The organism is Streptomyces sp. PT12, assembly GCF_003311645.1.
GTDB lineage: Bacteria > Actinomycetota > Actinomycetes > Streptomycetales > Streptomycetaceae > Streptomyces.
Genome location: NZ_QEST01000079.1, coordinates 229,229 through 284,495, shown reverse-complemented (window position 1 = coordinate 284,495; position 55,267 = coordinate 229,229). Strand labels below are relative to the sequence as shown.

General features: G+C 73.7%; 52 protein-coding genes and 1 pseudogene (1 of these 53 only partly in view). 26 read left to right on the top strand and 27 right to left on the bottom strand.

What is annotated here, in order from left to right; all coding sequences use genetic code 11:
* The first annotated feature begins 15 nt into the window (after positions 1-15).
* Positions 16-837 carry an exodeoxyribonuclease III gene (locus DEH69_RS07670; RefSeq protein ID WP_113686112.1) on the top strand — a complete coding sequence of 274 codons (822 nt, stop codon included), beginning with the start codon at positions 16-18 and terminating at the stop codon, positions 835-837.
* A 27-nt stretch (positions 838-864) separates the two neighbouring features.
* Entirely contained in the window at positions 865-1,290 is a 426-nt protein-coding gene (locus DEH69_RS07665; RefSeq protein ID WP_113686111.1) for a DUF6278 family protein, read from the top strand.
* A 64-nt stretch (positions 1,291-1,354) separates the two neighbouring features.
* On the opposite strand, the gene DEH69_RS07660 is transcribed toward DEH69_RS07665, so the two are convergent.
* Both DEH69_RS07660 and DEH69_RS07655 read right to left on the bottom strand, forming a co-directional pair.
* Complete coding sequence (locus DEH69_RS07660) at positions 1,355-2,119, bottom strand: GntR family transcriptional regulator (protein WP_113686110.1); 765 nt, start codon at positions 2,117-2,119, stop codon at positions 1,355-1,357.
* Between the two features lie 93 nt (positions 2,120-2,212).
* Positions 2,213-2,956, bottom strand: a complete 744-nt coding sequence (locus tag DEH69_RS07655) for a hypothetical protein (RefSeq protein WP_113686109.1) — start codon at positions 2,954-2,956, stop codon at positions 2,213-2,215.
* Between the two features lie 233 nt (positions 2,957-3,189).
* Here DEH69_RS07655 and DEH69_RS07650 point away from each other — a divergent pair, with 233 nt between their 5' ends.
* A complete protein-coding gene (locus tag DEH69_RS07650) occupies positions 3,190-4,518 on the top strand; it encodes an aspartate aminotransferase family protein (protein WP_113686108.1) in 1,329 nt (442 codons plus the stop codon).
* A gap of 54 nt (positions 4,519-4,572) precedes the next feature.
* Here DEH69_RS07650 and DEH69_RS07645 read toward each other — a convergent pair whose 3' ends face one another.
* From DEH69_RS07645 to DEH69_RS33610, 3 genes are all read right to left on the bottom strand, one after another.
* Complete coding sequence (locus DEH69_RS07645; protein ID WP_113686107.1) at positions 4,573-5,007, bottom strand: hypothetical protein; 435 nt, start codon at positions 5,005-5,007, stop codon at positions 4,573-4,575.
* A gap of 137 nt (positions 5,008-5,144) precedes the next feature.
* Entirely contained in the window at positions 5,145-5,492 is a 348-nt protein-coding gene (locus DEH69_RS07640) for a hypothetical protein (RefSeq protein WP_113686106.1), read from the bottom strand.
* 396 nt (positions 5,493-5,888) lie between these two features.
* Complete coding sequence (locus DEH69_RS33610) at positions 5,889-6,062, bottom strand: FCD domain-containing protein (protein WP_369008263.1); 174 nt, start codon at positions 6,060-6,062, stop codon at positions 5,889-5,891.
* A gap of 121 nt (positions 6,063-6,183) precedes the next feature.
* Between DEH69_RS33610 and DEH69_RS07630 the strand changes: the two genes are divergently transcribed.
* A complete protein-coding gene (locus DEH69_RS07630; protein ID WP_113686105.1) occupies positions 6,184-6,963 on the top strand; it encodes an FHA domain-containing protein in 780 nt (259 codons plus the stop codon).
* Positions 6,964-7,047: 84 nt separating this feature from the next.
* Here DEH69_RS07630 and DEH69_RS07625 read toward each other — a convergent pair whose 3' ends face one another.
* Both DEH69_RS07625 and DEH69_RS07620 read right to left on the bottom strand, forming a co-directional pair.
* A complete protein-coding gene (locus tag DEH69_RS07625) occupies positions 7,048-8,445 on the bottom strand; it encodes a DEAD/DEAH box helicase (RefSeq protein ID WP_309302768.1) in 1,398 nt (465 codons plus the stop codon).
* A gap of 106 nt (positions 8,446-8,551) precedes the next feature.
* Positions 8,552-8,758, bottom strand: coding sequence for a cold-shock protein (locus tag DEH69_RS07620; protein ID WP_113686103.1), 207 nt, complete (start codon positions 8,756-8,758; stop codon positions 8,552-8,554).
* 268 nt (positions 8,759-9,026) lie between these two features.
* Here DEH69_RS07620 and DEH69_RS31990 point away from each other — a divergent pair, with 268 nt between their 5' ends.
* The 9 genes and pseudogenes from DEH69_RS31990 to DEH69_RS33370 all read left to right on the top strand — a co-directional run bounded on the left by DEH69_RS31990 (position 9,027) and on the right by DEH69_RS33370 (position 20,160).
* A complete protein-coding gene (locus DEH69_RS31990; RefSeq protein WP_220131208.1) occupies positions 9,027-9,740 on the top strand; it encodes an MFS transporter in 714 nt (237 codons plus the stop codon).
* 626 nt (positions 9,741-10,366) lie between these two features.
* Positions 10,367-11,449, top strand: a complete 1,083-nt coding sequence (locus tag DEH69_RS07610) for a LacI family DNA-binding transcriptional regulator (RefSeq protein ID WP_113686102.1) — start codon at positions 10,367-10,369, stop codon at positions 11,447-11,449.
* Positions 11,450-11,677: 228 nt separating this feature from the next.
* Complete coding sequence (locus DEH69_RS07605; protein ID WP_113686167.1) at positions 11,678-12,919, top strand: sugar ABC transporter substrate-binding protein; 1,242 nt, start codon at positions 11,678-11,680, stop codon at positions 12,917-12,919.
* A 12-nt stretch (positions 12,920-12,931) separates the two neighbouring features.
* Complete coding sequence (locus DEH69_RS07600) at positions 12,932-13,915, top strand: carbohydrate ABC transporter permease (protein ID WP_258534509.1); 984 nt, start codon at positions 12,932-12,934, stop codon at positions 13,913-13,915.
* Positions 13,912-14,748, top strand: coding sequence for a carbohydrate ABC transporter permease (locus DEH69_RS07595; RefSeq protein WP_113686101.1), 837 nt, complete (start codon positions 13,912-13,914; stop codon positions 14,746-14,748). The genes DEH69_RS07600 and DEH69_RS07595 overlap by 4 nt, the downstream gene beginning before the upstream one ends.
* A gap of 78 nt (positions 14,749-14,826) precedes the next feature.
* A complete protein-coding gene (locus DEH69_RS07590) occupies positions 14,827-16,704 on the top strand; it encodes a glycoside hydrolase (protein ID WP_113686100.1) in 1,878 nt (625 codons plus the stop codon).
* A gap of 90 nt (positions 16,705-16,794) precedes the next feature.
* A complete protein-coding gene (locus DEH69_RS07585) occupies positions 16,795-18,321 on the top strand; it encodes a glucoamylase family protein (protein ID WP_113686099.1) in 1,527 nt (508 codons plus the stop codon).
* Between the two features lie 215 nt (positions 18,322-18,536).
* Positions 18,537-18,590: pseudogene (locus DEH69_RS33605) on the top strand (hypothetical protein); the annotation flags it as partial.
* 46 nt (positions 18,591-18,636) lie between these two features.
* A complete protein-coding gene (locus DEH69_RS33370; RefSeq protein ID WP_309302767.1) occupies positions 18,637-20,160 on the top strand; it encodes a tetratricopeptide repeat protein in 1,524 nt (507 codons plus the stop codon).
* Here the strand turns inward: DEH69_RS33370 and DEH69_RS07565 are convergent.
* The 4 genes from DEH69_RS07565 to DEH69_RS07550 are packed head-to-tail and all read right to left on the bottom strand — an operon-like array spanning position 20,114 to position 24,859.
* On the bottom strand, positions 20,114-20,905 hold the full coding sequence (locus DEH69_RS07565; protein WP_258534508.1) for a DeoR/GlpR family DNA-binding transcription regulator: 792 nt from the start codon (positions 20,903-20,905) through the stop codon (positions 20,114-20,116). The genes DEH69_RS33370 and DEH69_RS07565 overlap by 47 nt on opposite strands.
* Before the next feature lie 5 nt (positions 20,906-20,910).
* Positions 20,911-21,966 carry a 4-hydroxythreonine-4-phosphate dehydrogenase PdxA gene (gene pdxA, locus DEH69_RS07560; protein ID WP_113686094.1) on the bottom strand — a complete coding sequence of 352 codons (1,056 nt, stop codon included), beginning with the start codon at positions 21,964-21,966 and terminating at the stop codon, positions 20,911-20,913.
* Positions 21,963-23,357 carry a four-carbon acid sugar kinase family protein gene (locus DEH69_RS07555; protein WP_113686093.1) on the bottom strand — a complete coding sequence of 465 codons (1,395 nt, stop codon included), beginning with the start codon at positions 23,355-23,357 and terminating at the stop codon, positions 21,963-21,965. The genes pdxA and DEH69_RS07555 overlap by 4 nt, the downstream gene beginning before the upstream one ends.
* Positions 23,354-24,859: a GntP family permease gene (locus DEH69_RS07550; protein WP_258534507.1), complete on the bottom strand. Its 1,506-nt coding sequence runs from the start codon at positions 24,857-24,859 to the stop codon at positions 23,354-23,356. The genes DEH69_RS07555 and DEH69_RS07550 overlap by 4 nt, the downstream gene beginning before the upstream one ends.
* 277 nt (positions 24,860-25,136) lie before the next feature.
* On the opposite strand from DEH69_RS07550, the gene DEH69_RS07545 reads away from it, so the two are divergent.
* Positions 25,137-26,258, top strand: a complete 1,122-nt coding sequence (locus DEH69_RS07545) for a sensor histidine kinase (protein ID WP_113686165.1) — start codon at positions 25,137-25,139, stop codon at positions 26,256-26,258.
* A 326-nt stretch (positions 26,259-26,584) separates the two neighbouring features.
* On the opposite strand, the gene DEH69_RS07540 is transcribed toward DEH69_RS07545, so the two are convergent.
* From DEH69_RS07540 to DEH69_RS07530, 3 genes are all read right to left on the bottom strand, one after another.
* Positions 26,585-27,148: a hypothetical protein gene (locus DEH69_RS07540; protein WP_113686091.1), complete on the bottom strand. Its 564-nt coding sequence runs from the start codon at positions 27,146-27,148 to the stop codon at positions 26,585-26,587.
* Between the two features lie 59 nt (positions 27,149-27,207).
* Positions 27,208-28,248 carry an alpha/beta hydrolase family protein gene (locus DEH69_RS07535; RefSeq protein ID WP_113686090.1) on the bottom strand — a complete coding sequence of 347 codons (1,041 nt, stop codon included), beginning with the start codon at positions 28,246-28,248 and terminating at the stop codon, positions 27,208-27,210.
* A 318-nt stretch (positions 28,249-28,566) separates the two neighbouring features.
* Positions 28,567-29,571, bottom strand: a complete 1,005-nt coding sequence (locus DEH69_RS07530; RefSeq protein WP_113686089.1) for an aldo/keto reductase family protein — start codon at positions 29,569-29,571, stop codon at positions 28,567-28,569.
* 224 nt (positions 29,572-29,795) lie between these two features.
* Here DEH69_RS07530 and DEH69_RS07525 point away from each other — a divergent pair, with 224 nt between their 5' ends.
* On the top strand, positions 29,796-30,746 hold the full coding sequence (locus DEH69_RS07525; RefSeq protein ID WP_113686088.1) for an SDR family NAD(P)-dependent oxidoreductase: 951 nt from the start codon (positions 29,796-29,798) through the stop codon (positions 30,744-30,746).
* A gap of 81 nt (positions 30,747-30,827) precedes the next feature.
* On the opposite strand, the gene DEH69_RS07520 is transcribed toward DEH69_RS07525, so the two are convergent.
* Complete coding sequence (locus DEH69_RS07520) at positions 30,828-31,343, bottom strand: snapalysin family zinc-dependent metalloprotease (protein ID WP_113686087.1); 516 nt, start codon at positions 31,341-31,343, stop codon at positions 30,828-30,830.
* A gap of 144 nt (positions 31,344-31,487) precedes the next feature.
* The gene (locus tag DEH69_RS07515; RefSeq protein WP_113686086.1) at positions 31,488-32,354 is read right to left on the bottom strand and encodes an aldo/keto reductase; all 867 of its coding nucleotides are present in this window, start codon (positions 32,352-32,354) and stop codon (positions 31,488-31,490) included.
* Positions 32,355-32,663: 309 nt separating this feature from the next.
* On the opposite strand from DEH69_RS07515, the gene DEH69_RS07505 reads away from it, so the two are divergent.
* Complete coding sequence (locus DEH69_RS07505) at positions 32,664-34,646, top strand: hypothetical protein (RefSeq protein ID WP_147255468.1); 1,983 nt, start codon at positions 32,664-32,666, stop codon at positions 34,644-34,646.
* A 73-nt stretch (positions 34,647-34,719) separates the two neighbouring features.
* On the opposite strand, the gene DEH69_RS07500 is transcribed toward DEH69_RS07505, so the two are convergent.
* The 4 genes from DEH69_RS07500 to DEH69_RS07485 all read right to left on the bottom strand — a co-directional run bounded on the left by DEH69_RS07500 (position 34,720) and on the right by DEH69_RS07485 (position 40,192).
* Positions 34,720-36,519 carry an ABC transporter ATP-binding protein gene (locus DEH69_RS07500; RefSeq protein WP_113686083.1) on the bottom strand — a complete coding sequence of 600 codons (1,800 nt, stop codon included), beginning with the start codon at positions 36,517-36,519 and terminating at the stop codon, positions 34,720-34,722.
* Positions 36,516-38,180 carry an ABC transporter ATP-binding protein gene (locus tag DEH69_RS07495; RefSeq protein ID WP_181727306.1) on the bottom strand — a complete coding sequence of 555 codons (1,665 nt, stop codon included), beginning with the start codon at positions 38,178-38,180 and terminating at the stop codon, positions 36,516-36,518. Before DEH69_RS07495 ends, DEH69_RS07500 begins: the two co-directional genes overlap by 4 nt.
* Before the next feature lie 255 nt (positions 38,181-38,435).
* Positions 38,436-39,548, bottom strand: a complete 1,113-nt coding sequence (locus DEH69_RS07490) for a Gfo/Idh/MocA family protein (RefSeq protein ID WP_113686081.1) — start codon at positions 39,546-39,548, stop codon at positions 38,436-38,438.
* Positions 39,533-40,192 (bottom strand): ThuA domain-containing protein, encoded by a 660-nt coding sequence (locus DEH69_RS07485; protein WP_258534506.1) that lies wholly within the window; start codon positions 40,190-40,192, stop codon positions 39,533-39,535. The genes DEH69_RS07490 and DEH69_RS07485 overlap by 16 nt, the downstream gene beginning before the upstream one ends.
* 226 nt (positions 40,193-40,418) lie before the next feature.
* On the opposite strand from DEH69_RS07485, the gene DEH69_RS31335 reads away from it, so the two are divergent.
* The 3 genes from DEH69_RS31335 to DEH69_RS07475 all read left to right on the top strand — a co-directional run bounded on the left by DEH69_RS31335 (position 40,419) and on the right by DEH69_RS07475 (position 42,612).
* Positions 40,419-40,574 carry a hypothetical protein gene (locus DEH69_RS31335; RefSeq protein ID WP_181727305.1) on the top strand — a complete coding sequence of 52 codons (156 nt, stop codon included), beginning with the start codon at positions 40,419-40,421 and terminating at the stop codon, positions 40,572-40,574.
* On the top strand, positions 40,543-41,679 hold the full coding sequence (locus DEH69_RS07480; RefSeq protein WP_113686079.1) for a methyltransferase domain-containing protein: 1,137 nt from the start codon (positions 40,543-40,545) through the stop codon (positions 41,677-41,679). Before DEH69_RS31335 ends, DEH69_RS07480 begins: the two co-directional genes overlap by 32 nt.
* A gap of 72 nt (positions 41,680-41,751) precedes the next feature.
* Entirely contained in the window at positions 41,752-42,612 is an 861-nt protein-coding gene (locus tag DEH69_RS07475; RefSeq protein ID WP_309302766.1) for an SMI1/KNR4 family protein, read from the top strand.
* Positions 42,613-42,635: 23 nt separating this feature from the next.
* Here the strand turns inward: DEH69_RS07475 and DEH69_RS07470 are convergent, their stop codons facing one another.
* Entirely contained in the window at positions 42,636-43,493 is an 858-nt protein-coding gene (locus tag DEH69_RS07470; protein ID WP_113686078.1) for an aldo/keto reductase, read from the bottom strand.
* 126 nt (positions 43,494-43,619) lie between these two features.
* Between DEH69_RS07470 and DEH69_RS07465 the strand changes: the two genes are divergently transcribed.
* A complete protein-coding gene (locus DEH69_RS07465) occupies positions 43,620-44,495 on the top strand; it encodes a LysR family transcriptional regulator (RefSeq protein WP_113686077.1) in 876 nt (291 codons plus the stop codon).
* 104 nt (positions 44,496-44,599) lie between these two features.
* On the opposite strand, the gene DEH69_RS07460 is transcribed toward DEH69_RS07465, so the two are convergent.
* Entirely contained in the window at positions 44,600-45,163 is a 564-nt protein-coding gene (locus DEH69_RS07460; RefSeq protein WP_113686076.1) for an NADPH-dependent FMN reductase, read from the bottom strand.
* A 205-nt stretch (positions 45,164-45,368) separates the two neighbouring features.
* Here DEH69_RS07460 and DEH69_RS07455 point away from each other — a divergent pair, with 205 nt between their 5' ends.
* The gene (locus DEH69_RS07455; protein WP_113686164.1) at positions 45,369-45,851 is read left to right on the top strand and encodes a MarR family winged helix-turn-helix transcriptional regulator; all 483 of its coding nucleotides are present in this window, start codon (positions 45,369-45,371) and stop codon (positions 45,849-45,851) included.
* 135 nt (positions 45,852-45,986) lie between these two features.
* Here the strand turns inward: DEH69_RS07455 and DEH69_RS07450 are convergent, their stop codons facing one another.
* On the bottom strand, positions 45,987-46,376 hold the full coding sequence (locus tag DEH69_RS07450; protein WP_113686163.1) for a MarR family winged helix-turn-helix transcriptional regulator: 390 nt from the start codon (positions 46,374-46,376) through the stop codon (positions 45,987-45,989).
* A gap of 475 nt (positions 46,377-46,851) precedes the next feature.
* Here DEH69_RS07450 and DEH69_RS07445 point away from each other — a divergent pair, with 475 nt between their 5' ends.
* Positions 46,852-47,904 carry a type III polyketide synthase gene (locus tag DEH69_RS07445; protein ID WP_113686075.1) on the top strand — a complete coding sequence of 351 codons (1,053 nt, stop codon included), beginning with the start codon at positions 46,852-46,854 and terminating at the stop codon, positions 47,902-47,904.
* A 13-nt stretch (positions 47,905-47,917) separates the two neighbouring features.
* Positions 47,918-48,475, top strand: a complete 558-nt coding sequence (locus tag DEH69_RS07440; RefSeq protein ID WP_113686074.1) for an isoprenylcysteine carboxyl methyltransferase family protein — start codon at positions 47,918-47,920, stop codon at positions 48,473-48,475.
* Between the two features lie 238 nt (positions 48,476-48,713).
* On the opposite strand, the gene DEH69_RS31330 is transcribed toward DEH69_RS07440, so the two are convergent.
* Positions 48,714-49,088, bottom strand: coding sequence for a hypothetical protein (locus DEH69_RS31330; protein ID WP_181727304.1), 375 nt, complete (start codon positions 49,086-49,088; stop codon positions 48,714-48,716).
* A 247-nt stretch (positions 49,089-49,335) separates the two neighbouring features.
* On the opposite strand from DEH69_RS31330, the gene DEH69_RS07430 reads away from it, so the two are divergent.
* Positions 49,336-51,306: a polysaccharide lyase family 1 protein gene (locus tag DEH69_RS07430; RefSeq protein ID WP_113686073.1), complete on the top strand. Its 1,971-nt coding sequence runs from the start codon at positions 49,336-49,338 to the stop codon at positions 51,304-51,306.
* Positions 51,307-51,412: 106 nt separating this feature from the next.
* Positions 51,413-51,544 carry a hypothetical protein gene (locus tag DEH69_RS32460; RefSeq protein ID WP_258534505.1) on the top strand — a complete coding sequence of 44 codons (132 nt, stop codon included), beginning with the start codon at positions 51,413-51,415 and terminating at the stop codon, positions 51,542-51,544.
* A gap of 96 nt (positions 51,545-51,640) precedes the next feature.
* Here the strand turns inward: DEH69_RS32460 and DEH69_RS07425 are convergent, their stop codons facing one another.
* The 3 genes from DEH69_RS07425 to DEH69_RS07405 all read right to left on the bottom strand — a co-directional run bounded on the left by DEH69_RS07425 (position 51,641) and on the right by DEH69_RS07405 (position 54,998).
* Entirely contained in the window at positions 51,641-52,144 is a 504-nt protein-coding gene (locus DEH69_RS07425; protein WP_147255466.1) for a hypothetical protein, read from the bottom strand.
* A 356-nt stretch (positions 52,145-52,500) separates the two neighbouring features.
* Positions 52,501-53,214, bottom strand: coding sequence for an SMI1/KNR4 family protein (locus DEH69_RS07415; protein ID WP_113686071.1), 714 nt, complete (start codon positions 53,212-53,214; stop codon positions 52,501-52,503).
* 1,025 nt (positions 53,215-54,239) lie between these two features.
* Positions 54,240-54,998: a Sir2 family NAD-dependent protein deacetylase gene (locus DEH69_RS07405; protein ID WP_113686070.1), complete on the bottom strand. Its 759-nt coding sequence runs from the start codon at positions 54,996-54,998 to the stop codon at positions 54,240-54,242.
* A gap of 23 nt (positions 54,999-55,021) precedes the next feature.
* Here DEH69_RS07405 and DEH69_RS07400 point away from each other — a divergent pair, with 23 nt between their 5' ends.
* Positions 55,022-55,267, top strand: partial view of a gamma-glutamyltransferase family protein gene (locus DEH69_RS07400; protein WP_113686069.1) — the start only. Its footprint extends 1,563 nt past the window's final position; 246 of the gene's 1,809 nt are visible here — the first part of the coding sequence; the start codon lies at positions 55,022-55,024; its stop codon lies beyond the right edge, outside the window.

The following is a 55,267-nucleotide window of genomic DNA, read 5'->3' as shown; positions in this document are numbered from 1 at the left end:
GTTGAAGAGACCGCCATGCGCATCGCCACCTGGAACGTCAACTCCATCACCGTCCGCGTCGACCGGCTCGCCGCCTGGCTCGAGCGCAGCGGCACCGATGTGCTGTGCGTGCAGGAGCTCAAGTGCGACGCCGACGCGTTCCCCGCGCAGCGGCTGCGCGACCTCGGGTACGAGGCGGCCGTGCACGCCGACGGGCGGTGGAACGGCGTGGCCGTCCTCTCCCGCGTCGGCCTGACCGAGGTGGAGACGGGTCTGGGGGCCTGGCCCGAGTTCGACGGCAGGGCCGAGCCTCGCGCCATAGCGGCCACGTGCGGCGGAGTGCGCGTCTGGTCGGTCTATGTGCCCAACGGGCGGGAGGTGGGCCACCCGCACTTCGCGTACAAGCTGCGCTGGTTCGAAGCGCTGACCGAGACCGTGGCCAAGGACGCCGCGGGGGCCAGGCCGTTCGCGGTGCTCGGCGACTTCAACGTCGCGCCCACCGACGAAGACGTGTACGACATCGCGCAGTTCGATGGCTCCACGCATGTGACCGACGAGGAGCGCGCCTCGCTGGCCGCCCTGCGCGGCACCGGCCTGTCCGACGTGGTGCCGCGCCCGCTCAAGTACGACCGCCCGTTCACCTACTGGGACTACCGCCAGCTGTGCTTCCCGAAGAACAGGGGCATGCGCATCGACCTGGTCTACGGGAACGCCGCGTTCGTCCGAGCCGTCGAAGACGCGTATGTGGACCGCGAGGAGCGCAAGGGGAAGGGGGCGTCCGACCATGCGCCTGTGGTGGTGGACCTCGGTGTCGACGACGACGGGGACGAAGTCGGGAGCGTGCCCAGTGGTGTCTGAGCCGTCGGGGATGGGACCCTGGTCCGCATGAACATCCCTTTCCTGGACAACTGGCGCAAGAGGCCCGCCGACACAGCGACCGACGCGTGGTCCGATCCCGAAGGGGTGGCCCAACTACTCTCGGAGTGCGACCTGCTGCGCGCCAGGGCGCAGCGCGTCGGCGTGGTCCTCGGTGACACCCCGGTGTCGCTTGAGGCGCTCGACCAGCTGCTGCCACGCTGGCGCGACGACCCCGAGGAGCTGCCCGAGCTCGCCAACGACGCGGGCCTGTACCTCGGGACGGTCATCGTGCGGACGGTCCCCGGCGCGCACTGGGCCCCCGGGCCCGAGGGGCGGCCCGTGGTGGTGATGGCGTCGGGGCGCGAGGTCGACGTGGTGACGGCGGGGCAGGAGTGGGCGGACACGGGGACGCCCGAGCTGTCCCAGGTGTACGCGGAGGTCGCCGAGGTCTGAGCGCCGCGGGCACGCCCTCGGCGGCCCGGGCGGCGGGCACGGGCCGCGGTCCGGGCGGCGGGCGTCAGTCGGCGAACGTGATGGCGTACTCCAGGCGCCAGCGGTCGCCGAGGACCACGGTGTCCGAGGTCTCCACGGGCCGGTCGTCCTCGTCGTAGTGGGTGCGTTCGACGGCGGTGAGGCACTGCCCCGGGACGCAGCCGAGGGCCTCGGCCTCCGGGCTGGTCGCGGGCCGCGAGGCGACGACCTCCCTGGCCCGCGCGATGCGGATGCCGATCGCGGCGAAGCGGCCCCTGACGCCGCGCCTCGCGTGCGGGCCGCGTTCGGGGTAGGCGACATCGGTGCCCTCGGTCAGGGCCAACGGCTCCCAGCTGGTGGCCAGTTGCAGGGGGCGCCGATCGGCGAGGTATGCGTACTGGGTGCACATCACGCGGTCGCCCTGGCCGACCGCGAGGCGCTCGGCGATCCCCGGCGGGGCGACGGTGGTGGTGGAGACGGCCTCCCAGGCCAGCGCGGGCTGGTCGGCCAGGCGGCCCCCGGCGACGCTGATGCGGGCGGAGAGCGGGCTGTCACGCGCGTCGGTGGTCCGCACCAGGACGCCCATGGGGACGCGGTCGCTGACGAAGACGCCCTTGCCGAACTGCCCGCTGGCGTATCCGGCCGCCTTGAGCACGCGGACCGCCCGGTCAACGGTCTGGTCGCTGGCGCGGTAGACCCGCTTGAGCTCGGACCTCGAGGGGATCCTGGCCCCCACCACCAGCGTTCCCTCGTCGATCCGGCGCCGCAGATCGTCCGCGATCCGCTGGTACATCGGCCGCGTCTCGCGCATCTCCCGCCTCCCTTCCCGGGCGCGGACACCGCGGCCCCGCGCCCCCCGTGGCCCGTCGGACGACGGCCACGCGACAGGCTACGTCACGGCAGGTCAGGACTCCTTACTGGTGGTGAGCTTCGGCTGCGGGGTGGCGGCGGCGCGCGTCACGTCCTTGACCAGCTCGACGACATCGGGGCCGTACGCCTGGGAGTTGACCACCTTGAGCAGCAGGCAGAAGTTGCCTCCCGAGCCATACTTGCGGGCCAGCCTGGTGTGATATTTGGCGAGATAACGGGTGGCGGCCTGCGCGGTGACCGAGCGCTGGCCGCACGCGAGGAAGACGGGGCGGCCCTGCTGCCCCGCGGTGAGCCTGGCCAGCAGGACGTGCTCGACCGAGCCGTTCTCCAGCCGGTAGCGTTCGGTGCCGATGAGGAACGCGCCCCGGTCGGGCCCGGGGTCGGCGTCGGTGTTGACGGCCACGCCGGGGAGCAGGCTGTGCAGGTGCGCGGCCATGCGGCGGTTGGCCATGGGCCCGCCGATGCAGAACTCCGTGCGCTCGCCGAAGCCCTGGCGCGCGGTCTCGCCGGATATCAGGGACGCCTTGGCGCCGCAGTTGGCGATGACCGCGGCCAGTTCGAGCAGCGCGAACACGTCGTTGCGGGCGATCGCGCCGTCCGTGCCGGTGTCGCGGCTGACCACGAGAAGGCACTCGGAGTTCTCCGGAAGCCCGAAGAACGTCTGGAGGCGCCGCAACGAGCGGTCCTGCCGGTAACCCCGCAGCAGCCAGCCCAGCGCCAGCGCGACGACCGCGGTCGCGGCCACGGCGATCAGGAGCGTACGCACGTCGTCATTCATGGCCGGGAATCTACCGGCGCGGCGCGAAGCGGACGAGCCCCGCAGGTGACTCCCACCGCCCATCGCCCGTGCGGTCGAGAGCGGCGCGGCGCCGCGATGACGGGAGCGGCCGATGAACGACTTCCACGGATCCGGCTATGTCGTGGCCCCGCGCGGGCAGTTCGTGGGTGAGGCGGCCAGCGAAGCGAGGAGGAACGCGTGGTGTGTGACCTGGACGACGGGCCGGTGCGGTCATGACCGCGCCGGGAAGCGGGAACGGGCCCGATGAGCTGCTGCGTCGGCACCGGGCCGTGCTGCCCGAGTGGGTCGGCCCGTACTACGAGCGGCCGATCGAGCTGACGCGTGGCGAGGGGCGGCACGTGTGGGACGCGGAAGGCGTCCGTTATCTGGACTTCTTCGGCGGGATCCTCACGACGATGACGGAGCACGCGCTGCCCGCGGTGACCAAGGCGGTCGCCGAGCAGGCCGCGCGCCTGGTGCACTCCTCGACGCTCTACCTGAACCGGCCCATGGTCGAGCTGGCCGAGCGCGTCGCGGCGCTGTCGGGCATCCCGGACGCGCGGGTGTTCTTCACGACGTCGGGCACCGAGGCGAACGACACGGCGCTCATGCTGGCGACGGCCCACCGGGGGTCCAACCAGGTGCTCGCGCTGCGCAACAGCTACCACGGGCGTTCGTTCTCCTCGGTGGGGATCACGGGGAACTCCGCCTGGTCGCCCACGAGTCTGTCCCCGCTCCAGACGCTGTACGTGCACGGCGGGGTGCGCACGCGCGGGCCGTTCGCGGACCTCGACGACGCGGCGTACATCCGGGCGTGCGTGGCGGATCTGCGGGATGTGCTGGCGCAGGCGCGCGGGAACGTGGCGGCGCTCATCGCCGAGCCGGTGCAGGGCGTGGGCGGGTTCACCTCGGGCCCGGACGGGCTGTTCGCGGCGTTCCGCGAAGTCCTCGACGAGCGGGGGATCCTGTGGATCAGCGACGAGGTGCAGACGGGGTGGGGGCGCACCGGTGAGCACTTCTGGGGCTGGCAGGCGCACGCGGGGAACGGGCCGCCCGACGTGCTGACGTTCGCCAAGGGCATCGGCAACGGCATGTCGATCGGCGGCGTGGTGGCGCGCGCCTCGGTGATGAACTGCCTTGACGCGCAGTCGATCTCGACGTTCGGCGGCAGCCCGGTGACGATGGCGGCCGGTCTGGCGAACCTGGAGCACCTGCTGGCGAACGACCTCCAGGGCAACGCGCGGCGCGTGGGCGGGCTGCTGATCGAGCGCGTCAGGGCGGTGAGCGCGGGCCTCGACCTCGTGCGGGAGGTGCGCGGGCGCGGGCTGATGATCGGCGTCGACCTGGTGGCGCCGGGCACGGACGACAGCTGCCCGCGGGCCGCCTCGCTCGTGCTGGAGGCGGCGCGGGAGGCGGGGCTGCTGCTCGGCAAGGGCGGCGGGCCCGGCGGGAGCGTGCTGCGGATCGCGCCGCCGCTGAGCCTGACGGTGCCCGAGGCGGAGGAGGGCGCGAAGCTGCTCGGGCGGGCGCTGCGCGAGGCGCGGGCGCGGCTCGACGACTGAGGGCTGGGGTTGGCGGCTGGCGACCGAGGTCTTGCGGTTGTTGGCGGGTGCGGGTCAGGGGGCCGGGCGAGGTCCCGGGACGGGACCGGCCCTGCGCAGGACGGCGGCCACGGCGGGGCCGCGCAGCAGCGTGTGCACGGTGCCGGGCTCGGCGCCCATGGCGGCGGCGACCTCGGACAGCGGATAGCCGAGGAGGTGGTGCAGGGCGACGGCGTCGTAGGCGTCGAGGGCGAGCGCGGCCCACTGTTCGGGCTGGCGGCGGGTGCGGCTGGTCAGCGCCGCCCAGGCGAACGCGGTGGGGTTGGGGTGGGCCAGCACCCGGCGCCAGGACGTGAACAGCTCGTCGAAGACCGCCGCGACCACGGCGTCCGCCTCGGCGGGCGGCAGGTGGAGGCGGGCATAGCGGAGATAGCGGGGGCGGTGCAGCGTGAGGAACGCCTCGCAGTCCGGCGGGAGTCGGCGGGCGGCCTGCCCGGGGGCGGGGTCCATCGTCGTGATCTCCGGGGCATACGGATTCGGGTGAGCGGGGCGGGGGCGGGGTGCGCGGGGGTGGGGTGCGCGGGGGTGGGGTGCGCGGGCGCGGGCGTGCGGGGTGAAGCGTGGGGTGAAGGGGCGCGCGGGGGCGGTCAGCCCAAGGCGTCCGCGGGGAGCGCCCCCGGCACGGGGCCGCACACGCCGGGGCGCGCGGCGCCCGGGGGGCGCTCCACCTCGGTGACCGCCCGGAGCAGGGTGAGCGACGCGTCCTTGTGCGGCTCGGCGCCATGGGCGGCGGCCACCAGGGCGTGGGCGCGGTGGGCCAGGTCCTCGGAGAGCTGGCCGAGATAGGCGGCGTAGCGCTCGGTGTCGGGCGAGGGCGCGAGCCGCCCGGCCCGGTGGGCCGCGTCGCGGCACAGCTTGCCGCAGTACTGCCGGGGGCGCCCGCTGCCGTTGCGCGGAACGAGGCGGTGGCCATGGGGGTTTTTGCAGCGCGTCATTCCGGATCCGCTCATTTCGTCGCGGAGGCCGGAGGGGGCACCGGGCGAGGCGACGTGCGGCGGCTCGATAAGCGGCCGTTGACCGCGCTGGCACGCATGGGATGGGTTTCAACCATCCGAGCGCGCGGGATGCTACGGTCACGCGAGGTCGGCGCCACGCCGTCGCGCGGGCAGCGTCCATTCGATGGCATACGGCTCGGGGGCATGCCTCTCCTGTGCTCGTGTGGCGTTCGAGGGGAAGGGGCCCGGCCAACTGGTTTGGCGACCGGCCGGGTTCCTTCGTTCAGCGGGACGCTACACGTCTACCCATCGTGTACGCCAGCATGACGAGACGTAATCAGGATGATGGCGCGTGACGGCGCTGAATCGTGGCATCGGCTGGCCAATCTCCCGAGGTTAACGATCAAAACGGTCGCCGCCTGGGCAACTCCGGTCAGAGCGAGCACCGTTCCGCCCCGCCGCCACCCCTCCCCCGCCTCCCGGGGCTGACGCCGTAAGGGCGCGCAGGTCGGCCGCGTCGCGCCGCTCGGCGGCGAGCCGCGCCGCGGCGGGCTCGATGATGAACCGCACCCCGCCGAGGCCGCTGAATCAACGAGAGGGCTCGGGTCATGCCCGGCTGCGGGAGGGGTCCCCAGCCCCGGGGCGCAGAGTGCGGAATCATGTCCCCACGCATTCATGGAGGAAGCCCGCGATGAACAGACCGCGCAGCAGCCTCGCCCACGGCGCCCCGCCCGCCCGCCCGGGGACGCTGCACGCCCGCTCCCTGGCCGGAACGGTGACGGGCAGCCCCGAGGCCGGACGGATCATCCGCTTCGGCCGCGGCGGCGGGCCCGACGCCGACCTGCGCGTGGGCGAGGACGACCCGCGCGTCAGCCGTCGGCACGGCGAGCTCACCTACCGGCGCGGCCAGTGGTGGCTGCGGAACACAGGACAGCAGCTCCTGCGACTGCCGCGCGGACAGATGATGCACGTCAGCACCGACCCGATCCCGCTGGCGGCCGGGTACACGCCGGTGTTCGTCAAGGGCTCGGGCTTCCGCGAGCACCTGGTGGAGCTGCATGTGACCGACCACGGCCCGTCCGGGTCCGGGTCGCGCAGGGGCATCGAGACGCTGCCGCCCAAGCGCTGGCCGCTCACCGACGACCAGCGGCTGATCCTGGTGGTGCTCGGCCAGGAGTACCTGCGGTACGAGCCGCACCCCCGCCCGCTGACCTACCGCCAGGCCGCGGCCCAGCTCAGCTTTCTGTGCCCCGGGGAGAGCTGGGGCGAGAGCAAGATCGCACACCGCGTCGAGAAGGTCCGCACCGCGCTTGAGGCCAGCGGCGACTTCCCCTACGACCTGCGCGAACAGGACCCGCGCGGCGCCTCGGACAACACACTCAAGCACAACCTGCTGCGCGGCCTGGTCGAGTCCACCACCCTGGTCCCCCCTGATCTTGACCTGCTCGACAGGGGGTCGGACGAATTCTGAGCGCGGATGCGCGACGCCAGGTCGCGCTCCGATAGCGCCTGAGCCCCGATGGCGCGCCCCGCGCCCCATGTCCTCCGCGCGGCGTCAGGCGCGGCCGGAGCGGCGGCCCGTCGCCGCCGCGGCGCGACGCTTCCCCGGGGTGCGGGGGCGGGAGGCGCGGGGGCGTTGCCTCGACGGCTGCACCGCGGGTGGCGAGGCGGCGGGGGCGGGGAGCGTGACCGGGATGCCCGATGGCGTGCGGGCGCCGGTGATGCGGACCAGCTCGGCGTCGTCGGGGCGCACGGACGCGGTGTGCGCGCTGATGCCCGCGTCCCGCAGCAGCCGCGTCATCGCGCCGCGCTGCCCGGGCAGGATCAGCGTCACGACGCGGCCCGAGCTGCCCGCCCGCGCGGTGCGGCCGCCGCGGTGCAGATAGTCCTTGTGGTCGGCGGGGGGATCGACGTTGACGACCAGGTCGACATCGTCGACGTGGATGCCGCGCGCGGCGACGTTCGTGGCCACGAGCACGGTGATGTCTCCCGACTTGAACGCCTCCAGCGTGCGGGTGCGCTGCGGCTGCGACTTGCCGCCGTGCAGGGCCGAGGCCCTGACCCCGGCCGCAAGCAGCCGCTTGGCCAGCCGGTTCGCGGCGTGCTTGGTGCCAAGGAACATGATCACGCGCCCCCTGCGGGCCGCCACCCGCAGCACGAGCGAGGACTTGTCTTCCTCCGTCACGTGCAGGACATGGTGTTCGAGCGTGCTGACGGCGCCCGCGGGGGGATCGACGGAGTGGAGCACGGGATCGTTGAGGAACTGCCTGGTCAGCCGCTCGACATCGCGGTCGAGCGTCGCCGAGAACAGCATCCGCTGGCCATCCGCTGGCACATGTCGCAGCAGCCGCGTGACCTGGGGCAGAAATCCCATGTCGGACATCTGGTCGGCCTCGTCGAGAACGGCGATGCGCACGTGGTCGAGGCGGCAGTCCCCGCGTTCCACCAGGTCGTTGAGGCGGCCGGGGGTGGCGACCACGATCTCGGCGCCGTCGCGCAGGGCCTGCCCCTGGCGGCTGATCGCCAGGCCGCCGACGACCGTGGCGACCCTCAGCCGCACGGCCCTGGCATAGGGGCGCAGCGCCTCGGTGACCTGCTGGGCCAGCTCGCGGGTCGGCACAAGCACCAGGGCGAGCGGCGAACGGGACTCCGCGCGGCTGCCCGCGGTGTTCGCCAGCAGCGGCAGCCCGAACGCGAGCGTCTTGCCCGAGCCGGTCCGGCCGCGGCCGAGTATGTCGCGCCCGGCGAGCGCGTTGGGAATAGCGGCCGCCTGCACGGGAAAGGGAACGGTGATCCCCTGATGCGTCAACTCGGCTGTCAACGCCGCGGGAAGGCCGATCGCGGCGAACGTGTGCACCGCTGGGAGAACGGGGGTGGTGCTGGGGCGCAGGCGAATGTCGCCACCGCCTTCTGCGCGCCGACGGCGCGGCTCCGAGCGGGCCTGACGGGTCACGGGCGGTGCCTTCCTCTGAGGTGCGCCGGAGATCCCGACGTGGATGGGCGCGGGCCCGGCCCCGCCGCGGATCGTGACGGGGCCGGGCCCTGGGCCGCGCGGTGGATCAGGAGGCGGTAACGATGTTCTCGGCCTGCGGGCCGCGCTGGCCCTGGGTGATGTCGAACGTCACCCGCTGGCCCTCCTGGAGCTCACGGAAGCCCTGGGCGGCGATGTTCGAGTAGTGGGCGAAGACGTCGGGGCCGCCGCCATCCTGCTGGATGAAGCCGAAGCCCTTTTCCGAGTTGAACCACTTGACGGTGCCACTGGCCATGATTGTCTCCTTCGACGGGACAGAAACCGGAATCGGCGGTCGCCCATTCCGTCGTTACCGAAATGACCCCATCCGGAAATGGCCGGTGGAAATACAAATGCGCCTGTCGGTCACTACCGTCAGGCGCACACAAGAATCCATGGGTACCACAACTGCAACGCGCTCCACGCTAGCACAGAGGGTCGAGGTCCGCGTCGCGGGTGGCGGTCACGGGGGCGGGCGGCCGCTCACGGACCGTTGTCAGTGGGGCCCGTTAGGGTCACCGACCATGACAGGCGCGAGTGGAGTGCGGCGGCTGCCCCGGGCGTACCGGGTGTGGCTGGGCGGGGCGTTGGGGTCCCTGCTGGGGGACGCGGCGCTCTACTTCGCGTTGGGGTGGGCCGCCGCCGCCCACGGGGGCGCGGCGGCGGGTCTCGTCCTGACGTCGATCACCCTGCCCCGCACCGCTCCGCTGCTGGTGGGCGGGGCGCTCGCGGACAGGCTCGGGGCGCGGCGGGTGATGATCGTCGGCGATGTGGCGATGATCACGGTGGCGCTCTCGCTGTGCCTGACGGTGTGGCGGGCCGGGTCGCCGCTGTGGCTGCTCGTCGCGACGGGCCTGCTGATAGGCGTGGCCGACGCGTTCTACCTGCCCGCGTCCGAGTCCATGCCGCGCCGCCTCGTCGGCACGGAGCTGCTGCCCAAGGCACTGGCGCTGCGGCAGACCGGGGCGCGGCTGGTGACGATGGCGGGGGGCGCGCTCGGTGGGCTGCTCGTGGCGGCGGGCGGCCTCGGCGCGGCGGCCGCCTTCGACGCGTTGACCTTCGCGTTCGTGCTGGGCGCGCTGATGGCGATACGGCCCGCGCGCCGAGCCTCGCGCGCCGGGCTCGTCCGGGGTGCTGCGGGATGTGGGGGACGGCGTGCGGGTGGCGTGGCGCGACCCGGTGCCGCGGGCCGCGCTGGCGCTGACGGCGTGCGCGGGCCGGGGCGCTGCTGCCCGTGATGTCGCTGCTGGTGCCGCTGCTCGCGCGGGACCGGGGCTGGGAGGCGGGGGCGGCGGGCCTGGCGGTGGGGGGCAGAGCCTGGGGATCGTGTGCGCGGCGGGCTGGGTGGCGCGCCGGGGCGGGTCCAGGCGACCGGGCCTCGTCGCCGCGTCGGGCCTGCTGGTCGCGGGCTGCGGCGCCGGGGCCCTGGCCTTCGCGGGCTCGACGCCCTTCGCCGCCGGGGGGGCGCGGCGCTCGTGGTCGGGCTCGGGAACGGCCTGTTCGGGGCCCGCCTCGCGCCCCTCGTCCCGGCGTCGGCGCCCGACACGCACCTGTCGCGGCTCCAGGCGCTGATGGGCCTGGTGCGGAGCGGGGCGCCGCTCCTGATGAACAACCTCCTCGGGGGCCTCGCCCAAGGGGCGGGGGCCCACCGCGGCGTTGGGGGCGAGCGCCGCGATACTGACCGTTGCCGCGCGGGCCGCGCTCGCCCACGCGCCCCTGCGCGACCGAAGGGGCCCCGGATCCGACGAGCAGCTGGTGCGGGATCCTGTGCCCCGTGGGGCCGCGGCGCCGGAGCGGACGGCCGGGGGCACGTGATCGGTGCGCGCGGCCACAGGCTTGTCGCGATCCTTGGGTGACTCCTAGGATGAATGCGCTTTCATGGCACCTGGGAGGACGGTTGAGGAGCACGCCGACGGTTTACGACGTGGCCGAGCACGCCGGGGTCTCGATCGCCACCGTCTCCCGCGTCTATCGCAGCCCGGACACCGTGCGGGTCGAGACGCGCGAGAGAGTCCTCGCCGTCGCCCGGGAGCTGGGGTATGTGCCGAGCGGCAGCGCGCGGGGCCTCGCCAGCCGCACGACCGGGGTGCTCGGGCTGTGCTTCCCCGACTTCCACGACTCCGAGGCGGAGGGCGCGCCGGACGCGGACGACGCGGAGCTGATGCTCTATGTGGACGAGGTGATACGGGGCATGGAACGCGCCGCCAGGCGGCACGGCTACGCCCTGCTGATCGCCGCGTCGGTGGCGGGTGGCCCGGGGCAGTCGATCTCGGAGATGGCCGGGCGGGTGGACGGCCTCGCGGTGCTCGCCCAGACGGTGCCCGATGACGAGCTCGACGTGGTGGCGCGGCGGCTGCCCGTCGTCATGCTGGCCAACCCCCCTGACCGGGCCAGGGACCATGTCGAAGTCGCCAACTTCGACGGGCAGTTGGCGCTCACCCGGCATCTGATCAAGGACCATGGGCTGCGCCGTCTTGCGTTCGTGGGCGGCCCGGAGGACTCGCCCGACGGGGAGGCGCGGTTCCGCGGGTACCAGGCGGCGCACCTGGCGGCTGGCCTACCGCTGCCCGACCGGCCTGACGCGCGGTCCGATCTGACGCAGGCGGGCGGGCGGTTGGCGGCCGAGGCCCTGCTCGACCGCCTGAGCCCGCGGCCCCAGGCGTTGGTCTTCGCCAACGACCAGATGGCCGTGGGCGGCCTGCACGCGCTCGCCGAGCGGGGGCTGCGCGCGCCGGACGACGTCGCGGTGACCGGCTTCGACGGCATCCCGCTCGGGCGGCTCGTCACCCCGACGCTCACGACCGTGCGGCAGCCGATGGGGCAGCTCGGCGAGCAGGCGGTCGCCCTGCTGCTGGCCCGCCTGGCCGACCACGACCGCCCGCCCGAGGCGCGCGTGCTGGCGACCATGTTGACGCGTCGGGCCAGTTGTGGGTGCGCGGATCGGTGAGTTCGCGCCGCGCGGGCTTTGCGGTGCGGGGCGGGGCGGGGCGGGGGCTGTGCGGGGTTCGGGGGCGGCGGCTACTGGCTGGACGCCCTCACCAAGCCCCAGCGGGCGCGGCCGCGCCACCCCGTTACCGAAACGCAACCTTTCGAGGGCTTGAGGGCCAGCCACACCCTGGCGCAGGGTGATGTATGCGCTTACAGAGGCGTGTTCTTGATGCTGGAGGAGTGGCCGATGAAGCTCACCGTCAGGCAATCCGGTGCTCTCGCCGTCGTGTTGGCGGGGTCCATGGCGCTGTCCGCGTGCGGGGACGGGGCCGAGGAGCAGGTCGGGGCCGAGGAGGAACAGACCCTGACCGTCTGGGCGATGGGCGAGGAGGCGCAGCGACTCGGCGCGATCACCGACGTCTACGCGGCCGAACAGGGCAACGTCACCGTCGAGGTGACGCCCGTCAGCTGGGAGAACGTGCACCAGAAGATGGTCGCCGCCTCGGCCGCTGGCGAGCTGCCCGATGTGATGCAGATGGGCACCACGATGATGGGCGAGTTCGTGGAGCTCGGCGTGCTCGAGCCGGTGGACACCGAGCGGTTCGCGGCCGACGACTTCTTCCCCGCCGCCTGGGACAGCGCGGAGGTGGACGGCGAGGCGTACGGCGTTCCCTGGTATGTCGACACGCGGGTCCTCTACTACCGCACCGACCTCGCCGAGCAGGCCGGGATCGCCGAGCCGCCCGCCGACTGGGCGGCGATGCGCGAGCTGGCCGCTGCCTACCAGGAGGAGGGCGTGCGGTGGGGCGCCTCGGTGCAGCCAGGGGGCACGGGCGCGTGGCAGACACTGCTGCCGATGTACTACTCGGCGGGCGGGCAACTCCTCGACGCCGAGGGGAATCCGACGCTTGACTCGCCCGAAATGGTCGAGGCGCTCACGGAGTTCGGCCGGTACTTCGACGAGGGCCTGGCCAACGACAGCGTGCAGCCCGGCTATGACGTGATCCCCGACTTCGGCAACGGCGACGTGGGGATGTTCGTCTCGGGGCCCTGGATGGTGCGCAACATCACTGATGGCTTCCCCGACCTGGACGGCTGGGCGGTGGCCCCCGTGCCCGCGGACGAGTCGTCGACGTCGTTCATCGGCGGGGCCAACCTGGTGATCTCCGCCGACAGTCCGCGCAAGGAGGCCGCCGCGGCGCTGATCGGGCATCTGACGTCGCCCGAGCAGCAGCAGATCTGGTACGAGGAGTCGAGCAGCCTGCCAGCGAACCAAGCCGCGTGGGACGGCGGAGAGTTGGCGGAGAGCGACGCACTGCGGGTGATGCGCGGGGCGTTGGAGACCTCGAAGGCCGTGCCCGCGCTGCCCGCGTGGGAGGAGCTGGCCGAGGAGATATCGGGTGCGATGGAGAGCGTCAGCACCGGGAACGCCACTCCCGAGGAGGCGGCGTCCGAACTCCAGTCCGCCGCCGAGGACATCGTGGGCTGAGGGCACGGACGGATGACGAGCGCCCCCACCACGCCCATGATGGCGACCGAGCCCCCCGCCCCCGGCGGCCTGGCCACGTCCCCGCCTGGCGACGGCCCGAGCCCCGCGCGCGGGCGGCTGACCAAGCGGCACCTGGCGGGTTGGCTGTTCTCCTCACCGTATCTGATCCTGTTCGCCACCTTCATGGCGATGCCGATGGTGGCCACGCTGCTGATGAGTTTCACCGACTTCGGGCTGCGGGACATCACCGACCCGATGGGCGCGGAGTTCATCGGCCTGGAGAACTACCGGGAGTTGGCCGGTGACGACGAGTTCCGCACGGCCCTGGGCAACACCCTGTACTTCGTCGGCGTCGGGGTCCCGCTGACCGTGCTTGCCGGGCTCGTGGTGGCGGTGCTGCTCAACCGCGGCGTGGGCAGGCTGCGCACCTTCTTCCGGGTGGGCTTCTACGCGCCCGTGGTGACGACGATCGTCGCCGTCGCGGTGGTGTGGCGCTTCGTCCTCGACCCCTACGACGGACTGATCTCCGGCGCGCTGTCCGAAGTCGGCGTCACCTCACCGGACTTCCTCGGCTCCGAGGCGCTGGCGATGCCGTCGCTGATCGCCATGGCGATCTGGCGGAACCTCGGCATGGGGATGGTGATCTTCCTGGCCGGGCTCCAGTCGATCCCCACCGAGGTGCGCGAGGCGGCGCGGATGGACGGCGCGGGCCCGTTCCAGGAGTTCCGCCGGATCACCGTGCCGCTGCTGCGGCCGACCCTGCTCTATGTCACGGTCATCACGACCATCGGCTATCTCAACGTCTTCGAGGAGCCGTTCGTGATGACCGACGGAGGCCCCAACGACAGCACGCTGACCGTGTCGCTGCTGATGTACCAGGAGGGCTTCGACTTCTTCCACATGGGCTACGCGAGCGCCATGGCGTATGTCCTGCTGACGATCATCATGGCCGTGACCTTGCTCCAGCTCCGCCTCCTGAGGGACAGGACCCGATGAGCCAACGCGCCGAGACCGTTCGCCGGAGCGCCACGTACGGGCTGCTGTCGGCCGGGCTGCTGCTGATGACCGCGCCCTTTCTGTGGATGGCGCTGTCCGCGTTCAAGACGACCGAGGACCTGGCCGCGCGGCCGCCCGTGTGGCTGCCGATGACGTGGACTCTTGAGCACTTCCGCGACCTGTTCACGGTGCTCGACCTGCCGCAGTACTTCTTCAACTCGGTGGTGGTCGCGACGTTGGTGACCGCGGGGAACCTGCTGTTCTGCTCGATGTTCGGCTATGCGCTGGCCAAGCTCCAGTTCTTCGGCCGCGGGCCGCTGTTCGGGCTTGTGCTGGCCGGGCTGATGGTGCCCGCGAACCTGCTGCTGCTCCCGCAGTTCGTGCTGATCAGCCGGATGGAGATGCTCAACTCGTACGCGGGGCTGATCCTTCCGTTCCTCGCGGGGGCGTTCGGGGTGTTCCTGATGCGGCAGTTCATGCTGTCGATCCCCGACGAGCTGCTTGAGGCGGCGCGAATCGACGGCGCGAGCGAGTGGTTCATCTTCTGGCGGATCGTGATGCCCCTGGTCAAGCCCGCGTTGGCGACGCTGGCGATCTTCACGTTCCTTGGCTCGTGGAACAACTTCCTGTGGCCGCTGGTCATCACGAACGACCCCGACAAGTACACGCTCCCCGTGGCCATCGCGACGTTCGCCATCGACCCGACCTCGTCGTCGGGCTCCAACGGCATGCTGATGGCCGGTGCGTTGCTCGTGGTGCTCCCGGTGCTCGGCGTGTTCGTCGCGCTCCAGCGGTACTTCACTCAGGGCATCGCCACCGCGGGGCTCAAGTAACGCGCGCGCCCCGCCATCCCCTGTCCCCCGCCGTCCCACGCGCCCCTCATGTATGCGCATTCACCGAGAGGTTGACCCATGACCGCTGATCCCGAGACCATGGAATCCCACGCCGCACGCCTCGACTGGGAGCGGCGTGTCGGGCGGCCGAGTGACGCCCCGCTGGCCGGAACGGCCGGGCTGCCCGCGCCGGTCGGGGTGGTCGCGCGTGGCGGCGTGGGGCATGTGCTGCTGAGCTGGGACCCGGTGCCCGAGGCGCTGGGCTATCTGGTGCTGCGGGCCGACTCGCGCGAGGGCCCGTTCGAGCCGCTCGACCACCTGGGCGGCGACGTTCTCGCGGTGCCGCACCCGCCGTACGCGGACACGCTGACCGAGCCCGGGCGCACCTACTGGTACCGGGTCGCCACCTGGACCGACGGGGGCGCTGGCGAGCCGTCGGCCGAGCCCGTGAGCGGGCGGGCGGGGGAACCGGTTGGCGGCCCGCCGCGGCTGCGGGTCGCGGTGGACGCCGCGGCCGATCCCGCCGAACTCCCCGATGTCTGGCGGCGGATGATCGGCGCCGAGCACTTCTCGCTGCTGCGGTGGGACGGCGAGGGGCCGGGGGGCAAGGACGTGGCCGCGGAGTATGCCGAGGCGCTGCGCATCGTGCGTGAGGAGATCGGGGTGCGCACGGTGCGGGCGCATGGCACGTTCCTGCCGGAGAACGTGCGGGTGCGCGAGGACGGCTCGTTCGACTTCGGCGGCCTGGACGAGACATATGACCGGCTGCTCGCGCTCGGGCTCAGGCCGGTGGTGGAGCTGTCGTTCATGCCGCGGGAGCTGGCCGCGGAGCCGGGCTCGACGGTGTTCCAGTATGGGGCGATCAACTCGGTGCCGAAGGACTGGGAGCGCTGGGGCGAGCTGTGCCGGGCGGTGACCGCGCACCTGCGCGAGCGGTACGGCGCCGAGGAGGTGGCGGAGTGGGAGTTCGAGGTGTGGAACGAGGCCAACCTCGAGGTCTTCTGGACCGGGACGCAGGCCGACTACCACCGGCTCTACGAGGTGGCCGCGCGGGCGGTCAAGGGCGTGGACGAGCGGATCAGGGTGGGCGGCCCCGCCTCGGCGGCCGCGGGCTGGGTGGGGCCGCTGCTGGAGCACTGCCGGGCGTACGACGTGCCGATCGACTTCGTCTCGACCCACACGTATGGCAACGCGCCGCTCGACTTCAGGCCGCAGACGCGGTCGTTCGCCGAGGCCACGGGGCGGGCCGAGCCCGAGATCCTGTGGACGGAGTGGGGGGTGACGCCGACGCACTTCCACCGGGTCAACGACTCGGCGTTCGCCGCGCCTTTTGTGCTGCGCGGCATGAAGGCGGCCCTTTCATCGACGGACGCGCTGGCCTATTGGGTGGCCTCCGACCACTTCGAGGAGCTTGGCTGGCCGCCCCGGCTGTTCCACGGCGGCTTCGGGCTGCTGACCGTGGGGAATCTGCGCAAGCCGCGCTTCTGGGCGCTCGCGCTGCTCACCCGGCTCGCCGGGGTGGGCGGGCGGATCCCGGCCAGGGTGGGCGGGGACGGCGCCGATGCCCTGGTGGAGGCGCTGGCCACCCGGACTCCTGATGGCGCGACGGTCGAGGCGCTGGTGTGGAACGGCACGCTCGACCAGTCCAAGATCGAGGGTGCCAGGGCGCTCGACCGGATCGCCGATGTGGTGGTCTCGGGCCTGGCTCCCGGCGCGCGTTACGCCGTGACATCCCGGCGCGTGGACCGGGGGCACGGTGACATCCACGCGGTGTGGCGGGACCTGGACGGCGGTGACTGGCCGGACGGTGAGCAGTGGGAAAGGCTGCGTGCCGCCGACGAGTTGCCGTCCGAGCGGCTGCCCGCGGTGGTGGCGGAGTCGGATGGCTCCGTCGTCGTGCCGGTCGATCTGCCGATGCCGGGGATCCGGTCCCTCACGTTCACGCGCCTGTCCTGAAAGGCCCCTCCTGACCCGCACGTTCGCACCTGTCGCGCTACCCGTACCGAAGAAGTCGCCCTGTTCCTTCGTCCACTTGGGAGCCGCACGATGAAACGCCGTACCTTTCTGACCGCGTCCGCCGCCGCGTCCGCCGCCGCGTCGGGCGCCGTCGCCCTGGCCGCGCCGCCCGTGTCCGCCGCCTCCGCCTCTTCCGCCGCGAGACCGGGCAAGGCGGCAACGCGCCCTGGCGGGAGGGGCGTTGAGGATCAGCTGCGTGGCTGGTTCGCGGACACCTATCGCTCGCTCGAGGCCATGGTGGCCGACAGCGGGCTGCCCTGCGACGCCCTGACGCTCTCGGGCGAGCGCCCGACGCGTTCGGAGAACACCTCGGTGACCAACATCGGCTGCTGGCTGTGGTCCACGGTGGCTGCGGCCGGGCTCGGGGTGATCGGGGAGGAGGAGATGCTGCGGCGCCTGTCGGCCACGGTGGCGACCATCGAGCGGATGGAGCGGCTGCATGGGTTCTGGTTCAACTGGTACAACACGTTCACGGGCGAGGTGCTGGACGAGTGGCCGGGGTCGGGCGACCCGGTGGCGCACCTGTTGTCCACGGTGGACAACGGCTGGCTCGATGTGGGCCTGCGGGTCGCCGAGGACGCGGCGGACCCGGCCGACCCGGCGCTGAGGGACCGGATTCGCGCGCTGCGGGCGGGCGTTGACTGGTCCTTCTTCTACGCGCCGTTCGACCAGGACGACCCGGTGGCGCGCCCCGGGCAGATGCACACGGGCTTCCAGGTGGCGGAGGGCAGGCTGGCGCCCTCGTTCTATGGCGCGCTCAACTCCGAGACGCGGATCGCCAGTTATCTGGGGATCGGCGACGGCACCGTGCCGAGCGACCACTACTGGCACATGATGCGCACCCAGGCCCCCGGTGTGGAGCAGGAGATGCCGCCGACGGGTGAGTGGGTGACGGTGGACGGGGTGCGGACGTTCCGCGGTCACTATGTCTACCGGGGCCGCAAGGTTGTGCCGGGCTGGGGCGGTTCGATGTTCGAGGCGCTGATGCCGCCGCTCTTCGTGCCGGACGCGGAGTGGTCGCCGCGCTCGTGGGGGCTCAACCACCGGCGTGTCGTGCTCGGTCACCGAGACCACGGGCTGCTGGACGCGGAGTACGGGTACTGGGGGTTCTCGCCGTGCAACGTGCCCGAGGGCGGCTACCAGGAGTACGGCGTGCAGTGGCTCGGCATGTCGCCGACCGGGTACTGCTCCAACACCGACCGCACCTATGTGCCCTATGGCGAGGAGATGCCGGATCCCTCGGCGTGGACCAACGGGGTGGCGACGCCGCACGCGTCGTTCCTCGCGCTGCCGTTCGGGGCGCGGGACGCGTTCGAGAATCTGCGGCGGCTCGCGCGGGACTTCGACCTCTATGAGGAGGGCATGGGATTCCGCGACTCCGTGAATGTCCGCACGGGGCGCGTCAGCGACGCGATGCTGTCGCTCGACCAGGGCATGACGGCGGCGGCGCTGGCGCAGGTGCTGCGGCCCGGGCTGCTCCAACGGCCGTTCCGCACGGGGCGGTTCGCGCGCAGGCTGCGGCCCGTGCTGGCCCGTGAGGACTTCGGCATCGCATGAGCGGGACGACGGGTGAGCGGAGCGGGTTGCCGGTGCGGCGGCGCACCGTGCTCGGGGCGTCGGCCGCCGCGATGAGCGGGGCTGGCTCGTATCTGGGCTCGGCCGCGCACGCGGCCCCTTCGGGGGTGCCAAGGGGCGCGCGGGCCCGGGAGGGTGCCGCGCCCGCTGTCGGCTAAGCGGGCAAGCGCCTCCTGCTGAACGGCGAGCCCGCGCTGGTGCTCGCCGGGGAGATCCACTCCTTCGGGCTGCGGCGCAATGACTGGCAGCAGCGCCTCGACCGGGTCAGGGAGGCGGGCCTTCACGCCATCGCGACCTATGTGCCTTGGCTGTGGCTGGCCCGCGCTGGCCAGGCGCCTCACCGCACCCGGCGCGGACGCCGCCCTCCAACGTGCTGCCCTCCAACACCCCGGCCTTGAGGGGGTGTTGACCCTCCATATGACGGCGCTTGCCGACCTTCTCGACGCCGCCAGGGGGGACGCGGATGGCCGGGGCGACGCGGATGGCGTGGAGGACCGGCTTCCGGCGCACGAACGCCGCTACTGGACCGCCGCGGCGACCGCCCACGGGCTGCTCCCGTCCCTGTCGCCCGGCACCCTGACCGACGCGCTGGTCGCCGCGTTCCTCCTCGGCGCCGGGACCCGCGACCTGGCCGACGCCCTGCTGGGCCGCGTGCCGGGGCTGGCCGACCAGCCCTCGGACCGGCGCCGCGCGGTGCGCGAGTGGATCGGGGCGCTCTATCCCCCGCCCGCGGGCGGGCGCCCCTGGGACAGCCTCCAACCCGACCGCCTGGCCGAGCGGTTGGTGGGCCGCCACCTGGAACGCGACCCCGGCCTCGCCCACCGCCTCGCGCGGGGCGCCACGGAGTCCCAGGCCGTCCAGCTGCTGACCGTCTACTCCCGCGCCGCCGCCCACCCCGTCTTCGACCGCCGCCTCGACCCGTCGCTGACCGAACTCTGCCTGGCCCAGCCGGAGTTCCTTGCCGGACCGGCCGTCGACGCCGCCACCCGCACCTCGACCCCAGGGCCCCTGCTCGACGCGCTCCACGGGATCGCCGAACGCCTGCCGCGCGCCCGGCTCGAGGAGCTTGCCGACCGGCTGCCAGAGGCCAGCCACCGCCTCGCCCCGTGGGCCGCCCGGCTCACCCGGCGCCTCGCGGACGAGCACCGCGCCTGGGCGCGCGATGACCCCGATGGCCTTCCGTCCCTCGCCACGAGCCTGCACAACCTCGGCGTCTGGCTGGGGAGACTCGGGCGGCACGACGACGCGCTCGCCGCCGCCACCGAAGCCGTGGACGCACAAAGGGAGTTGGCCAGGACATCACCCCAGGACCACCTCCCCGAACTGGCCAACGCCCTCAACAGCCTCTCGATCGACCTCGCCGCCCTCGACCGCCACGACGACGCGCTCACCGCCGCCACCGAGGCCGTCGGGACCTACCGCGAGCTGACCGACGCGCTACCCGACGCCCACCTCCCCGGCCTCGCCATGAGCCTTCACACCCTGTCCAACCGGCTGGCCGAGCGAGGCAGGGAAGAGGAGGCGCTGGCCGCCGCCACCGAGAGTGTGGCGGTGTACCGGGGTCTTGCCGGGGCCCGCCCCGAGGGCTACCTCGCCGACCTCGCCATGGGGCTCGACCTCGTCGCCCTGCGGCTGAGCGGCCTGGGCCGATACCGTGAGGCACGGTCCGCGATCACCGAAATGATCGCTATATGGCGGGAGTTGGCCAGGGAGCGGCCCGGTGTCCACGAGGGCAGGGTGAGGCGCGGCCAGGAATTCCTCAACTGGCTGGCGATCAAGATCCTCTCCCCTCGCCCCCCGCGGGGGCGCGGACCAGGGTGACGTCCTGCTCGGCGCAGCGCGGGTCCAGGTCGAGGGGGGCCTCCGCGTCGGTGACCAGGGTCCAGGCACCAGGGAAACGGGTCCAGGCCGGGGCGTCGGGGACCAGCAGCTTGGTGGAGTCGGCGAGCACCACGACGCGCCGGGCCCGCGCGGCGACGCGCTCCTTCACCGCCGTCTCCTCGAGCGTCGGCTCGCCGATGCCACGGGCCGGGTCCACGGCGTCGGCGCCGAGGAACGCCACCTCGAACGACAGCCGTTCCAGGGCCAGTTCGGTCAGCGGCCCGACCAGCCCATGGCTCAGCGGGCGGATCAGCCCGCCCAGGAGCACCACATCGCGGTCCACCGCCCCCGCCAGGGCCATGGCCGTCTCAAGACCCCTGGTCACCACGGGACCCGTGCCAGGGGTGTCGGCCAGGTGGCGGGCCAGCGCGGCACACGTCGTTCCCGCGTCGGCGAACACCGCCCCCGAGGTGGGCAGCAACTCCCGTGCCGCCGTGGCGATATCGGCCTTGGCCGCGCGGCGCAGCAGCGCGCTCTCCCCCACGGGCCGCTCGGTGAACGCCTCGGGCACCACGGCCCCGCCATAGGTCCTGGCGACCTTGCGGTCGCCCGAGAGCCGCCCGAGGTCGCGCCGGACGGTGGACGGCGAGATGCCGAGCGCGTCGGCAAGCTCCTCGACGCGGGTCACCCCGTCGCGCAGCAGCCGGAGCAGCGCCTCGTGCCGCTCCCTGGTGGACCGCCTCACCGATGTCAACTCGCCTCCCCCGCGGGCGTGTAGGTGCGGCGGATGAGCGGCACCGAGGGGGCGTGATCGACGGCGGCGCGGTAGGCCGAGAGCATCGTCCCGTGGTTGGCGCGCCCGGTGCCCGCGATGTCGAACGCCGTGCCGTGGTCCACGGAGGTGCGCAGGATCGGCAGGCCGACGGTGACGGAGATCGTGCCGTCGAAGTCGTAGGTCTTGGCGGGGATGTGGCCTTGGTCGTGGAAGTGGGAGAGCACGCCGTCGAAACGCCCTGTGAGTCCCTGGTGGAAGACCGAGTCGGCGGGCACGGGCCCGGTGACGTCGAGCCCGTCGGCGCGCGCGTCCTCGCACGCCGGGCCGATGTGCTGGATCTCCTCGTCGCCGAACGCGCCGTTCTCGCCGCCGTGGGGGTTGAGCGCGGCGACGGCGAGGCGCGGGGCGGGGGTGCCGAAGACGCGCAGCGCGGTGGCGGCGTCGCGAAGGGAACGCGCCACGTTCTCCCGGGTGATGAGGTCGAGCGCCCTGCGCAGCGACACATGCCGGGTGGTGAAGAAGATCCGCAGGTGGTGGCCTTCGATGGCGGTGTTGCGGACCACGAACATCGTGTCCTGGCGGGTGACCCCGGTCAGCTCACCCAGCATCTCGGTGTGCCCCAGGTGCTTCGAACCCGCCCGCCAGATCGCCTCCTTGTTGATCGGCCCGGTGACGACGCCCGCGACCGCGCCGTCGAGCGCGGCGCGCGTGGCGACCTCGATGGCGGTGACGGCCGCGCGGCCGCCGCGGGCGTCGACGGTGCCGAAGTCGGGGAGGTCACGGCCGAGTTCGCCGGTGTCGACGATATCGATCGTGCCGGGGCCAGCGGGCTCGGCGGTGAAGTCGCCGAGCACGCGCACCTCGGCGTCCACGCCCGCCGCCCTGGCGCCGCGGCGCAGCGCCTCGGCGTCGCCGACGGCCACGCCGTGGTGCCCCTCCTCCCCGGCGACGGCGGCCAGGGTGCGGGCGGTGATCTCGGGGCCGATCCCGGCGGGGTCGCCGAGGGTGAGGGCGAGGACGGGGCGGGTCATGCGTTTCTCCCTGGGGTGTCGCGGGTGGCTTGCGCTGCCGGGACCCGGCGGTGGGCGGCGGTGGCCATCCGCGCGAGGTGGTCGAGGCAGGCGACGGTGGTGGCGGGGTCGCCGACGAGGCCGCCCTTGGTGACCACGGGCAGCCCGGCCCAGGGGCCGCCGACGGCGGTCCCCGCGACGGCGAGCGGCACCAGCTCCTCCTCGATGGCGAGCCCGGCGACGTCGAGCGCGCGCAGCAGGGCGGCGGCCATGTCGCCTCCGGTGGCGAACAGGCCGTCCACGCGGCGCCGTTCGAGCGCGTCGCGCACGGTGGCGGCCAGGGCGGCTGGCAGCATCGCGGCGTCGGCCGGGGTCAGCTCGACGACATCGGAGCCGTCGATGACGGTGGCGAGCAGCACCGTTTCGCCGGGGCCCGCGTCGGCGAGCGCGCGGGCGAGGGCTTCGGCGGTGGCCGCCAGGTCGGGCAGCGGCCCGGGGCCCGCTGGCACCGGGCGGACGGTGCGCACGGGCCGTTCGGCGGCGAGGCGCGCGAGCTGGTCGCGCGTGAGGCGGGTGGTGGATCCCGAGACGGCGAGCAGGGGTGCGCCACCGCCGGCGCGCGCCAGGCCGAGCGCCCCGGCGAGGGCGACCGATCCCGGCCCCGGGTCGACGGAGAGCCAGACGGGCGCGCCGCCGCCCGATCCGGCCCACGCGTCTCCCGCGGCGACGGCTGCGGCCGCGGAACGGCGCAGGTGGTCGGTGGTGAGGGCGTCGGCGATCAGCACGTCGGCGCCGTCGGCCAGTAGCGTGGCGACGCGGTCGCGCAGCGCGTCGGGGTCGCCCGTGACGGCGGAGAGCGGCAGCGCCGCGGTGGCCAGGTGCGGGGCCTGGGCGGCCAGCAGGGCGGCGATGTCGGAGGTGGGGACGGGCGAGCGCGGGTCGGCCGCAAGCTCGGTCTCCTCAAGGCGGACGCCGTCGAGGAGTTGGCTGCCCTGCACGGTGTGCCGCCGCGCGCCGGGGTGCGCGGGGGCGCACAGCGCGACGGCCCAGCGCCCCGAGAGGTCGCGCACGGCGCGCAGGGCGGCGGCCGTGGTGGCGCCGACGTTGCCGCGCAGGGTGGAGTCGATCCGGTTGCAGACGAGGGAGGCGGGCCAGCCGGTGCGGATGGCGTCGGTGACGTGCGTGGCGGCGTCGGCGGGCGGGGCGTGTCTGCTGTCGGTGCACACGACGACCGCGTCGAACCGCGCGCCGAACGCCGCGAGCGCGTCCGCGTCGCAGCCTGGCCCCGCGGTGACCGCCCGCAGCCCGGCCCGGGCGAACCCCGCGGCGGTGGCGTTGGCGCCCGTCAGGTCGTCGGCCACGACGAGGACGCCCGAAGTGCGGGCGGCGCGGGGGGCGTTGGAGCTGTTCACAGGAACAGGCTCCCGACCAGCAGGAGCGGCAGCGAGCCCAGCCACACGGCGGTGGTGATGCCCGACCAGCCGCGGATGGCGGCGGTGCCGTCGAGGCCGGTGAAGCGCGTGACGACCCAGAAGTAGGAGTCGTTGAAGTAGCTCAGCACCATCGAGCCCGCGCAGCAGGCGAGTCCGGCCATCAGCGCGGACAGGCCGAGCCCGTCGAGCAGCGGCGCGGTGACGGACGCGGCGGTGATCATGGCGACGGTGCCCGAGCCCTGGGCGACGCGCACCAGGCTGGCGATGAGGAAGGGCACCAGGACGGCGGGCAGGTTCCATGAGGAGATCGCCTCGGCCAGCTCGTCGCCGACGCCTGTGGCGCGCAGCACCGCGCCGAACGCCCCGCCCGCGCCCGTGATGAGGATGATCAGCCCGGCCGACGAGGCGGCCTCGGCCAGCCAGCCGCTGACCGCGCGGCGCGGGGTCCAGCGGGGCAGCAGCAGATAGACGGCGAGGACGATGCCGACCAGGAGGGCGACGATCGGGTCGCCGACGAAGCTGAGCACTTCGGCGACGCGGGACGGCTCGTAGTCATCGCCGCCGAGCGCGCCCTGCCGGTCCTGGTCGATGGCGGTCGCGGCGGTGTTGGCGACGATCAGCAGCAGCGGCACCAGCAGGGGGAGGAACGCGAGGAACGCCGGGACGCGGTGCGGGCGCGCGCCCTCGGGCGGCTCACCGAGCGCGGCGGCGGGGCTCCGGGCCGGGCTCCCGGCCGGGCCCCCGGCGGGGTCGGGCGCGGGGGTGTCGGCCGCGGGGGCCGCGGGGGCGTTGCCTCCCGCGGGGACGGCGCCCGCGGGGACGGCGACCTCGCCGTAGACCTCGGCCCTGACCTCGGGCGACACATGTGCCTCCAGGCGGGGTCCCATCCAGCGTGCGTACATCACCACGATCGGGAGCAGCAGCACCGAGTACACAAGCCCGGCCACCAGCAGCCCGCCGAGGTCAACGCCGAGGATACCGGCCACGCCGAGCGGGCCCGGGGTGGGCGGGACGAGGTGGTGGGTCAGGGTCATGCCGCAGCCGAGGGCGAGCGCGAGGGTCACATAACCCGTGCCCTTGCGGCGGGCGATGGAGCGCGCGAGCGGGTTCATGATCACATAGCCCGAGTCGCAGAAGACCGGGACGGAGACGACGGCGCCCGAGCCCGCCATGGCCCACGCCTCGCGCCCCTTGCCGAAGGCGCGGACGAACGTCCTGGCGAGCGCGTCGGCGGCGCCCGAGACCTCGAGGAGCTTGCCGATGCCGACGCCGAGGCCGATGACGATGCCGATGGAGCGCATGGTGTCGCCGAACCCGGCGGCGATGTGGTCGACCAACTCGGCCGCGGGGGCGCCCGCGACGAACCCGGTGACCAGCGCCGCGAGGAGCAGGGCTATGAACGCGTCGAGGCGGGTGCGCAGCACGACCACGACGATCGTCGCTATGCCGAGGACGAGAGCCGCAAGTAGCTGAAGATCCACGCTGATCCTCCGGTCCTGCATGACGAGACGGGGGTGTGAGACGGGGGTGTGAGACGGGCAACGAGACACACCGCGACATGAAAAGACGATGAACGGCCGCCATCATGCCGGGCGGGAGTTGCGCGGAACAAGCAGTGCGCAGCACTCAATTGCGCGAATCGCGCGACTTCCGCGCCGCGCGACCAAAGTCGCCGACCCGGCGCGCGGTGTCGTTCCAAGGTCGCGATCCGCTCCGCGGCCGGTCACACGGGGTGCCATGGGCCGTACATTCGACGGCATGGCCCGCACCGCCCGCGCCGTGACCACCGACGTCTGCGCCTTCCTCTTCGCCGTCGGCTTCTCCGTGCTCAGCGCGGACGCGGTGGTGCGCGGCAGGAACCTGTCGGACGGCTGGCTGCTGGTGGACCAGGCGACGGGCGCGGTGGCCTGCCTCTCCGTCTTCCTGCGCCGCCGCTGGCCGGTGGGCCTCGCGGTGGTGCTGCTCCTGGCCGGGACGCAGTCGCACTTCGTGACGGGCGCGGCGCTCGTCGCGCTCTTCACGGTGGCCACGCACCGCCCGCCGCGGACGACGGCGTGGGTGGCCGCGTTCGCGTTCGCGCCGCTGCCATTCTTCCTGGTCCAGCGGCCCGACCCCGAAGACCCGAGGACCAGTTCGGCGCTCGTGTTCTTCGCGCTCGTCGCCGGGGCGATCGGGTGGGGCCTGTTCGCGCGCTCGCGGCGGCAGTTGATCGCGTCGCTGCGGGACCGGGCCGAACGCGCGGCGGTCGAGGCGCGGCGGCAGGCGCGCGAGGACATCGCGCGGGAGATGCACGACGTGCTGGCGCACCGCCTGTCGCTGCTGAGCGTGCACGCGGGCGCGCTGGAGTTCAACCCCGGGGCGCCGCCCGACGAGATCGGGCGGGCGGCGGGCGTGATCAGGGACAGCGCACACCAGGCCCTTCAGGACCTGCGGGAGATCATCGACGTGCTGCGGGCGGACGGCGACGCGGTCGGGGCGCCGCAGCCGGTCCTGGCCGATCTGGAACGGCTGGCGCGCGAGTCCCGCACGGCGGGCATGCGGGTCGCGCTGCGCCAGAACGTCGCCGACCCGGCCGCCGCGCCGCCGCTCGCGGGGCGGACGGCGTACCGCGTGGTGCAGGAGGGCCTGACCAACGCCCGCAAGCACGCGCCCGACGAGCCGGTGACGGTCACGGTGAGCGGCGGCCCGGGGGACGGGCTGACCGTGGAGATCCGCAACCCCGCACCAGGCGCGCCTCCCGAACGGGCCGTCCCCGGCGCGGGCATGGGCCTGATCGGCCTGCGGGAGCGCGCGGGGCTCGCGGGCGGCCGCCTCGAACACACCCTGACCGGCGAGGACTTCCGCCTCACGGCTTGGCTCCCCTGGCCCGCTTCCCCGTGAGCCACAGCGCCCCACCGCATCGGCCCCCCGGGGCCCCGGCCGCGCCCTCCGGCACCCGAACGCGCTCGCCCCCGGGGCCCGCCGTCCGTGAGCCACCCCCGCCGCACGAGCCACGATCCGGCGCCCGGCCGACCGACACACAGAACGCCAGCCCTCTCCCCCCACGGCAGGCGTGGCGCCGAGCCCGCCTCACCCCGCGCAACGCGGCCAACCCGCGGCAGACGGCGGCCGAGCCCGCCGCAGGCGCCACGCCCCGCGAACACACCCTCCAGAACGCCACCTCACCCACCCCAGCCCGCGCCACACCGCCGAGCCCGCGGCAGGCGTTATGCCGCGCGGTCGCACCACAGGGGCTCGACCGCCGTCCACTCGCGCTCCCAGCGCGCCGCGCGCCGTCGCGCGAGGTGGCTACGCACCGCAAGGCGCGCGCCCGCGGCGAGAACGCACACCCCCGCTGTCGCCGTCGCGCCCAGCAGCGTTGCCCCGGCCCATACCTCCGCGGGTCCCGCGGGGGCGTCCTTGATCCGGCCCTGGTCGTCGAGCCAGATGGTGACGCGCGAGCCCTCCTCCGCGCCGAAGGCGACGTGCGTGGCACCCACCCGGGCCGTGCCGTCGTCGTCCGTCCAGCGCACGGCGGCCAGGCCCTTGCCGCCCGGGCCCGCGATGCCGGGGACGGGGGCGCCCGTGACGACCACCGCGGTCACGCCGCGCAGGTCGTCGTCCTCGTCGAGCATCCCCTCAGCCGCGCCGACCGCCATCGCCAGGCCCGCCAGGGGCGCGCCCACCGCCATCGTCAGGCCAACCGCGAGGCCGACCCACGCCTCCGCCACGTCCGAGCCCCGCCGCAGTGGGTTGCGCCGCCAACGCCACAACCGGACCGCCTTGTCCATAGCATCGTCCCCTTCACCGCGCTCTCACCCGAACGGGTACCCCGGTTTCGGCCAGATGTTCAGATCGAAACGAAACAGTTTCCTTCCGGTGGCGCGGATGTGGCGGCGCCGATCGCGCGGGCGAGCAGCGGGAGCGAGCACGCGAACTCCCGCCCCCAGTACGGCCAGGCGTGCGTCCCAGGCCCGTAGAGGTGGGCGGTGACGGCCACGCCCCGCTCCCTGGCCTCGGCGACATACGCGGCGGCCATCTCCCCGAACCCCGCCTCGAGCGCGTCGTACTCGGCGCCCGGCTCGTCGAGTGGCCCCGGCTCGCCGTTGCCGCTCGACACATAGACGGGGAAGCCGGGAGGGAGGTGGCGCGCCAGCGCGATGGGGTTGTGGCGTGACCAGATCTCCCCCTGCGCCACCGGGTCGCCCCACAGGGCCAGCGGGTCGAGGCCGAAGTCGGCGAGGCGGTTCATCACGGCCGCGGGATCGGCCTGGGTGTCGAGGCGCCCGCTGTAGGAGGCGGCGGCGCGGAAGAAGCCGGGGTGGCGGGCCGCGTAGCCGAGGGCGCCCGTGCCGCCCATCGAGTTCCCTGCGACGGCGCGCTCCTCGCCCGCGCCCACCTCGTCGGCCAGCAGGGCGGGGAGCTCGACCAGGTGGAAGGTCTCCCAGGCCGGGGGGCCGCCGAGGCCGCCGTTCCACCAGTCGCTGTAGTAGCCGACCGGGCCGCCTTCGGGCATCACGATCAGCGCCTCGGTGTCCGCCGTGACGGCGGCGACGTCGGCGGCCTCGGTCCAGTCGAGCCAGCCGCCCGTCGCGTTGCAGCAGCCGTGCAGCAGGTAGATCACCGGCCAGGTGCGGCCCGGCTGGTCGGCGTGGCCCGGCGGCAGCAGGACGCGGGTGGCCACCTCGGTGCCCAACGCGGGCGACGCGATGGTCAGGTCGAGGACGCGCTCGTCGACGCGCTCGCGCGTCACCACGGTCGCGCCCCCCGCCGAGGAGGCCGCGGCGGCGGGCTGGGCCGCGACGGCGACGAGGGCGGCGAGCGCCGAGCAGACCGCGGCCAGGCGGGCGCGCAGGCCGCCGCGAAGGGGGACGAAGAGAGAAAGAGACATCTCAACGACGTGCCCCGAAGGGGGTCAACCATGCGCGGGAACCGGTCATTTCGCCCCAAAGCGGCAGCTCGGCACGCCCCGGCGCACGCCCCGGCGCACGCCCCCCGCTCGGCATCGAGCCGCCCGGGATCACCGACACCCATGACCACCCCGTTGACCGCCTCTACGCTCTTGTCGAGCTGGGAGCCTACGACACCTCGTGCGGCGCCGACATCGCGGAGAGCGCCCAGCGGTCCGCCCATGGCGCCTGGCGCCCGCTTCGGCACCGCCTCGGCGAAGTCCCGACGGGCCTGCCGCCGACGCCTCGCGCCGCGCGGGTCAGGAGCGGGCGGGCGGGACGTTCGCGGCCACCTGCGCGGGGTCGGTGACCGCGACCGGGGCCACGATCTCGTCGATCCGCTCAAGCAGCCCGGCGTCCAGCTTCACGCCCGCGGCCTTGGCGTTCTCCCCGACCTGCTCGGGCCTCGACGCGCCGACGATCGCGGAGGAGACGTTGGGGTTCTGGAGGACCCACGCGATCGCGAGCTGGGCCAGGCTGAGCCCCGCCTCGTCGGCGAGCGGGCGGAGCCGCTGGACCGCGTCGAGGACGTCGTCGCGCAGGAAGCGCGAGATCATGCTCGCGCCGCCCTTCTCGTCCGTGGCGCGCGAGCCCTCGGGCGGCTGCTGGCCCGGCAGGTACTTGCCGGTCAGCACGCCCTGGGCGATCGGCGACCAGACGATCTGGCCGAGCCCCAGCTCCTGGGAGGTCGGGATGACCTCGCCCTCGATGATCCGCCACAGCATCGAGTACTGCGGCTGGCTGGAGACCAGCGGGATCCGCAGCTCGGTGGCGAGGGCGTGCGCCCGGCGGATCTGGTCGGCGGTCCACTCCGAGACGCCGATGTAGTGCGCCTTGCCGGAGTGGACGATGTCCGCGAACGCCGACATCGTCTCCTCGAGCGGCGTGGACACGTCGAACCGGTGCGCCTGGTACAGGTCGACGTAGTCGGTCTGGAGCCTGCGCAGCGAGTTGTCGATGGACTCCCTGATGTGCTTGCGGGAGAGCCCGCGGTCGTTCTTGCCGGGGCCCGTGGGCCAGTAGACCTTGGTGAAGATCTCGAGGCCCTCCCGGCGCTCGCCCTTCAACGCCCGGCCAAGCACGGACTCGGCGCGCGTCTCGGCGTAGACGTCGGCGGTGTCGAAGGTGGTGATCCCGGCGTCGAGGGCGGCCCGCACACAGGCGGTGGCGGCGTCCTCCTCCACCTGCGAGCCGTGGGTGAGCCAGTTCCCGTAGGAGATTTCACTGATGAGAAGACCACTACGGCCCAGAAAACGATGCTCCATGAGGACAGGACTCTACGCCCAATTCGGTGATCCCCCCCATGGGCCGTCCGCATGCCGGATCGCGCGCCCGCGGATGGTGCGCGTGGGGGACACGGCGCCCGCGCTCCTTCGCCGTTCGGGGGCGGGGAAGGGTCCGCCGTTTAACGTCGTCGGTGGCTGAGGTCCCGCGTCGACGGGTCGTATCGGCGGGCCGCACCGGGCACCCCAGGGAGACGAGAGGGAACATGACTGCCACCACCCCCATCACCACGCCGTTCGGGGCGGACTCAACGGCCGCCGAGGTCATCGCCGGGGTCGATCTGCACGGCCGCAGGGCGGTGGTGACCGGCGCGGCCTCGGGCATCGGGATCGAGACGGCGCGGGCGCTCGCGGACGCGGGCGCCGAAGTCGTCCTCGCGGTGCGGGACACCGGGGCGGGGCGGCGGGCGGCCGACGACATCACGGCCACCACGGGGAACGACCGCCTTGTCGTCGCGCCGCTCGACCTGGCGGACCTGCCGTCGATCTCGTCGTTCACGGCCGCGTGGGAGGGGCCGCTTGACATCCTGGTGAACAACGCGGGGGTGATGGCCATGCCGGAGACGCGCACGCCGCGCGGCTGGGAGATGCAGTTCGCGACCAACCACCTGGGCCACTTCGCGCTGGCCACCGGGCTGCACGGGGCGCTCGCCGACGCGCGCGACGCGCGGGTCGTCTCGGTCAGCTCGTCGGGGCACCTGCGGTCGCCCGTGGTGTTCGAGGACATCGATTTCCGTGAGCGGCGCTACGACCCATGGCTGGCGTACGGGCAGTCCAAGACCGCGAACGTGCTCTTCGCGGTGGAGGGGGCCAAGCGCTGGGGCAGGGACGGGATCACCGTCAACGCCCTGATGCCGGGCGGGATCAGGACCAATCTGGGGCGGTACCTCTCGGCGGATGAGATCGAACGCGTCCAGCGCGCGCAGTCGTCCGACGGGGAGGCGCCCACGTTGAAGACGCCGGAGCAGGGGGCCGCGACCTCGGTGCTGCTCGCCGCGTCGCCGCTGCTCGACGGGGTGACGGGGCGGTACTTCGAGGACTGCAACGAGGCGGGGCTCAACCAGCCTGGCTCGCGCCGTGGCGTCGCGCCGTTCGCGATCGCCCCCGAGGCGGCGGCGCGCCTGTGGGAGGTGTCGGAGCGGCGCGTGACGGAGTGACAGGGGGTGCCGCCTCCCCGCCCACCCGCGGGCGCGGGTGGGGGCGCGGGTGGGCGGGGTGGGCGGGCCGTGGGGCGCCGGTCAGCTGAACGCCGCCTCGACGTCGGCGCGTTCGGCCGCGTCGGGGTAGCGGTTGGTGCAGTCGACGCCGCCGGTCGAGCCGGACATGAGGCTGGAACAGGGCCCCGGCTTGATGTCGGGCAGGCCCAGGATGTGGCCGAGTTCGTGCGCGGCGATGCGGATGGTGTCATAGCCGTCGTCGACGGCCTGGCGGCCCATCCAGACGATGCCGTTGCCGAGGCTGGTGGTCAGAGCGCGGGGCCAGCCGTCGTCGGCGACGATGGTGATGTTGGCGTCCGCGCCGGGGGCGGCGGGTTCGAGGCGGACGCTGGTCACGCTCTCGTTCCACACGGCGGCGCCGCTGTGGACGGCGTCGGTGAGCTCGGCGCTGCCGCTCGCGTCATAGGTGAGAACGGTGACCTGCGTGGGGACGGGTGTGGGGGTGGGTGCCGCGCCCGCCGTGGTCTGGGTGCCCACCAGCGTCAGCGTCACCAGGAGCGTGGTCAGCAGCGCACGCACGGCGTTTCGGAGTGTCATCGATCGGCCTCCCGGCCTTGTGTGGGGGAACTACCTCCCGATCATGCCCATGTCATCGCGCGTCACGCATGGCCCCGCGCGCAAGGGCGCGCGGGGCGCGGGTGGAGGTGCGCGGGGCGCGGGTGGAGGTGCGGGTGGGCGGCGTCACGCCGCTGAGGCCAGCTCCTGGTACTCCGCGTCGGAGAGGTCGAGCGTGGCCGCCGCGGTGTTCTCCTCCAGGTGCGCGACCGACGACGTGCCCGGGATGGGCAGCATCACGGGTGAGCGCCGCAGGAGCCAGGCCAGCGCGAGCTGGGAGGTGGAGGCGCCGCGCTCATCGGCCATCCTGGCCAGCGCGCCGCCGGGGCGGGCGAGGGAGCCCTTGGCCAGCGGCGTCCACGGGATGAACGCCAGGTCATGGGCCTCGGCATAGGCGAGAACGTCGTCGTCGGCGCGGTCGGCGAGGCTGTAGCGGTTCTGCACGGCCACGATCGGCGCGGTGCGCCCGGCCTCCGCGAGCGTCGCGGCGCTGACCTGGCTGAGCCCGATGTGCCGGATCTTGCCCTCCGCGCGCAGCTCGGCCAGCGCGCCGATCTGCTCGGCCAGCGGCACCCGCGGGTCCACGCGGTGCAACTGGAAGAGGTCGATGCGGTCAAGGGCCAGGTTCCGCAGGCTCAGCTCGACCTGCTGGCGCAGATACTCGGGGCGGCCAAGCGGCACCCACTCCCCGGGGCCGGGGCGGACGAAGCCCGCCTTGGTGCCGATCACGACGCCCGGGGGATAGGGGTGCAGGGCCTCACGCACCAGGAGCTCGGCGGTGAACGGGCCGTAGGAGTCGGCGGTGTCGAGGAACGTGATGCCGAGGTCGACGGCGCGGCGCAGCACCCGCACCGCCTCCTTGGGGTCCCGCGCCCCGCCCCACACGCCGGGCTCCACCAGCTGCATCGTGCCGAAGCCCAGGCGGTGGATCGTCAGGTCGCCGCCCAGCCGAAAGGTGCCGGACGCCTGTGCGAGCTGTTCGTTGACGGTCATGGGGCCAGGCTAGCCGCATTGGGATGACTTGCCCGCCTTTCACGGCATTTGTTAGGTATGGGCCCCACATGGGCTCTCTCGCCGCCTCCGTCCCTCAACACCCTGGCGGGACCCCTCCCTTGGGAGCGTCATAGGCTGTCCGCCCTGCGGCGTTCCCGCCGCCGGACACGTCCTCCGAGCCCCTCCCCCGCGAAAGGGAACCGTGCGGCCCTCCGTCACCGTCCGCCTCTGTGCGGGCACTCGTGGCACTGGCGGCGCGACCGCGGCTGGCGGGCTCCGCGCCGTTCGCCCTACCTCCAGGAGGCCGACATGACCGACCCCGACAACGACCGACCCGATGTCCCCGCGCCGCCACCGGAGACAAGACCGCCGAGCGGGGCGCCACCGGTCGGCGACGCGCCCCCTTCCGGCGCGGAGCCCTCCGAAGCGCGGCCCTCCCCCGCCGACGCGGCACCTCAGGACGCGCCGCCCGCCGACGCCGCGCCTCAGGACGCGCCGCCGTCCCCCGCGGAGCCGCCCACCGTTCCGCACCAGGCGCCCCCGCCCGAGCCGGTGACCGAGCCGGTGACCGAGCCGCTGACGGTGCCGCGGCAGGCGACGGCGCCCGATCCCGTCGGGCCCGAAGGCCCGCCCGCCGCGCCGCCCGTGACGCCGCCTCCGCCACCGGGTCCGCCCCCTTCGAGCGAGGCGCGGACCGAGGTGGTGCGCGCCGTGCCGCCGCCCGCCACCCTGGCGTTCCCCGCCGCCGCCCCGCCGCCCCCGCCCTCGGTGCCGCCCACGGCGGGCCTGCCGCGGGACCCCGGCACCGCGGCCACCGCCGCGCTGCTCAACCTGAGCGGCCTCGGCGCCGGTTACCTCTATCTGCGGCGCTGGCTGCGGGCCGTTCCCGCGTGGCTCGTCACCGGCGCGCTCCTCTTTGTCGCGCTGCCGGTCACCGCCGAGGGCATCGATGGCCTGTGGGTCGTGCTCTGGCTCGGCGTCGCCCTGGCCACAGCGGCCGACGCCTACCGGCTCGCTGGCCCGGCCGCGCCAGGCCGCCGCGGCCTCTGGATCCCGGTCACCGCGGGGGCGCTGCTGCTCGCCCTGCCCGCCGCAGGGGTGGTGTTCTTCAACGACGCCAAGCGCCAGGCCCTCGAGGACGACCTCCAGGACGTGCTCGCCGCCGCGGACGCGCAGGTCGAACGGGTCGGCGACGAGCCGTTCGGCGACGCGGAGGACACCTACCGCTCGGCGCTCGGCCAGTACCTCGGGGTGCGGGACGACCACCCCGACACCGACGCGGCTGGCGAGGTCCCCGACCGGCTCGACGCGCTGTACGAGGGCGCGACGGCCGCGCGCACCGGCGAGGACGACTGCGCGAGCGTCGTGCCGCTGCGCTTCTTCGTCGGCCTGCCCGACGAGTTCGACGACTCCGAGGCGGAGCGGCTGGCCGAGCGGGCGGGCGGCGCGCTGCCAGGACCGTTGCACGACTGCGGCGTCTCGCAGATCGCCAACGACCCCGAGGCGGCAGGGGAGTCGCTGCGCGAACTGCTCGACGAGCACGGCGAGAGCGAGCAGGCGGCCGGGCTGCCCGGCGAGCTGGGCGACCGGCAGCGGACGGCCATCGACGGCATCGGCGGCGACGCCCCGTGCGCGTCGCTCGACGAACTGCGCTCGCTCAACACGCTGTTCGCCGGGCTGCCGGGCGGCGAGTTCACCCAGCTCGCCGACGACGGGCAGGGGCCGGTCCCCGAGGGCCTTTACCAGTGCGGCACCGACAGCTTCCTCGGCGGCTCCTACGACGTGGCCGACACCCACCTCAACGAGCTGGTGACCGACCACCCCGACCACGAGCGCGTCGACCACGCGCGGAAGGTCCTGATCGCCAGCCAGATCGCCGCCGAACACCCGCCAGCGGGCGAGCAGTTGCCCCCGGAGAACGACGGCGGCGGCGCCACGGTGACGGTCGAGGTACTGAACGACTCCCCGCAGGAGCTCGAGATCCTGTGGACCGGGCCGACCACGGGATCGCAGACGGTGGGCCCGTGCGACGGCTGCTCGGTCTACCCCGTGGACCCGGGTGACTCCTCGTGCTCTTCGGGCCGCGACTACCCCACCACCACGCTCCAACTGCCCGCGGGTGACTATCACTTCCTGCACCGGTCCCCCGGGCTCTCCATGCGCACCCTGACCGAGACCAGCTCGCTGAACGCGGACTTCATCTACACCTGGTGCTCCTACACCACGGAGGATGACCTGCTGTTCCCCGATCTGCCTGACCTGCCCGACCTGGAGGGCGGCACGGACGCGTGACCCGCGTGCGGAGGCCCGGGGGCGCCCCCGGGCCTCCGCGTTCAGTGGCCCGGGCGTTCAGTGGCCCGGGCGTTCAGTGGCTCAGCGCGCGGGAGAGCGACCAGGCGGCCCACAGCTCGGCGTAGACGCCGCCCGCGGTGGAGAGTTCGTCGTGGGTTCCGGTCTCGACCACGCGGCCGCCGTCCATCACCACGATCCGGTCGGCCGAACGCGCCTGGCTGAGCCGGTGCGCGACGATCAGCGCCGTGCGGCCCTCCAGGGCGCGTTCGGCGGCGCGTTCGAGGGAACGGGCGCCCGCGCTGCCCGCCTCCGCGGTCGCCTCGTCGAGCACCGCGATCGGCGGGTCGGCCAACACCAGGCGGGCGAGGGCGAGTTGCTGGGCCTGGGTGGCGTTGATGCGGTGGCCGCCCTCGCCGACGACCGTGGCAAGGCCCTCGGGCAGCGCCTCGGCCCAGGCGCGGGCGCCGACCCGTTCGAGCGCGGCGAGCAGCTCGGGCCCCGACGCGTCGGGGCGGGCGAGCAGCAGGTCCTCGGCGAGCGGCCCGGCGAAGACGTGCACCTCCTGGGTGACCAGGCCGACGTCGCCCACGACGGTGACCGCGCCGGTGGTGGGCGGGTGGATCCCGGCGATCAGCTTGGCCAGCGTCGTCTTGCCCGCGCCGCTCGCCCCGACGAGGGCGACGCGCTCGCCGGGCGCGAGCGCCAGGTCGAGGCCGTGCAGCACCGGGCGGCCCGGCTGGTAGGCGTAGCCGAGGCCGCTGACGGTGACGGCCGCGGCGGGCGGGGACGGCGGCACGGCGGGCGTGGCGGGCGTGGCGGGCGTGGGCGTCGGCAGGGCGGGCCGGTCGGTGAACTCGCCTTCGCCCGCGGCGGATTCGAGGTCGGCCACGCCGATCAGGCGGGCGAGCCCGGCCTGGGCCGCCTGCGCGTCGTCCATCAGCACGAGGGCGGCGTTGACCGGGTTGAACAGGCTGTGGAAGTACAGCGCGGCGGCGGTGGCCGTGCCGATCGAGACCGAGCCGTCGCGCACCAGCAGGAAGCCGGTCACCAGGACGGCCGCGAGGCCCGCGTACTCGGCGATGTGCAGGCGGGCGTAGAAGCTGAGGAGCAGCCTGATGCCGCGCTTGGTGACGCCGACCGCGACCCCCGAGCGCTCGGCGACCTGGGCGGCGTGCCGCTCCTCGATCCTGAAGGCCCGCACGGTGGACGCCCCGCCGATCGTGTCGAGCAGCTGCTGTTGCTGGGCGCCGGTGACGACGCGCTGCTCAGCGTAGAGCGGGACGGCGCGCGCGACGTACCAGCGCGCGGTGTGCGCCTGGACGGGCACGGCGATCAGCGCGGCGAGCAGGAAGCGCCAGTCGAGGACGGCGAGCGCGCCCAGGGTGAGAACGATGGCGAGCAGGGAACGGACCAGCTCGGGAAGGGCGTTGCGCACGGCCTGCGCCACGGTGGTGACATCGGCGGTGACCCGCGCGGTGAGGTCGCCCGAGCCCGCCCGTTCGATCCGCGCCAGGGGCAGGCCCAGGGCGCGTTCGAGGAAGCGCTCGCGCAGCCCGGCCAGTGCGGTCTCGCCGAGGCGCGAGAAGAGGGAGAGGCCGAGCGCGGTGCCGATGCCCTGGGCGACGGCGACGGCGGCGATCAGCAGCACCGGCACGGTGAGCGCCCCGGCGGCGCGGCGCTCGGCGACCTGGTCCACAATGTGGCCGAGCAGCGGCTGGGTGAGCAGCCCGACGGCGGTGGCCGCGGTCATGGTGAACGCGGCGGCCAGGCCCAACGCCCGGTGCGGGCGGACCAGTTCGCGCACGGCCGCGCGGGTGCGCGGCCCGGTGGCGACCGGCAGCAGCTCGCGTGGCTGCTCGGTTGGGCCGGTCATGAGAGAACCGCCTCTCGGTAGGCCGGGTGCCGTTCCACCAGGACGTGGTGGGGCGCGGCGTCGACGGTGCGGCCCTCGTCGATCAGGACCACGCGGTCGCTGACGGCCAGCAGGGCGGGGCTCGTGGTGATCAGCAGGGTGGTGCGGTCGGGGCGCCCGCCGCGCAGCGCGCGAAGCCCCGCGGCGATGCGCGCCTCGGTGACGGCGTCGATGGCGGTGGTCGGGTCGTGCAGCACGAGGATGGGCGGGTCGGCGGCCAACGCTCGGGCCAGCGCGAGGCGTTGACGCTGGCCGCCGGAGAGCGACCGGCCGCGTTCGCCCACGGGGGTGGCCAGGCCACGCGGCAAGGAGCGGATCATCTCGTCGGCGCCCGCGGCGGCGATGGCGGGGGCGAGGTCGGCGCCTTCGGGCGCGCCCACGGCGACGTTGGCCTCGACGGTGCCGCCGAACAGGTCGGCGTCGTGCGCGGCGACCAGCACGGTGGCGCGCAGCGCGGCGGGGTCGAGCCGCGTCAGCGGAACGCCGTCCAACTCGGCTGCCCCTGAAGGGGGATCGGCCTCGCGGCCCAGCCAGCGCAGCAGTTCGGCGGCGCGGCCTGGGTCGGTGAGCGCGACGCCGAGGACCTCGCCAGGGGTCGTCTCAAGGTCGAGCTGGCGCAGCCCCGCGCCCGCGGCGCCGCGCAGCCGCAGCACATGCCCGGTGGGCGGGGCGCCCGCGGGGGCGTCGCCGTCGGGGATCGCTGGCGGCGCGGCAAGCACGGCGGCGACCCGGGCGGCGGAGGCGCGGCCCTGGGCCAGCTCCGCGTTGATCCAGGCGAGCCCTGCCAACGGGCCGAGCAGGAACAGCGCCAGGCCCACCGCCGACACCAACTCCCCCAGGCTGATGTCCCCTTGGACGCCGAGGCGCCCGCCGATGAGGGCGACGACGGCGATGAACACGCCCGTGAGGGCGGTGGTGAGGCCCGTCTGCCACGCCTCGGCGCGCGTGGAGCGCAGCGTGGCGGCCAGCGCGGCGCGGCTGCCGCGCCGGTAGCGGGCGACGGCCGCTGGCACGGCCCCGATGCCCTTGAGGACGCGCAGCCCGGCCACCAGATCGGCGGCGACGCCCGAGGCATGGGCGGCGCGCTCCTGCTCGGCGGCGCTGTGGCGTTCAAGGGGCTTGCTCAACAGGTGGCCGAGCAGGAGCAGAAGGGGCGTGCCGAGCAGGACGAGCAGGCCGAGGGTGAGGGAGATCCGCAGCAGCATGACGGCGCCGACCAGCAGGCCCGTGAGGACGGAGACGCCGAGCACGAGGGCGTTGGCCACGGCGCCGACACGGCGGGTGTCCTCGGTGGCGATGCTGGTCAACGCCCCGGGCAGATGGCCGCGTTCGGCGCCGCCCCCCGGATGCAGCACGCGGCCGACCAGGCGAAGGCGCAGCTCGTGGCCCGCCTCGAGCGCGGCGTCCTCGCGGGCCTTGGCGCCCCAGCGGAAGCTGAACGAGAGGCCCAGATAGACGGCCGCGAGAACGCACAGCCAGCGCACCAGCGAGGCCCCGTCGCCGCCGTCCACGGCCCGGTCGATGATCACGCCGATGAGCACGGGGACCAGCGCCTCGCCCGCCTGGTGCCCCGCCCCGAGCACGGCGCCGACCAGCAGCTTCCGCCAGTGCCCTCGCACCATCCCGCCCAACACCGATCTCCCCGTCGGCCCACTCCCTCGCACGCCCCGCCTCCGAACGGTGTCCACGGTGTCTGCCTTCGCAGCCCATCCGTAGCTTAGGTGAGGCTCGCCTAAGTGGTCGACGGGGCACGGCTACGGTCTTGACGCCCTCCCATGAGCCGTCCGCCGAGTGCCGGATGTGGGGCGGTGCGGTTCAGGGCTGGCACCTACGGGGGCGTTGCGTGATCGGCCACGCGCCGTTCCGCGAGGGGGAGTTCAGCCGGTGGGAACGATCGGGGCGATCAACGCGCCGACGGGGGCGGGGCGTTCGGTCGTGTGCGTGACCGGCAGGGAGACGCGCTGTTCGGCCGCGTCGAGCAGCGTCAGCATGGTGTCGAGCACGTGGTCGGCCAGCTCGGCCGAGGCCAGATGCGGGCGGTCCTCTTCCAGTGACTCGGCCAAGTCGGCCAGGCCGACGCCCCGTTGCCCCTCCTGGTGGCCCGCCGTCTCGGGCAGCGGCTCCCACTCCCCTCCCCCGCCGCCGTGCAGGGCGGGGCGGCCGCCGAAGCCGTTGGGGTCGGGGACCGAGAGCGAGCCCTCCGTGCCGTGCACCTCGATGCGCGGCAACTGCGCGGCGTGGATGTCGAAGCTCATGACGAGTGTGGTCAACGCGCCGCCCGCGTGCTCCAGGATGCCCGTCACGTGCGTGTCCACCTCGACGGGGAAACGGGTCCCCGCCCGTGGCCCGCTGCCGATCGACCGCTCGGCCCTGTGCCGTGAGGCCGCGCCGGTGACCCGGACGACGGGGCCCAGCAGGTGGACGAGCGACGACAGGTAGTAGGGGCCCATGTCGAGCAGCGGCCCGCCGCCCGGCCGGTAGTAGAACTCCGGGTCGGGGTGCCACCGTTCGTGCCCCGCGGTGGTCATGAACGCCGTGGCCGCGATCGGCTCGCCGATGCGCCCCTCGTCCACCGCCCGCCGCGCGGTCTGGGTGCCGGTGCCAAGCACGGTGTCGGGCGCGCAGCCCACGCGCAGGCCCGCCGCCCGCGCCGCGGCCAGGATCGCCTGGGCCTCCTGGCGCGTCGCCGCAAGCGGCTTCTCGCCGTAGACGTGCTTGCCCGCGGCGAGCGAGGCCAGGGCGACGGTGGCGTGGACGGCGGGCACGGTCAGGTTCAACACGGCGTCCACGTCGTCACGTTCGACCAGCTCGGCGGCCGAGCCCGCCACCGCGACCCGCCCGTCGGCCCGTTCGGCCAAGTGCTCGGCGCGCGCCAGGTCCAGGTCGGCGACGGCGGTCAGGCGCAGGGCGGGCGCGTGCGCCAGGGTGCCCAGATAGGCGCCGCTTATCGCGCCCGCGCCGACGATGCCGATCCTCAGCGGCTGGCCCACAGCAGGCCCCTCTCGGTGATGGCGCGGACCTCGGGGACGTCGAAGTCGTCGAGCTTGTGGCCGATCGTGGAGACGAAGACGCGGCCGCCGCCCCATCTCCTGGTCCACACCGCTGGCATGACGACGGGCTCCGCGCGGACCTCGTCGGGCTCGAAGGTGAGGGTGGCCAGCACGTCGTTCATCGGGTCGGTGACCGTCCAGTACTGCTCGGTGTGGACCCGAAAGTCGCCCAGGCCCTCGATCACCGGGTGGTCGGCGCGGCCGGGGACCAGGGTGATCGCGTGGTCGACGAAGCCGGGCGGGTGGCGCAGGAAGGCGCCGCCGGTGAGCAGCTGGTAGTCGTGGCTGGCGCGGAAGGCGTCCACGATGCCGCCGTGCCACCCGGCCAGGCCCGTTCCGGCCTGGACGGCGGCGGTCAGCCCGGCGCACTGCGCGGGGCTGATCTCGCCCATGGTCCAGCACTGCACGACCAGGTCGGTCGCCGCGAGCAGCGCGGCGTCCTCGTAGACGTCGAGGGAGTCGGAGGTGCGGACGCGGAAGCCCCGGTCGGCGAGGAAGGGGACGAAGAGGTCCGTGGCCTCGACGGGGCAGTGCCCGTCCCAGCCGCCCCGGACCACAAGGGCCTGTCGGCTCGCTGAGGTCACGGGGTCCCCACGCTCCCCGGGATTCCGGAAGTCGTCGTCAATCCCATGGGTCACCATTTCAATCTGTGCACACCCGTTCGGGCAAGGGCGCGCCCGTGCGGGCCGGAGAGGGTGCGCGTGGGAAGTTCACGCCCTCCCGCGCGCCCCTCGGCCCCGCCTACGGTTCCGGATACGCCGCGGTGCCGAAGGGATCGGGCGAGGGAGTTTTGGGTGGAAGGAGCGCACAGTGCCAGGTCAGCACGGGGACGGCACGGGTGGTCTCGGCGAGGACGGGCTGCCGGGGACGCCCTATGAGCCTCCGGCGCCGACGACGGACGGCAGCGCGCCGTCCGGGGGCGGGGAGCACCGGGATGACGACGAGGACACCAGGCGCGGCGGCTGACCCGGGGTGGGCGGCGGCGTTCGCGGCGGTGCCACGGGCGGCGTTCCTGCCGAGGGTGATGTGGCCCTACGACGAGGAGCGCGAGGCGTTCGACACCCTCGACCTGGCCCGCGATCCGGAGGGGTGGTGGCGGGCGGCCGAGGCGGATGTGCCGATCGTGACGCAGTGGGACGGGGGCGCGCACGCCGGGAGCGGGCGCGGGGCGCATGCGGAGAGCGGACGCGGGGCGCACGCCACGAGCTCCGCCTCCACGCCCCGGCTCGTCGCCACGATGCTGACCGCGCTCGACGCCGAGCCGGGGATGCGCGTTCTCGAGGTCGGCACCGGCACCGGGTGGAACGCCGCGCTGCTGGCCCACCGCCTCGGTGAACGCTCCGTCACCACGGTGGAGATCGACCCCGGGGTGGCCGCGGCGGCCGAACGCGCCCTGCGCCGCGCCGGGTTGCGCCCCCGGGTGGTCGTCGGCGACGGGGCGCTCGGCGTGCCGGACGGCGGCCCGTACGACCGGATCATCGTCACCTGCGGGCTGCGCCGCATCCCCAGGCGGTGGCTGGCGCAGGTCAGGCCGGGCGGCAGCATCCTGGCGCCGTGGGGCACGGCGTTCCGCGGGCGCGACGCGCTGGTGCGGCTGACCGTGCGCGGGGACGGCACGGCGGAGGGCCCGTTCCTCCAGGTGGTCAACTTCATGCCGATGCGCGCCCATCGCACCGCGCACCCCACGTTCCCGCCTGGGCTGCCGCTCACCGACACGCGGACCGGCGTCTGGCCTCCGCACGGCATGTGGCACCCGTTCCCCTTCCTGGCGGGGCTGCGCGTCGAACGCGCCTCGCACGCCGTCCAGCGGCACGACGACGGCCACACGCAGTGGCTCTACGACCTGTCGGGCGCGGGCTGGACCGCGGCGGTGCGCCGGGAGCGCACGGGACCCGGCGTGGTGGTGCGGCGCGCGGGTGAACGCCCGCTGTGGGACGAGTTGTTGGCCGCGTGGGAGTGGTGGCGTTCGGCGGGCGAGCCACCGGTCGAGCGCTTCGGGCTGTCGGTCGACGAGAAGGGCGAGACGCCCTGGCTCGACCGCCCTGACCGGCCGGTGGACGCCACGGTGTGAGCCGCCTCGCGGGGCGGGTGGGGAGTGGGGGCGCACGGGGCACACGGTGGGGCGACCCCATAGGGTCCCCGCATGAACGATGCGATATGGGCCGGTGTCCGGCAGCGCGTGCAGGCGCTGCGGGACCGGCCGGGGCACGACGCCGTGTTCGGCGCGATCGGACACGGCTTCGCGCTCGAAGACGTGCTCGACCCCGCCGAACTGGCCGCGCTCGAAGGGGAGTTGGGCGTCGAGCTGCCGGACGACTACCGAGGCTTCCTGCTCGGCGTCGGCGCGGGGGGCGCGGGCCCGGCCTACGGTGTCTTCCCGGTCCGCAGGCGGCAGGGGCGTTGGGGATGGGAGGGCGACGGCACGGCGCTTGTGGAGGTGGACCGGCTCGGCGAGCCGTTCCCGCGCCGCTGCGCCGACCCCGAGCGGCTGCGGACGCTCCTCGAACAGCGGCCGGAGGAAGAGGACTTCGACGACGCCGAGGGATTCGACGACGCGATCGAGTCCTGGGAGCGCGAGTGGGAGTCCGTGATGTGGTCGCGCGACCGCACGGTCGGGGCGATCGTCATCGCGCACCTGGGCTGTGCGCTGCGCTACTGGCTGGTCGTCAGCGGGCCGGAGCGCGGGCGGATCTGGGCCGACCACCGGGTCGACGACGAGGACCTGACGCCGCTGCTCGACGACGAGGAAAGGCCGGTGGGATTCGCGGCCTGGTATCTGACCTGGCTGGCCGAGGCGGAGCGGCAGGTCGCGGAGGGCGGCCGCCCGGGCGCGAGGGACCGGCTCGCGTGCGACGACGACGGCGCCTTCGAGGACGACGAGCTCGGGGACAGAGGGCTCGCAGCCGACGGGCTCGCAGCCGACGGGCTCGGGGACAGAGGGCTCGGGGAGGGGGACGGGGTCGAGGAGACCGGTGGGGAACGTGACGCGGCGGGGACCCGGTGAAGTGAACCCGCCGCGTCCGACGGTCAGACGGCGTCCAGCTCGGCCAACTCCTCGGCGGTGAGCGTCAGATCGGCCGCGCTCACCGAGTCGCGGATCGTCTCGGGGCGGCTGGCGCCCGGAATCGGCACGACCACGGGGGACTTGGCCAGCATCCACGCCAGGCACACCCGCTGCGGGCTGATGCCATGGGCCTCGGCGACGCGGGCGAACGGCGCGAACCGCGAGCCGAGTTCGCTCGCGCTCGCGATGCCGCCGAGCGGGCTCCAGGGCAGGAACGCGATCCCCAGCTCGTCGCACAGCCGCAGCTCGGGCTCGCTCGAACGGAAGGCGGGCGAGAACTGATTCTGCACGGAGACCAGTCGGCCGCCCAGGATCTCGTTGGCCTCCCTGATCTGCCCGGGGTTCGCGTTGGATATCCCGGCGAGCCTGATCTTGCCCGCGTCGAGCAGATCCCGCACGGCGCCGACGGATTCGGCGTAGGGGACCTTGGGGTCGGGGCGGTGGAACTGGTAGAGCCCGATGGCCTCCACGCCGAGGCGGCGCAGGGAGTCATCGCACGCCCGCTTGATGTGCTCGGGCGAGCCGTCCAGGGTCCAGCTCCCGTCGCCGGGGCGCAGATGGCCGCCCTTGGTGGCGACCAGCACGTCCGCGCCCGCGCCGTGGGAGGCTAGCGCCTTGGCGATGAGGGTCTCGTTGTGGCCGACCTCGTCGGCGTCCCTGTGGTAGGCGTCCGCGGTGTCGATGAACGTCACGCCGGCGTCGAGGGCCGCGTGAATGGTGGCGAGGGACCGTGCCTCGTCGGGCCGTCCCTCGATGGACATGGGCATGCCGCCGAGTCCGATCGCGCTGACCTCGGCGTCACCGATGCGACGAGAGTGCATGTTGTGTCAAGCCCTTCCTCGGCTCCATGTGCCGCTGCCGCGCGGCACGGAAGAAAGCCTCACGCGCGCACGAACAGAAGTCCAATAGAAGAAAGCGAATACATTGATGAGCTAAGCTTCTCAATCATGGAGCTGCGGCACCTCGAGTACTTTGTCGCGGTCGCGGAGGAGCGCCACTTCACCCGCGCCGCCCGGCGGTTGATGATCTCCCAGTCGGGCCTGTCCGCCTCGGTGCGGGCGCTTGAGCACGAGCTGGGCGCGCCGTTGTTCGTGCGCTCCACCCGGAGCGTGGAGCTGACCGCCGCGGGCCGCGCCCTGCTGGCCGAGGCCACCCGCGCCCTGTCCAGCGTGCGGGCCGCCAAGGAGGCGGTGGCGGCGGTGCAGGGCCTGGTCAGGGGCGTGCTGTCGATCGGCACCGAACAGTGCATCGCGGGCGTGGACATGCCCGCCCTGCTGGCCCGCTTCCGCTCCGAGCACCCGGCCGTGGAGATCCGGCTGCGGCAGGCGGGCGCGGCGGCGCTGGTCGACGACGTGACCGCGGGGCGGCTCGACCTCGCGTTCGCGGCCGTGTTCGGCAGGCCGCCCGAGGGCGTTCGGCTGCTGCCCCTGGCTCGCGCGCCCATGGTGGCGCTGTGCCACCCCGCGCACCGGCTGGCCGAGGCGGGGAAGGTGGCATGGGACGAGCTGGGCGACGAGGTGTTCGTCGACTTCCACCCCGACTGGGGCGCGCGGGCGGTGACCGACCGGGCCTTCGCCGAGTCACGCGTCCACCGCAGGGTCGCCCTCGAGGTCAACGACGTGCATAGCCTGATCGACCTCGTTCACCACGGCCTCGGCATCGCCGTCGTGCCGCGGCCGATCGCCCGCAAGGAGCACGCGGCCGGGCTACGGGCGCTCGACCTGGTGGGCGCGGAGGAGCAGACGTGGGAGGTCGCGGCCGTGCTGCCCGACGAGGACAGGCTGAGCCCGGCCGCCCGCGAGCTGCTCACGTATCTGGCCTGAGCCACTTCACCGGACACCGGCACCCCTGGCCCCGACCGCGCAACGGCGGATCGGAACCAGGGGCGCCCGGGGTCGCCGAGGAGGAGGACGCTCGGGAGCGAGGCTCAGGAGCGAACGGTCTTCAGCGCGCGCGTCCAGCTCTCCAGCTGGTCGAACAGCGACACGACCGCCTCCTCGTGCTGCGGCCCCGGCACGAAGGTCGAGAAGTTCTCGAAGTCCGTGAAGAGGGAGAAGCTCAACTGCTGCCGCACATGGGCGATCTGGAGCTCGCTCGCGATGGCCCGCAGGTGCTCGATGGCACGGGCGCCGCCGAGGGAGCCGTAGCTCACGAAGGCGGCGGCCTTGTTGTTCCACTCGGCGTAAATGTGGTCAATGGCGTTCTTCAGGACACCCGAGGTGGAGTGGTTGTACTCGGGGGTGACAAAGAGGAAGCCGTCGTACGACGCGATCTTGGCCGCCCACGCCTTGGTGTGCTCGCCCTCGTACTGGCCGAACGACGCGGGCACCGGCTCGTCGTAGTGCGGCAGCGGGTAGTCGGCGAGGTCCACCAGCTCGTAGTCGGCCGCGGTGCGGGCCTTGGCCTTGTCCAGCACCCAGTCGGCGACCGCCTTGCCGTTGCGGCCGGGGCGCGTGCTGCCGAGGATGATCGCGATCTTCAAGTCAGCCATGTGTGGTCTTCCGTGGAGACGGTGGGAGCGGGGAGCGCGCCGGAGCGACCGGCGTTGACGGGGGCACCCCGCATTGAAAATTGCTTGCGTCAGCAATGCTAGGGAGGTGCCCGGCGCGGCGCAAGCGCGACCCGCGGGGCCGGGAGGGCCTGGAGCGGCACACTCCGCCCATTACTTGCTCAGTAAAGCAAGCTACTATGGGGCCATGGCCACCCCCGCCAACGCCCCCCTCCAGCCCCACGAGGAGCGCTTCTGGCGCGCGTTGCAGCGGGTCCTTGTCGCCCTCCCCCGGGCGCTCGACGACGACTTGTTGCGCGCGACCGGGCTGACGTTGACCGAGTACACAGTCCTCATGCACCTGTCCGAGGCGGACAATCACGAGCTGCGCATGACCGACCTCGCCGCGGCGACGGCGCTGTCCGCGAGCCGGATCACGCGGGTCGTGGACTCCCTCCAGTCGCGCGGCCTCGTTGCCAAGCGCCGCCACGCGGAGGACGGACGCGGAAACGTCGCGGGGCTCACGGAGAAGGGGCTCGAACGGCTCGTCGGCGCCTGGCCCGCGCACCTGGCGAGCGCGCGGCGGCGTGTGATCGATCACTTGGACTGCGCGGCCCTCGACGGCCTCGCCGACCAATTCGTCCAGGTGGCCACCCAGTTGGACCCCGGCGGGCCCACCCGCCCCTGCTGAACGCCCTCTTGTTCAACGAGGGGACAGGGGGACGCGGGGACGCGGGGACAGGGGGACGCGGGGACGGGGCAGCGAGGGGACGCGGGAACGAGGGGATTGTTCAACGATCCCCTCGTTCAACGAGGGGCGAGGGGGTCAGCCAAGGCCCTCGGCGACGCGCTCGAACTGCCGCGCAAGCGCGGCCATCGACGCCGGGTCCAGCTGGTCGACGACGCGCTCGCGCGCGCTGGCGAGATGCGCGGGCCAGGCGGCCCGCAGCCGCTCGAATCCCTCGGGCGTCAGGGTCGTCACATTGCCCCGCGCGTCGTCCGGGTGGCGCCGCTTCACCACGAGGCCGCGCGACTGCATCGCCTCCACGACCCGGGTGATCCTGCTGGCCGACAACGCCGTGGCCGCGGCCAGCTCGGTCATGCGCAGCTCGTGGTTCTCGGCCTCGGAGAGATTCATCAGCACGGCGTACTCGGTCATCGAGAGCCCCGTGGCGCGCAGCACATCGTCGTCCAACGCCCGCGGCAAGGCGATCATCACCCGCATCAGGGCACGCCAGAACTGTTCTTCCTGAGGGTTCAGTGGGGCAACGCGCGTCACCTGGCCAGCTTAGCCAGCACCCCCCGCCCTCGACCCCGCCCCTGCTCGCCGCCGCCCCCGCTCGCCCTCGACCCCGACCCGGCCCTGGCGCCCGGGTCATGCCCCACGCATGTTCCCGGGAGGAGACGGACGACGGCATCGCGGTCACCGTTCACGCGGAGATGGGTGTGTCCGCGTCCACGCCCTCGCGGCCCGAGCGCGGGAAAAGTGACGCGCGGGGCAGAAGCCCCGAGCACGCCCCGTAGCCCCTGGGCGTGACCCGTCCGAGTACCCACGCCGCGCCGTGCGAACACCCCGGGCGGCGATTCCGTTTCGAGGGACACGGCGAAGGACACTCGTGCCGCGCCACCAGCGGTTCGGGGACGCCTGTATGAGGACGCCTACCTGTGTGGCTACCCATGTGAGGACGCCTATGAGCCATATCGCCGGAGTCGAGAAGGTCCTCGCTCCCTACCGACACGCGCAGGGGGACATCACGCGGCTGGCTCGCGCCTGCCTGCCGGACGCCAACGGGGCCCTTCTCGAACGGGTGCACGCCTCCGCGCGGGTGGGCCACCGCCACACCGCGCTGCCCCTGGACGCCTACGCGGGGCTCGACGGCTTCGGGGGGCGCAACGAGGCGTTCGTCGCCGCCGCGGTGCGCATGGGCTCCGACGCCGTTTCGGGCGGGCTGCGCGCCGCGGGGGTGGCGCCCGACGAGGTGGACCTGCTGGTGTTCGTGTCCACGACCGGCCTTGCCGCCCCCTCGATCGACGCGCGGCTGGTCGAACGGCTCGGGCTGCGCACGGACGTCAAGCGCCTGCCGGTGTTCGGCCTCGGCTGCGCCGCCGGGGCCGCGGGGATCGGTCGGCTCCACGACTACCTGTGCGGCTGGCCCGAGCATGTGGCGGTGCTGCTGTCCGTCGAGCTGTGCTCGCTCACCTTGCGGCGCACGGACCCCTCCCCCGCCAACGTCGTGGGCACCGCCCTCTTCGGCGACGGCGCCGCCGCCCTCGTCGCCCGCGGCGATGAGCGGCGCCCCGCGCCGGGCGACGGGCCCGCCGTGGTGGCGTCCCGCAGCCGCCTCTACCCCGGCACCGAGCGCGCGATGGGCTGGGACATCGCCGACGACGGCTTCGGCATCGTGCTCGACCCGGGGATCCCCGACATCGTGCGCACCCATCTGGCGGCGGACGTCGACCAGTTCCTCGCCGACCACAAGCTGACGCGGGACGACATCGGCACCTGGGTCTGCCACCCCGGCGGCCCCAAGGTCCTCCAGACCATGGCGGAAACCCTCGGCCTGCCCGAAGGCGCCCTCGACCTCACCTGGCGCTCGCTCGCGGAGATCGGCAACATCTCCTCCGCCTCGGTGCTGCACGTCCTGCGGGACACGATGGACCGCCGCCCGCCCTCGGGCACCTGGGGCCTGCTGACGGCGCTCGGACCGGGGTTCGCCTCGGAGCTCGTCCTGCTGCGCTGGTGACGGGAGGCGACGCATGGTCACGTATCCCCTGCTGATCGCGGGCGTCGCGGCGGAACGCATCGCCGAGCTGCGCGTCGCCCGCAGGAACGCCGCCTGGAGCCGGGCGCGCGGCGGCGTCGAGGCGGGCCGAGGGCACTACCCGCTCCTGGTGGCCGCGCACACGGGGCTGCTGGCCGGGTGCCTGGTCGAGACCCGGGCGGCGCACCGGCCGTTCGTGCCCGCCATCGGGTGGCCGATGGCCGCGGTCGTGCTGGGCGCCCAGGGCCTGCGCTGGTGGTGCATCCGCTTGCTCGGCCCCCGCTGGAACACGCGCGTCATCGTGGTCCCCGGCCTGCCGCTCGTCGCGAGGGGTCCCTACCGGTGGCTGCGCCACCCCAACTATGCCGCCGTGGTGGCCGAGGGCGTCGCGCTGCCGCTCGTCCGCGGGGCGTGGGTGACCGCGGCCGCGTTCACCCTGGTCAACGCGGCCGCCCTCGCGGTGCGCATCCGCGCGGAGAACGCCGCCCTCGGAGGCCGCCTCCCCAGCGCGGGGGCCGGGGCGCCCCGGCGCGATACCCCGGCCTTCGACTGAACGCCGCAGGACCGGACGCCGCAGGACCGGACGCCATAGCACCGGACGCCGCAGGACCGGACGCCGTCGGCGGGCGGCGCGGGGGCGTTCGCGGAGGCGCCGCATCCCGTGACGGTGCCGCGGTCGGTGAGGGCGGCCATGGAGGGGAGGGAGGGGCGGTTCGGTGCGCAAGGGCGCGGCCGCCGCGGTGCCGCGGTGGGTGCGCGACCACGGCGGCCGACCCGCGGCCGAGACCGGCTCAGTGGTGGACGCGATCAGCGCCGCGGGCGGCTCCCCGCTCGTCGTCGCCGAGTACGTGCCCGACGAGCGGGGGCCGCTGACGCGGAGTGTGGAGCGACTTCATCCTGCCCAACGTCTTCATCTCATCGCCGGAGAAGCGCACCGTCGTGCTCAAGATCCCCAGCGCGGTGGGGCAGTTCACCACCGAATGGCCCGCGTTCATGGCACTGTGCGTGATCGTGCTCACCCCGATGGTGTCCTCTTCGTCCTCCCCCATCCCCCACGACGAGGAGGGCATCAGGCTCGATGTCGTCGAGGCGCCGCGGGCGTTGAACGTGAACTCCTGGGCGCCGCCCCCTACATCAGCGGCAACGTCGGCAGCGGCACCGTCCATGAGCCCGTGGTCAAGGCGTCGGGGCGAGCGGCCGGTCGCCCGGGTCGACGGCGTTCCCCGACCGGCAGCCGTCCACGTCGGGCCCGCCCGGCGCGGGCGTCAGGGAGACGTGGTGGTAGCCGTCGCGGGCGGAGCGGCCCAGTCCACACGGGCCGCGTTATGGCCCACAGGCTTCCGCCCAGGCTCTCCATGACAAGGACATCCCACCGCCGGACGAGCGCGCGGGCTCTCCCGAGGAGGTCACACGATGGGTCACATCAGGCCGGAAGGCACACGGCGAAGGCGCCGTGCGCGGGGCGTCGGCACGGTCGGCGCGGTCGGCGCGGTCGGCGCGCTGGTCGCAGGAACGCTCGTGGCGCTCGCCCCCACCGGCGCGGGCGCGGACCCCGGCGCGGCAAGCCGGGTCACCGGCGCCATCGGCACCCCGGACGGCTTTGCCGCGGTGCCTGGCTGGGGCCAGGACGGCACCACGGGCGGCGCCGGAGGCGAGACGGTGACGGTGAGCGACGCGGACGCCTTCCTCGAAGCGATCGCGCACAAGGGCCCGTTGATCATCGAGGTCGAAGGGACGATCGACCTGCCGGGCCCGATGCACCAGGTCACCTCCGACAAGACCATCGTCGGGCTCGGAGCGGACGCAGGGCTGACCGGCGGCGGGCTGAACATCGGGCTCCCGGGCGACGACGCGGTCACCGAGCCTCCCGCCGACGCGGTCCACAACGTCATCGTCCAGAACCTGACATTCGACGACTGGGCCGACGACGCGATCAACGTCCAGATGTTCTCCCACCACGTCTGGATCGACCACAACACCTTCGTCGGCGGCTACGACGGCGCGGCCGACGTCAAACGCGGCTCCTCGTTCGTCACCATCTCCTGGAACCACAGCACCCACGGCAAGAACATGCTGCTGGGCGCCAGCGCCGCCAACGGCCCCCAGGACAGCGGCCGTCTGAACGCCACCTACCACCACAACTTCTTCGACGGCACCGTCGAACGCAACCCATGGGCGCGCTTCGGCGACCCCGTGCACGTCTACAACAACTACTTCCTCGACTCCAGCAAGTACGGCGTCCGCTCAAGCTCCGACGCGGGCATCCTGGCCGAGGGCAACTACTTCCAGGGCGTCGGCGAGCCCTTCCAGCTCAGCGGAGGCGGCGGCACCTCCGGCAGCCTGGTGTCGAGGGACAACTGCTTCGCCGACTCAGGGGAGCCCGCCGCCGGGGGCACCGTCGCGCCGATCCCCTACGCCTACGACGTGGAGCCATGCGAGGATGTCCCCGCCACGGTCACGGCGGGCGCCGGGGCGGGCAACACCGGCGCGGCGACCGGCGCCCGGGCCACGCCGGGGCAGGCGCAAGACGGGCCGATCGGCTGGGCCTCGCAGAACGGCGGCACCACCGGCGGCGCGGGCGGCAGGACCGTCACCGTCACCGAAGGGGACACGCTGGCCGAGCTGCTTGAGTCCGATGAGCCGCTGACCCTGCGGGTCGACGGCGTGCTCACGATGCCCGACGGGATGAACGACGTGGCCTCCGACAAGACGGTCATCGGCGTGGGCACCGACTCCGGCCTCCGGGGCGCGGGGCTCAAGGTCAGCGAGGCGGGCAACGTCATCATCCGGAACCTGAACTTCGCGGACTGGGACGACGACGCGATCACCGTCCAGGAGGGCTCCACCAACGTCTGGATCGACCACAACTTCTTCGCCAGCGGCGGCGACGGTTCGGTCGACGTCAAGTCAGGCTCGGACTATGTCACGGTCTCCTGGAACCACTCCACGCACGACAAGAACATGCTGCTCGGCCACTCGGACGGCAACGCCGACGAGGACGCGGGCCATCTGCGGGTGACGTACCACCACAACTGGTTCGACGGCAGCGCCGAACGCAACCCGCGCGTGCGGTACGGCAATCCGGTGCATGTCTTCAACAACTACCTGGACAACAACGAGATCTACGGCATCGCCTCCACCGAGGACGCGGGCGTGCTCGTCGAGGCCAACTACTTCGAGAACGTCCCCGCGCCCACCCACGTGGGCTACCAGGACTCCGGCCCCGGCGACCTCGTCGAACGCGACAACGTCTACATCGGCTCCGGCACACCCGAGACCACCGGCACCGGCGTTCTCCCCCTCCCCTACGCCTACACCCCCGACCCCGCCACCGACGTGCCGGATCTGGTCACCGCGGGCGCCGGACCCCAGCCCACCCTCTGACCAACCCGGCGCACCGCGACCGACACCTCCCGGCCCGGGCGGGTCATCCAGCCGCCCCGAGCCGGACCGCCTGCATCGCGGGGCGCGCCGTTTCGCGGCGTACGCGGTGCACGACGAGCGGGAGCGCGTGATCGACGTCCACGGCGAGCGCATCATCCCCGCGCTGGCCGAGGACGACGGGTGCGCCGGGGCCCCCGCCGCCCACGCGCGGCGCCGCCCCGGTGGGCCTCACCGGTGACGGCGCCGCCGTGTGACGCGCGGGAGTCACGAGCCGCGCGGGCGGGCCGCGGCCGCGGCCGCGCGGCTGACGCCGCGAACTCCCCCGCGCCGAGGCTCAGTCGGGCGCGTCGAGGATCAGCCAGAGGCGGTCGAGGCTCCACCAGGGCTCGAGGAGCGTGACCCAGCTGTCCTTGTGGTCGGGGTGCGTCAGGCCGATGACAAGGCCCTCCTCCTTGAGGGCGATCTGGTGGTACTCGCCCCTGCGCCGGATCTCCCATGTGTCGCGGGCATCGGCCAGCGGCCCGGTCTCCAGCAGGATGGGGCCCTGATACCGGATGTTCTCGTAGATCGCGGCGTTCTCGCTCTTGCGCAGTGGCTCCACATAGCGCTCGTGCGAGACGTGCTCAATGCGGAATCCACCGCCGTCCGCGGGCGAGAAGCGGAAACGGTGGCAGTCCTTCAGCTCACGGTGGTCCTCGCGGAGCGCCTGGAGGTGCTGCCGCTTGTTGATGAAGGAGTCGGGGATGAGCACGCCACCTGAGTGGGCGCTCACGATCATCTTCTCGCCGACGGCCAGGTCTTCGAGGTCCGCGGTGGGACAGAGAGACTCGGAAGCCATCTTCACCTCGTGGTTCACTTCGCGCTTGGTGATCTTTCGCGAAGAGACTCCCCACTCCTCGCCCGAGCCGCCCCTTTTTCACTCGTAGTGGTGAATTGCCCGCCGCCGGGCATGCGTTGCGGGCGGTGGTCGAGCGCCTGTGCCGCAAGCAAGGGCGCCATCGCCGGAGGCACCTGAGGCGGTGCCGCGCCTGACGGCATCGGGCGGGCTGGGCCAACCCGCCGACGTGGCCGACGCGGTGGCGATGCCGGTCGGCCCCGACGGCCGCTGGATCACCGGCCTGACCATGCGCGCGACGGGTGGACCGGCCCGAGCGGGCGGGGCGTTCGAGTGGGGGCGTTCGGCCCGGGGAGCTTTCAGCTGGGAAGGCCGACGGGCGCCCTGCGGTAGCCGTTCTCCTCCGCCGTTCCCCGGAGCCCACCCGTCGGCAGCCAGCCCCACAACAGCTCGCCATCGGGGCCGACATAGGGGTCGTCGAACCGTCCCGGCGCGCCAGGCGCCGCCTCGCCGGTCATCAACACCTGGGCGACGGCCGCGAGATAGGCGCCGAACGACGGCCACGCGCCATCGCCGAACGATCCCGAGCCGTCGTGCCCGCTCCACCCCAGGCGGCCCTGGCCAGGGCCCGGGCGCATATCGATGACGTCGAGATCCCCCTGGAAGTGGGCGACGGGGATCCACAGCCGGTCCCAGTAGGGGTGTTCCTGCGGCGCGAGCGCTTCGTCCTCGCCCTCGTCCTCGCCCTCGCCCTCGTCCTCGCCCTCGCCCTCGTCCTCGCGGAGCTCGGCCTCGACCTGGTTACGCAGCTCCCACTGCGCGACCACGCCGTCCACCGGGAGCAGCCTCAGGTCGGGCAGCACCTCGACATCGGGGTCAGCACCGTTGTGGCGGGCCAGCGAGGCGGCGAGGTCGGCGGGCAGCGGGATGCCGAGCACCCGCTCGGCGGCGGCGAGCGCTGCCGGGTCGGCCCCCGGGTTCAACCGGGCCGCGGCGGCCGGGGCATGAACGGCGAGCCACGCGTCGATGCGCGCCCATGAATCGGCCACAGGCGGCTGTGGGACTTCGGTCACGCGGACATTATGCCGATACGTTCATCGCGTTGATCGGCCCGGGCCGGGGCCGGTCCGGCCGCGGGGTGAGGGCTCCCGCGCCGACCGGCCATGAACGAAGGGGACTCATGCAGGGGGTCGAGCCCGGGTCGCACGCCTGGCGGATCGACGCGCGCGAGTACGCGCGCCATGAGCGGCGCCGGGGCCGTCGGCACGCCTAAGAGCGGCTGTCAGGTGCACGTTCTGCGCTGGTCGTGGTCGACATGGTGCGCTTCTTCGTCGAGGGCAACGCGTTCGCGCTCGGCACCGTGCCACGGGTGCGGGCGCTCGCGCACGGATGCGGGCGGCGCCGCCTGCCCGGCCTGGGCGGTGCGGCGCCCATCCGGTTGCCCGGGCTGGCAGTTGTTCCTAGGCTCCGGCGGTGGCCGCCGATGGATACGACGCGTTGGCCGCCGCCGCGATGGCGGCTCCGGTCGAGGGCTGGGACTTCGGCTGGCTGTCCGGGCGCGGGGCTCTGATCCGTCGTGGTCCTACCGGGAGTTGGCCCGCGCGCACGTCGCGGCCGCCGATCGCCTGCGGGACATCGACACCGGTGGCGGTGAGCTGCTGGCCTCACTCCGGCCCCTGCCTCGTCACACATGGGCGGCGGCCGCCGAATGTCACCGCCGCCCGTCGTCGGCTTGAACCGCTCGGGGTCACGGTCCTGCCAGCCCCCGAGCGGGAGGACCTGCCGCTCCCCGACGGGTCGGTCGATGTCGTCCTGAACCGCCACGGCCGACTGGCCGCGCGGGAGGTCCGGCGAGTGCCGCGCCCCGGGGGCGTCCTGCTGACGCGGCAGGCGGGCAGCGACGACTGCGCCGAGTGGTCCCGCCGTGGGCGACGGCCGTGTCCACGCTCGCGGCGCCGGTGCCCGAGCAGTCGGGGACTCGGTGGCCCAGCGCCCCGATGGCTCGGCGCCGCTCTGGCTCTCGATGTCCTCGCAGAAGCCATCGGCTCCGCACTGGGCGGCGGCCGACGGGAGCGCTTTCAGTCCAGGAATCCAGCCCTCAACCCCCGACCGCTCCAGAGGCCAGGCGGTCCAGGAGCGCGGGCAGCGCGCGGCCGATCGGCTCCCTGACGACCTCGGCGGCCAGCTCGTCGTACGGCGTCGGCTCGGCGTTGACGATGACGAGCCGGGCGCCGTGCTCGGCGGCCAGGCCCGCGAGTCCGGCCGCCGGGTGGACCTGGAGGCTGGTGCCGACCGCGATGAACACGTCGCACGCCCGCGTGATCGCAACCGCCTCGGCCAGCACGTCGGGGTCAAGGCTCTCGCCGAACATCACCGTGCCCGACTTGAGGATCCCGCCGCACGCCCGGCAGGGCGGGTCGTCCTCGCCCGCCTCGACGCGGGCGACGGCGTCCGCCATCGTGCCGCCTTCGCCGCAGTCGACGCAGCGCACCGTGCGGGCGCTGCCGTGGAGTTCGAGCACCTTGCGGTCGGGCATCCCCGCGGCCTGGTGGAGGCCGTCGACGTTCTGGGTGATCACGCGGACCGGGACGCCCGAGCGCTCGAGGCGGACGACGGCCTCGTGGGCGGCGTTGGGCCTGGCGCGGAACGCCGGGCTGTCGCGCCGCATGAGCCAGGAGCGGCGGCGGATGTCGGGGTCGTTCATGTAGAAGTCGTAGGTCACCAGCTTCTCGGCGTCGGGGTCGCGGCGCCACAGCCCGTTCGGGCCCCGGTAGTCGGGAATGCCCGAGTCGGTGGAGATCCCGGCGCCGCTGAGCAGGGCCACCAGGGGGCGGCGCGCACCCTCGTCAGGATTCATACGAAAAGCGTAAGCTCCGCACCATGTTCACCACGCGGCCCACGCTCCAGGGCACCTTCGGCATGGTCTCGAGCACCCACTGGCTCGCCTCCCAGTCCGCGATGGCCGTGCTGGAGAACGGTGGCAACGCCTATGACGCCGCCGTGGCCGCGGGGTTCGTGCTGCATGTGGTCGAGCCGCACCTCAACGGGCCTGGCGGGGACGTTCCAATCATCCTCGCGCCCGCGGGTGCGCCGGTGCGCGTGCTGTGTGGGCAGGGGCCCGCGCCG

Bases quoted from the DNA above. Each gene is read 5' to 3' on its own strand.
- DEH69_RS07480 (WP_113686079.1), top strand. From the start codon at position 40,543: ATGACGACGAGGACACCAGGCGCGGCGGCTGACCCGGGGTGGGCGGCG.
- DEH69_RS07590 (WP_113686100.1), top strand. From the start codon at position 14,827: ATGACCGCTGATCCCGAGACCATGGAATCCCACGCCGCACGCCTCGAC.
- DEH69_RS33370 (WP_309302767.1), top strand. From the start codon at position 18,637: ATGTGCCTTGGCTGTGGCTGGCCCGCGCTGGCCAGGCGCCTCACCGCA.
- DEH69_RS07600 (WP_258534509.1), top strand. From the start codon at position 12,932: ATGACGAGCGCCCCCACCACGCCCATGATGGCGACCGAGCCCCCCGCC.
- pdxA (WP_113686094.1), bottom strand. From the start codon at position 21,966: ATGACCCGCCCCGTCCTCGCCCTCACCCTCGGCGACCCCGCCGGGATC.
- DEH69_RS07670 (WP_113686112.1), top strand. From the start codon at position 16: ATGCGCATCGCCACCTGGAACGTCAACTCCATCACCGTCCGCGTCGAC.
- DEH69_RS07545 (WP_113686165.1), top strand. From the start codon at position 25,137: ATGGCCCGCACCGCCCGCGCCGTGACCACCGACGTCTGCGCCTTCCTC.
- DEH69_RS07445 (WP_113686075.1), top strand. From the start codon at position 46,852: ATGAGCCATATCGCCGGAGTCGAGAAGGTCCTCGCTCCCTACCGACAC.
- DEH69_RS07640 (WP_113686106.1), bottom strand. From the start codon at position 5,492: ATGACGCGCTGCAAAAACCCCCATGGCCACCGCCTCGTTCCGCGCAAC.
- DEH69_RS07475 (WP_309302766.1), top strand. From the start codon at position 41,752: ATGAACGATGCGATATGGGCCGGTGTCCGGCAGCGCGTGCAGGCGCTG.
- DEH69_RS07655 (WP_113686109.1), bottom strand. From the start codon at position 2,956: ATGAATGACGACGTGCGTACGCTCCTGATCGCCGTGGCCGCGACCGCG.
- DEH69_RS07455 (WP_113686164.1), top strand. From the start codon at position 45,369: ATGGCCACCCCCGCCAACGCCCCCCTCCAGCCCCACGAGGAGCGCTTC.
- DEH69_RS07650 (WP_113686108.1), top strand. From the start codon at position 3,190: ATGACCGCGCCGGGAAGCGGGAACGGGCCCGATGAGCTGCTGCGTCGG.
- DEH69_RS07405 (WP_113686070.1), bottom strand. From the start codon at position 54,998: ATGAATCCTGACGAGGGTGCGCGCCGCCCCCTGGTGGCCCTGCTCAGC.
- DEH69_RS07535 (WP_113686090.1), bottom strand. From the start codon at position 28,248: ATGTCTCTTTCTCTCTTCGTCCCCCTTCGCGGCGGCCTGCGCGCCCGC.
- DEH69_RS07515 (WP_113686086.1), bottom strand. From the start codon at position 32,354: ATGACCGTCAACGAACAGCTCGCACAGGCGTCCGGCACCTTTCGGCTG.
- DEH69_RS07595 (WP_113686101.1), top strand. From the start codon at position 13,912: ATGAGCCAACGCGCCGAGACCGTTCGCCGGAGCGCCACGTACGGGCTG.
- DEH69_RS07605 (WP_113686167.1), top strand. From the start codon at position 11,678: ATGAAGCTCACCGTCAGGCAATCCGGTGCTCTCGCCGTCGTGTTGGCG.
- DEH69_RS07645 (WP_113686107.1), bottom strand. From the start codon at position 5,007: ATGGACCCCGCCCCCGGGCAGGCCGCCCGCCGACTCCCGCCGGACTGC.
- DEH69_RS07620 (WP_113686103.1), bottom strand. From the start codon at position 8,758: ATGGCCAGTGGCACCGTCAAGTGGTTCAACTCGGAAAAGGGCTTCGGC.
- DEH69_RS07470 (WP_113686078.1), bottom strand. From the start codon at position 43,493: ATGCACTCTCGTCGCATCGGTGACGCCGAGGTCAGCGCGATCGGACTC.
- DEH69_RS07530 (WP_113686089.1), bottom strand. From the start codon at position 29,571: ATGGAGCATCGTTTTCTGGGCCGTAGTGGTCTTCTCATCAGTGAAATC.
- DEH69_RS07660 (WP_113686110.1), bottom strand. From the start codon at position 2,119: ATGCGCGAGACGCGGCCGATGTACCAGCGGATCGCGGACGATCTGCGG.
- DEH69_RS07440 (WP_113686074.1), top strand. From the start codon at position 47,918: ATGGTCACGTATCCCCTGCTGATCGCGGGCGTCGCGGCGGAACGCATC.
- DEH69_RS07430 (WP_113686073.1), top strand. From the start codon at position 49,336: ATGGGTCACATCAGGCCGGAAGGCACACGGCGAAGGCGCCGTGCGCGG.
- DEH69_RS07665 (WP_113686111.1), top strand. From the start codon at position 865: ATGAACATCCCTTTCCTGGACAACTGGCGCAAGAGGCCCGCCGACACA.
- DEH69_RS07540 (WP_113686091.1), bottom strand. From the start codon at position 27,148: ATGGACAAGGCGGTCCGGTTGTGGCGTTGGCGGCGCAACCCACTGCGG.
- DEH69_RS07450 (WP_113686163.1), bottom strand. From the start codon at position 46,376: ATGATCGCCTTGCCGCGGGCGTTGGACGACGATGTGCTGCGCGCCACG.
- DEH69_RS07585 (WP_113686099.1), top strand. From the start codon at position 16,795: ATGAAACGCCGTACCTTTCTGACCGCGTCCGCCGCCGCGTCCGCCGCC.
- DEH69_RS31990 (WP_220131208.1), top strand. From the start codon at position 9,027: ATGACAGGCGCGAGTGGAGTGCGGCGGCTGCCCCGGGCGTACCGGGTG.
- DEH69_RS07630 (WP_113686105.1), top strand. From the start codon at position 6,184: ATGAACAGACCGCGCAGCAGCCTCGCCCACGGCGCCCCGCCCGCCCGC.
- DEH69_RS07460 (WP_113686076.1), bottom strand. From the start codon at position 45,163: ATGGCTGACTTGAAGATCGCGATCATCCTCGGCAGCACGCGCCCCGGC.
- DEH69_RS07520 (WP_113686087.1), bottom strand. From the start codon at position 31,343: ATGACACTCCGAAACGCCGTGCGTGCGCTGCTGACCACGCTCCTGGTG.
- DEH69_RS07500 (WP_113686083.1), bottom strand. From the start codon at position 36,519: ATGACCGGCCCAACCGAGCAGCCACGCGAGCTGCTGCCGGTCGCCACC.
- DEH69_RS07525 (WP_113686088.1), top strand. From the start codon at position 29,796: ATGACTGCCACCACCCCCATCACCACGCCGTTCGGGGCGGACTCAACG.
- DEH69_RS07465 (WP_113686077.1), top strand. From the start codon at position 43,620: ATGGAGCTGCGGCACCTCGAGTACTTTGTCGCGGTCGCGGAGGAGCGC.
- DEH69_RS07610 (WP_113686102.1), top strand. From the start codon at position 10,367: ATGAATGCGCTTTCATGGCACCTGGGAGGACGGTTGAGGAGCACGCCG.
- DEH69_RS07505 (WP_147255468.1), top strand. From the start codon at position 32,664: ATGACCGACCCCGACAACGACCGACCCGATGTCCCCGCGCCGCCACCG.
- DEH69_RS07495 (WP_181727306.1), bottom strand. From the start codon at position 38,180: ATGGTGCGAGGGCACTGGCGGAAGCTGCTGGTCGGCGCCGTGCTCGGG.
- DEH69_RS31330 (WP_181727304.1), bottom strand. From the start codon at position 49,088: ATGGACGGTGCCGCTGCCGACGTTGCCGCTGATGTAGGGGGCGGCGCC.
- DEH69_RS07425 (WP_147255466.1), bottom strand. From the start codon at position 52,144: ATGGCTTCCGAGTCTCTCTGTCCCACCGCGGACCTCGAAGACCTGGCC.